Genomic DNA, 57,671 nt, shown 5'->3' with positions numbered 1-57,671 from the left:
GTCGGACCAAGCGCTCGGAATTCGTCTTCATAAAAGACACTGGACGCCGTATCGAATCCTAAAATCGCTTCGCAGGCAATTCCCCGTTCGACCAGTTTTCGCATCGTATAGTACAGTGGCGGGACCCCAATCCCACCACCTACAAGAACAATCCGGGCCTCGCGCGCGACATGATGGACAGGAAATCCATTACCGAGCGGACCAAGGGCATCAATCTGATCTCCCGGACGTAATCGGGCGAGTTCCTTTGTTCCTTGACCAATTTCCTTAAATAAGAAGGTGATCAAGTCCCCTTCGACGTTTGCGATCGAGATTGGTCGACGTAATAACGGACCGACCCGCAAATGCATGAAGCGACCCGGTTCGATGTCTGCCACTTCAGGCAGACGACAGATTAATTCTGTCGCTCCTGTTGCGATTTGTCGTCGTGTCACGACGGTCAGGAGTTGAATCATCGAGTCACCGCCTTTTTCATGTAGTCGAACTGCTGAATCGGACTGGCTTCAAAGGACAGACTTTCGATGACCCGTAACAACGCTTCCGCCGTATCAAGTGAGGTCAGGCAGACGACGTTATTTTCTGCAGCTGCTCGGCGAATAATAAATCCATCTTTTGTGACTTGGGAGTCACGACTCATCGTATTGATGACATACTCGACTTCAGCCTTTTCGATCAGATCAAGCATCGATCCTTTTTCTGAACCGATTTTTCCAACGACTTGGACTCGTAATCCCTGTTCGGATAAGAATCCTGCCGTTCCGGCTGTTGCTAGGAGCGTGAATCCAAGCGCCGTAAACCGTTTAGCGAGATTGAGCATCTCTTGTTTATCTTGGTCCGCGACAGTCATTAGGACCCGGCCATGTTCTGGGATGGCCATCCCGGATGCCAGCAATCCTTTATAGAGTGCTTTTTCAAGTGTCCGGTCTGTTCCGATGACTTCACCGGTCGATTTCATTTCCGGTCCGAGCGATGGATCCACCTCTTTTAATTTCGCAAACGAGAAGACGGGTACTTTGACGGAGACAAGTTCTTCTTCCGGTAAGACACCACTCGACAAGCCATAAGACGCAAGTGTCTCTCCTAAAATGACGTTCGTTGCGAGCCGGGCGACCGGCAGTCCAGTGACTTTCGAGATGAACGGCACGGTTCGACTCGCCCGCGGATTGACTTCGAGAACATACAGCTCCCCGTCCGCGAACACGAATTGAATGTTGAGTAATCCTTTAATCCGGAACGCTTTGGCAATTCGTGTCGTATAGTCGACGATTAAGTCTTTGATCGATTGCGGCACCCGTTGCGGCGGATAGACACCAATCGAGTCACCGGAGTGAACCCCTGCCCGTTCGATATGTTCCATGATCCCTGGTATCACGACATCTTCTCCGTCGCAAATCGCATCGACTTCCAGTTCCATCCCCGTCACATACCGATCGACGAGAACCGGCCGTTCCGGTGAGGCAATGACGGCATGTTTCATATAATGTTCCAGTTCTTGTTGCCCATAGACGATTTCCATCGCACGTCCTCCCAGCACATAAGACGGTCGAACGAGAACCGGATAACCGAGTCCCTCTGCTGCTGCGGTCGCCTCTGCGACCGTGACTGCTGTTTTCCCAGGAGGTTGTGGGATTCCTAGCTGCGTCAAAGCGGCTTCAAACTGTTTCCGGTCTTCCGCCCGGTCTAAGTCTTCTAATGCCGTCCCCAGAATCGTGACACCTTCTGCTTCCAGCGATTCTGCGAGGTTGATCGCCGTCTGCCCTCCAAACTGAACGATGACACCGAGTGGTTGTTCATTTCGAATGACCTCTAACACATCTTCCGTCGTCAACGGTTCAAAATACAGGCGGTCGGAAATGGAGAAGTCCGTTGAGACCGTTTCGGGGTTGTTATTGACGATGATGGCTTCATAGCCCGCTTCTCGAATCGCTTGGATCGAATGGACAGTGGCATAGTCGAACTCGACCCCCTGCCCAATCCGGATAGGTCCTGAACCTAAGACGAGTATGGAAGGACGTGTCGTCGGCATCGCTTCATTCTCGACCTCGTATGTCCCGTAATAATAAGGGGTATCAGAAGCAAACTCAGCAGCACACGTATCGACCATTTTATAGACCGGATGCAAGCCTGCGTCATTTCGAAGGTGCCGGATTTCAGCCTCTGTTTGGTTCGCGACCCGTGCGAGCATCACATCACTGAACCCGTAACGTTTCGCGTGACGAAGACGTTCTGCTGTCAATCCCTGTTCGATGATGTCCTGTTCGATCCGGTGGATATGATGGAGTTTTTCTAAAAAGAGCCGATCGATGCTCGTCCACTCATGTAACTGGTCGACCGAATACCCCCGTTCAATTCCGGCATATAGCGCAAACAGTCGTTCGTCTGTCGCTTTGACGATTTGACGGTGCAGGTCGGCCTCCTCCATTTCAGCGAAACGAGTCATATGCAAGTCTGACTGTCCGATCTCGAGTGACCGAACCGCTTTGAGCAAGGCTTCTTCCATCGTCCGCCCCATCGCCATGACTTCACCTGTCGCCTTCATCTGTGTCCCAAGTGTCCGGTCCGCTGACTCGAACTTATCAAACGGCCAACGTGGAATCTTCGCGACGACATAGTCGAGTGCTGGTTCAAACGAAGCAAAACTGGTTTCCGTGATTGGATTCTTTAATTCCGATAACGCGTAACCAACGGCGATTTTAGCCGCTAGTTTCGCGATCGGATAGCCCGTTGCTTTAGAGGCAAGCGCAGATGAACGAGAGACCCGTGGATTCACTTCGATGACATAATACGTGAAGCTCGTTGGGTCGAGGGCAAACTGGATATTACAGCCTCCTTCGATCCCAAGCGCCCGAATGATGTCGAGCGAGACGTTTCGCATCATCTGGTAATCCCGGTCTGATAACGTTTGTGTCGGAGCAAAGACGATCGAATCTCCTGTATGGATTCCGACAGGATCAAAGTTCTCCATCGCACAGACGATGATCGCTTGATTCGTCCCGTCTCGCATGACTTCGAACTCGACTTCCTTCATGCCGGCAATTGATTTTTCGAGTAAGACTTGTGTCGCAGGACTCGCCTTGAGTCCGCCTTCGACGATTCGGATGAATTCATCCATCGTCTCCGCAATCCCACCACCCGTTCCGCCCAGCGTATAGGCCGGACGGATGATGATCGGAAGACCGATCTTGGCACAAAATTGTTCTGCTTCTTCAACCGTATGCACGATTTCACTTTCCGGGACACCATGACCGAGTCGGAACATCAATTTTCTGAACAAATCACGATCTTCAGCTTCTTCGATTGCCGATAATTTTGTTCCCAGCAGTTCGACGCCATACTCTGCTAAAACACCCAGTCGATCCAGTTCAACCGCGAGATTCAATCCCGTTTGTCCGCCGAGGGTCGCAAGTAAGGCATCGGGACGTTCTTTCCGGATGATGCGGGCGACGAATTCTGCTTGTAACGGTTCGATATACACTCGGTCCGCTACTGTCGGATCCGTCATGATCGTCGCAGGATTGGAGTTAACGAGAATGACTTCGTATCCTTCTTCCTTCAACGCTTGACAGGCTTGTGTTCCCGCATAATCAAATTCTGCCGCTTGTCCGATGACAATTGGACCGGACCCGATAACGAGAATCTTTTGAATATCTTGACGTTTAGGCATGAGAGACCTCCTGTTGATTCGTGATTTCTGTTAAAAACTGATCAAATAAATCATTGGCATCCATCGGACCTGGCGACGCTTCCGGGTGATACTGGACGGAAAAGACCGGATGGATGGTATGACGGATTCCTTCTACCGTCCCATCGTTGATTGCACGATGGGTCCACTGCAATTCCAAACCGCTAAGGGATTGCGCATCGACGGCGTACCCATGGTTTTGTGAAGTGATACTGACTTGACCCGTCCGAAGATCCTCGACCGGATGATTAGCACCCCGGTGACCAAACGGTAACTTAAACGTATCGGCCCCGTGTGCCAAGGCAATCAATTGATGTCCAAGACAAATCCCGAAGATGACGACTTGACCCGTCAGTTCTTGAATCAAAGGAATCGCTGTCGGGACGTCTTTCGGATTCCCAGGTCCGTTCGATAACATCACCCCATCCGGGACGTATCGTAACACTTCTTTTGAGGTCACATCGTGTGGGACGACGACGACTTCGCAACCACGTCGGACCAGTTCCCGGATGATTCCCAATTTTGCCCCAAAATCAACGAGGACGATTCGTGGACCCGCACCGGGGATGATATACGCCCGCTCCGTCGAAGCCCGTTTGACCTGATCGGTCGTGAGTTTCATCTGCTGAATCCGTTCCAGTTGTTCTGCCAATTCATACTCACCATCGACAAGCAGTCCCCGCATGACACCTTTTGACCGGAGATGGCGTGTCAACTGGCGCGTGTCAATTCCCGTCAGACCGGGGATGTTGAATTCAAGTAATGCTTCTGCGAGAGACGTCTGTGAACGGAAGTTCGACGGCGTCTGACAAACTTCACGCACAATCAAGGCTTTCGCGAGTGGTTGGGTCGTTTCATAATCATCACGATTCATTCCATAATTTCCGATCAATGGATTGGTTAAAACAATCATTTGGTCGCAATAAGAGGGATCCGATAACATCTCTTGATAACCCGTCATCCCGGTCTGAAAAACGACCTCTCCCATCGTCACTTCACTTGACCCAAATGCTTCTCCTTCAAAAATCATTCCATCCTCCAAAATCAATGTACGCTTAGACATGTGTCATTTCCCCCTTGAATACGATTTTCCCACCAACGATTGTCATGACCGGATAACCGGTCAGTCGTTCGCCACGAAACGGTGTATTTTTCCCTTTCGAGAGAAACTGTTCCGGCTGTACCGTCCGGGTCATCTTTAGATCAAGCAAGACAAGATCTGCTGGTGCGCCGACTTCAATCCGACCGTATGGTAAAGCAAACAAGTCAGCCGGTCTGCGTGACATCCCGTCCAACAGACGTTCGAGTGGCAGGATGCCCGGTTTGACCAGTTTCGTATACAGTAACGGGAAAGCTGTCTCAAATCCCGTAATCCCAAACGGTGCGCGTTCGATGCCAAGTGCCTTTTCATCTGCTGCATGCGGTGCGTGATCGGTGGCGATGCAATCAATCGTCCCATCGAGTAACCCGTCCAGTAAGGCTTGGCGATCAGCCCCGCTCCGGAGTGGGGGATTCATCTTGAAGTTCGGATCACGTCCGACGATCTCATCCTCCGTCAGTACGAGATGATGTGGTGTGACTTCAGCAGTCACATGGATACCCGCTCGTTTCGCATCCCGGATGATACGAACGGATTCTTTTGTCGAGACGTGGCAGACATGATAGTGACACCCCGTCGCTTCTGCGATCAAGACATCCCTTGCGATATGGATGCTTTCGGCGAGTGAAGGAATTCCTTGTAATCCTTCTCGCCGGCTGTATGCCCCTTCGTGGACGCATCCTGCCTTAAGGGAATCATCTTCACAATGGGCAATGATGCTTTTATTGAGGGCAGCTGCCCGTGTCATGGCTTCGCGCATGACGGCAGCACTTTGGACACCCACTCCGTCATCCGTAAAGGCGAAAGCATCGGTCAACTGTTCGAACGCGACGAGTTCTTGCCCTAGCTGATTTTTTGAAATCGCCGCATAAGGGAAAACACGGACAGAGGCCGTTTCCTCAATCTTTTTAAAGAGCGCATCCAACGTTTCTCGGTCGTCTGGTACCGGTCTTGTATTGGGCATCGGACAGATTGTCGTAAATCCGCCTGCTGCCGCTGCTGCCGTCCCGGTCGCGATCGTCTCCTTATGTTCGCCACCTGGTTCCCGTAAGTGGACATGAATATCGACAAATCCTGGTGCTACGAGGTAATCATTGGCGTCGATTACTTGATCAGTTTCAATCGGTGTCGCATCCAACTCCGTAAAGATTCCGTTTTCGATTCGGATGCTTGATTCTTGAAGCTGACCTTCTTTATACCACTTTGCATGATCGATTCGGATTGCCATCTTAAATCGTCTCCTTTGTTGTCTGCTGATTAAATGCTCGTTCTAAAATCGCCATCCGGGCGAATACCCCGTTCGTCATCTGCTCAAAAATCCGTGATTGTGGATGTTCGACGAGTTCTTCGGCAATTTCAACACCACGATTGATGGGAGCGGGATGTAAGATGATGGCGCTTGGACGAAGCTGTTCCATCCGTTTGCGGGTCAATCCGTAGTGCAGATGATAATCCGTTGCACGAAAGTCTTGATCGGCAAGATGACGTTCGTGCTGGACGCGGAGCAACATGATGATGTCGCTACTTGCAAACGCCTCGTCAATCTCTCGGTATTCGATTCCCATCGTCTCATCGAACCATTCGCGAGGACCAGACCCAATCACCGTTGCCCCTAATCGTTGTAAGACATGGGCATTGGATCTTGCGACACGGCTATGTCTGAGATCTCCGCAGATGACCACTGTCTTGTCGATCACATTGCCATACACTTCATACATCGTCATCAAGTCGAGTAACGACTGTGTCGGATGTTGTCCGCTTCCGTCTCCTGCATTGATGATCGGGATTGACAAATGATGTTGTAACTGTTCGTAATAGCCGGTCTCCCCATGACGGATGACGAGTGCATCGACTCCGATCGCTTGTAACGTTTTACACGTATCGAGTAACGTTTCACCTTTTTGAACAGAAGAGGTTGCTGTCTCGAACGGCAGGACATGTAGTCCGAGGTGATGCTCTGCCATGTCAAACGAACATTTGGTGCGTGTCGAATGTTCGAAAAATAAGTTGGCGACGGTTTTCGTCGGAATCGGTTGGACGGGCGCTCCTTGTTTCAGTTGCAGTCCCCGCTCAATCAACCGTTCAATCTCCTTTGTCGATAGTTCATCAAGACTCGTAAAATGGGCAATCTGTTGTCGTGTCTGCATCGTTTTCTCTCCTTTGGGCCGCAAAAAAGCGCACCTTCTGATGTGAAGGTGCGCTGAAGAAGACAGGTGTCACCACCTGCTTCTGAAGGGCCTCCACTTTATCGTTCTCTCTGGAACGTCTTAAAAGTCGTTAGCTGCTCGATTCGATTGTACAGTCTCTTGTTCCAGTTGTTCTTCTACGACCGGCGTTTTCGGTAGGACCAAGTTCAGAATGACGCCAAGAACCGTTGCCAGTGCCATGCCTTCTAAAGAGAAGTCACCCACTTTCAGGGCGGCACCACCGATCCCAATGACCAGGATGACGGCCGTGATCGTCAAGTTTCGTTTGTCTGCAAGGTCGACCTTACTTTCAACCAATGTCCGGAGACCGTTTGACGCGATGACACCAAACAATAGGATGCTGATGCCGCCCATGACTGGTGTCGGAATCGTTTTGATGAATCCTTCGACATAACCGAGGAATCCGAAGCTGATCGCAAGAACGGCTGCTCCCCCGAGGACAAAGACGCTGTATACGCGGGTGATGGCCATGACGCCATTGTTTTCACCGTATGTCGTAACCGGTGGTCCACCGAGCATTGAGGCAATCGTCTTCGCCAATCCGTCTCCGAGAACTGTCCGGTGCATTCCCGGATCAAGAAGCGTCTCGCGCCCGATAATCCGTGATGTCACTTTCTGTTCTCCGATGTGTTCTGTCAATGTAACCAGTGTGACCGGGACGATGAGCGCAAGAGCTGCCCAGTTCAAGGTTGGCGAGTAATCCAGGAACGGTACCGTAAAGTTCGGAATCTGGAAGAAGCTTGCTTGTTTCAGTGAAGTGAAATCGACGATTCCCACAGCGACGGCGACCAGATATCCCGTCAGGATACCAAACAGGATTGGCACCGTACTCCACATTCCTTTGAAGTACGTCATCGCAAGCAAGGTCACGGCAAGTGTCGTCAAGGCGACGAAGAACAAGGTGCTGCTGTAGTTACCGTCCGCATCATTCATCGCCATGTTGACGGCCGTCGGAGCGAGCGATAAACCGATGACCATGATGACAGGTCCGATGACGACCGGCGGCAAGAGTTTCATCAGCCAACCGACACCTGTATAGGTGATGATGAGTGAAACCAGTCCGTAGACCAGTCCTGCGACCATCCCGCCGACAAGCGCATCTTCCACTCCCCAGCGTTCACTGACAGCAATGATCGGGACGATATAGGCAAAACTCGAGCCTAAGTATGTTGGGACTTTGAAGCGTGTGACGGCGAGGAAAATCAAGGTGCCGACTCCACTTGCGACGAGGGCGACGGATGTGTTTAATCCCGTCAATAACGGAACAAGAACCGTCGCGCCAAACATCGCGAAGACATGTTGCAGGCTGAGCATCAGCCACTGAAGGGGGTGTTTCGGTCGTTCTTGTACATCAAGAACCGCTGTGTGGGTTTTCATAAGGATAACTCCCTTTCTGGTCTCTCTGGACCACCTTAAAGGTATTTGTGTTTAACGTTTGATAAATACTTGATCAGCGTCATCGACTTCAGATAAGGCGACGACGACTTGTTCTTCACGTGATGTCGGGACATTCTTCCCGATAAAATCTGGTCGAATCGGAAGCTCCCGGTGTCCCCGGTCGACGAGGACCGCCAACTGGATCATGCTCGGGCGTCCATGGTCGACGAGTGCGTCCATCGCGGCACGGACGGTCCGTCCGGTGTAGAGGACATCATCGACGAGAACGATGATTTTTCCTGTCACCGTCTCCGGCATGTCTGTTCCTTTGATTTCCGGCTCAAGGCTTTTTTTCGATAAGTCATCCCGGTACATCGAGATATCGACGACACCGAGTAAAACCGGTTTTCCTTCAATCTGTTCGATCCGTTTCGCTAGGCGACGAGCCAATGTCTCGCCTCGTGTCTTGATGCCGACAATCATCAATTGGTCGATTCCTTTGTTACGTTCGATGATTTCATGGGCAATCCGTGTCAACGCACGACTGATTGCAGCTTCATCTAAAATGACGGATGGTTTCATGATAGCTCCTTTCTCAAAAAAAACCTCCTGCTTAAAGTCGCAGGAGGTTGTTGAAGACAGACGTGTATGGTAGCGTCGTGCTACACATTTTTACACAAATGAAGTGTCTCCCTTTCGTAGCCTCTCCGGACTCGTTTAAAGGTGTGCTATTGGTAGGATCGTCAACGCGGACGACCGATTTGTGAGGCAGATGTCTCGCATCGCTCTCTAGGTGTTACTCTACCGTTTTATCAGAAAAACGTCAAGACTCTAGTTCAAGTTTTTTTAACTGACCGATCTCAAACGTCATCTCTTCTGGTAATGGTGCCTCGAAATGTAACATCTCACCAGTCCGCGGATGCTTGAACCCAAGAACAGCGGCATGAAGCGCCTGTCCGTTCATTTTCATCGTCTTCCGTGGTCCATATTTCGGATCCCCCGCAAGCGGGAAACCGATGTAACGCATATGGACACGAATCTGGTGTGTCCGTCCCGTTTCGAGTTTACATTCGACGACGGTAAATCCTTCATAGCGTTCGAGAACACGGAAGTGCGTCACGGCAGCTTTTGAATTTTTATCCGTCACCGTCATCCGTTGGCGGTCGTTTTTGTCACGACCGACAGGCGCTTCGATCGTTCCCAGTTCATGGGGGATCTCCCCATGCACTAACGCGATATAAAGACGTTCCGTCGTCTTGTCTTTTAGTTGTTGCGCAAGTGATTCATGTGCCAAGTCATTTTTAGCAACCATCAAGAGACCGGACGTATCCTTATCAATCCGGTGGACGATCCCGGGACGTTTTACCCCGTTGATGCCGGATAAATCCTGGCAGTGGTGAAGTAACGCATTGACGAGTGTCCCGGATACATGTCCTGCTGCCGGATGGACGACCATGCCTTTTGGTTTATTGATGACGATGACGTCACCGTCTTCATAGACGACGTCAAGCGGGATGTTTTCCGGTAATACTTCCAGTTCAACCGCTTCCGGTATCCGAACGAGGATTTCTTCCGTTCCGGACATCTTATAGTTCGGTTTGACGATTCGACCGTCGACTTCGACATGACCTGCTTTTAACCAATCCTGGACTTGTGAACGTGACCAGTCTTGTTGTTCGGCCAACCATTTATCGATTCGTCCTGTTGCACCATTGGCTTTTACAGCCCATTCATTTTGTTCATTCATTAATCAATCGTTCCCTTCTTAGTCAAACGCTCTTCAAACATGACGCTGATCAGCATCAAAATCACCCCAAACGTCAAACAGACGTCTGCGACATTGAATATCGGAAAATTATACCCGAACGGATAAAAATGAAAAAAGTCGACGACTTCTCCACGCGCCATCCGATCGATGAAATTTCCGATTGCCCCACCTAATAACAAGGCGACGCTCCAAGCAAATACTTTGTTTTGAGTTCCTTCTTTATACAGAAAATAAATCAATCCGATGACGACAACGACGGTGATCAAAAAGAAAAAACCAAACTTCCCTTCGAGCATTCCCCATGCCGCGCCACGATTCCGGTATGAATTCAGATAAAAGAAATTCGGAATGATCTCAATCGCCTGACCAATCGTCATCTGTTGGACGACGATCCATTTCGTCAGTTGATCCACTCCTACGAGTACAGCAGCAATCGCTAAGTAAAGCCACATTCTTTTTTTCCTCCACATCAAAAAAATAGTGAAGGACCGCTACGAAGTCGCCGTAGCTGCCCCTCACTGATTCATTATAAAGAATTGACGACTTCAGTACAACGTGGGCAAAGTGTCGGATGAGCCGAATCTTGACCAAGTTCAGTCGAATATGTCCAGCATCGTTCACATTTCTCCCCATCTGCCTTGAGAACCGTGATTGCAGTTGTTCCGTATGTCTTTTCAGCAGACTCTACAAATTCAATCTGTGAGACTTGTAATAACTGTTCCAAATGCTCGATCGTCGCAAGTAATGCTGTTGTTTCAGCGTTTGGTGCAAGCTGCAGTTTCGCTTCCAGTGTTTTCCCGACAAGTTTCTCAGCACGTGCTTCTTCGAGTGCTTTTAAGACGTCATCACGGAAAACGAGGAAACTGTTCCATTTCGCAATCAACGCTAGACCCTCTTCCGATACTTCCGGTGTTTCCGGAAGATCCGTCAAGAAGATACTTGCTGTCTCGACACCCGGAACGAATTCCCATGCTTCGTCTGCCGTATGCGGTAAGACCGGTGCCATCAATTGTAACAACGTGACGACCGTGTCATACATGACCGTTTGAACGGCACGACGCGCCGGTGCATCTTCTTTTTCGATGTATAAGATATCCTTCGTGTAATCGAGATAGAACGATGACAGATCAAGGACACAGAAGTTATGCAACAGTTGATACACTGCCATGAAGTCATACGCATCATACGCTGCTTTGACTTTTCCAACCAGTTGGTCCAGTTTCGTCCGCATGAAACGATCCGATTCCGGCAAGTCAGCAAACGCGACACGATGTGTCGTGTGATCGAATTGATCCAGGTTTCCGAGTAAGAAGCGGACCGTGTTCCGGATTTTCCGGTACGATTCCGAAACTTGTTTGAAGTTGTCCATCGAAGCACGAACATCTGATTGATAATCGACGGAAGCCACCCACAGACGGAGAATCTCAGCACCAAACTGTTGCATGATTTGGATCGGCGCAATCGTATTTCCGATGGATTTCGACATCTTCCGTCCTTGTCCGTCAAGGACGAATCCGTGACTGACGACCGCTTTATATGGCGCTTTCCCTGTCGTTGCGACTGCTGTCGAAAGGGATGAGTTGAACCACCCACGGTATTGGTCCGATCCTTCGAGATAGAGATCCGCCGGACGTTCGAGCTCCGGACGTGCTTCTAACACACCCGCATGTGACGAACCGGAGTCAAACCAGACATCCATGATGTCCGTTTCTTTTTTGAAAAGACCGTTTGGACTTGCCGGATGCGTAAAGCCTTCAGGTAGCAAATCGATGGCTTCGCGCTCATACCAGACGTTTGATCCGTGTGCTGCGAACAGATTCGCGATATGGTCAATCGTTTCCGGTGTGACGATTTCTGTGCCATCTTCTGCATAGAAGATCGGCAGTGGTACGCCCCACGCACGCTGACGCGAAATGACCCAGTCTCCCCGGTCTTTGAACATATTGTGGAGACGTGTTTCGCCCCATTCCGGTACCCATTGAACGCCTTTGATCTCATCCAGGATCTCCGCACGGAAATCTTTGATCGAAGCGAACCACTGGGGTGTCGCCCGGAAGATGACCGGTTTTTTCGTCCGCCAATCGTGTGGATACGAGTGTTTGATGAACGACAATTTCAACAACGCGCCGGCTTCTTCTAACGCAATTCCGATTTCTTTGTTGGCATCTTCATAGAACATGCCTTCAAAACCAGGTGCTTCTGCCGTCATGACACCTTTATCATCGACTGGGCAAAGGACATCCAGTCCATACGCCTGACCGATTCTAAAGTCATCTTCCCCGTGTCCAGGAGCTGTATGGACGACACCGGTTGCTTCCGCCGTGACATGATCGCCAAGCATGACGAGGGACTCACGGTCATAAAGCGGATGTTTCGCTTTGATGTATTCGAAGTCTGCTCCGTTGAAGACACGACCGACCGTCGCTTCTCCCCAACCTAATGCTTCGATGACTTCCGGTACAAGTGTCTCGGCAACGATATAACCTTTGCCTTGGTATTCGATCCGCGCATACGTCAACTCACCGCTGACGGAAATCCCAAGGTTCGCCGGAATCGTCCAAGGTGTCGTCGTCCAGATGACGAAATGATCCGTTGGTTCAAGAATGTTTTTCCCGTCCATGACTTGGAAGGCGACGTAGATGGCAGCAGAACGTTTATCTTGATATTCGATTTCTGCCTCTGCAAGAGCGGATTCCGAAGAAGGCGACCAATAGACTGGTTTTTTTCCTTTGTAAATATAGCCTTTGTTTGCCATATCACCAAACAGACGAATTTGTGCCGCTTCGAATTCCGGTTGCAACGTGATGTAGGGGTTATCATAATCCCCTAACACACCAAGGCGTTTGAACTGTTCACGTTGATGATCGACTTGCTCGAGTGCATATTTCGCACATAACTTGCGGAATTCAGCAACCGACATCGATTTCCGGTCGACACCCGCTTTTTGAAGGGCCGTTTCAATCGGTAATCCGTGCGTATCCCAACCTGGGACGTACGGCGAACGGAAACCGTTCATGGATTTGTAACGAACGACGATGTCTTTTAAGACTTTATTTAAACCATGTCCCATATGGATATCACCATTGGCATAGGGAGGACCATCATGCAAGATGAACGTCGGTTTCCCAACATTTTTTTCCTGGACCGCTTCATACAAGTTCATCTCGTTCCATCGTGCTTGCATGTCCGGTTCGCGTTTTGGTAAGTTACCTCGCATCAAAAATTCGGTTTTCATCATCAATAACGTATCTTTGTACTCCATCTGGCAATCCCTCACTTGTCTGTATTTTACGTACAAAAAAAGCCAAGCTCATCCCTGATAGGGACGAGTTTGGCTTGAACTCGCGGTACCACCCTACTAGCAACCCTGACATACGGATTACCACTTAAGAGCCTGATAACGGAGGCGAAACGACGAAACTTACTGATCAAGCGTTCAGTTTCGTACTCAAAGGGGATATCCTTTTTCATTTACTGATCGGGCTCACACCAGTCCCCGATTCGCTGACAGTATCTTGATAAAAGACGTGTCCTTCTCATTGATTTAACTTATATGACATCGTCGTCATTATACGCAACTGCCGGAATCTCGTCAAGCGCACCGCGGGTCGAACTATCAAACGCATCCCAGTCATGGCTTGTCAGTAATTCCATCTGCGCATCGATCAATACTTTAAACCGGTTTCGATAGAGCTCGATTTTTTTACGCATTTGCTCGACCTCGAAGTCTGTTCGTTGGGCACGACGTTGCGCAGCATCTTGGAGCTGTTCTGCCTCACGTTCGGCTTGTTTGACGATCAAGCTCGCTTCTTTCGTCGCGTTGGCTTTCACTTCTTCGGCGGCTTCTTGCGCTACGATGATGGATTTGTTTAATGTTCCTTCCATCGAGCTAAAATAATCGACACGGGATTGCATGTTTTGAATGACTTCTTGTTGTTGGCGGTTTTCTCGTAATAACAATTCAAAATCCTTGATGACTTGATCAAGAAATTCATTGACCTCATCTTCGTCATAGCCGCGAAACTTACGTGTAAATTCCTTATTGTGAATATCAAGTGGCGTCAATGGCATGATGAAATCCTCCCTCAGCTTGTTGGTTACCCTTTTAACAGACCGTATTGCAATTTGATTCGATCCCGTTTCGTTGAGCCGAGGACGGCAATCAGCTTGACACGTCCTGTTCCACGAAGGGACAATAAATCCCCTTCTTCTAACAGAAAACTAGGATCTTCCACGATTTTATAGTTGACTTTACTTTCACCTTGTTTAATCAAGCTTTGTGCTTTTTGTCGTGAAAAACCAAGAATTTCACTGACCACGGTATCAAAACGTAAGGAGCTGACAAACCCTAACTCTTCTTGCCATTCCTGCTCCTTGGTTTTCAGCTGTTCTTCGAAATCAACGACCGACAAACGGATTTTGGTTTTTCCGGCACGCTCGACGTTGGCTTCGATATACGAAGACACTTCTTTTGCGACCGCAAACTGAACGACTTGATCTTGAATCACGACGTCCCCAAATTTCCCTCGCTTCAGCCCGACGTTCAACAATGTCCCTGTGACCTGTCGATGCGACAATTCTACGAATTTGGTAGGATAATGGATACGATAAATGGCAATATCAAAATCGTTTGCATCGAGATCGTAGTAATCAGGTGCAATCAAAGCACGTTGTCGTTCTGCGCCTTCGAAACCGCCCTCAAAAAAGAGGGCACATTTCGTTCCGACGAGTTCTCGTGTGATCTGTTGTTCACGTGGATCCAAAAAATCAGTTAATTTAAACGTATAGGTCGCTTCGACATGGTCGATCCAGTTCAAGACGAGATCGACAAACTCCCGCTCATGTCCACGATAGTGATCGTATACACTCATTACAAGAAGATTGCTCGAATACCTGACTGTGCCAGATTAAGCACCAGAAAGGCAACGATTGGTGAAATGTCAAGCATACCTCCGATGGGCGGGATAATCCGTCGGAACGGTGCGAGGAACGGTTCGACTAGCATCGCTAATACTTGACCGAATTTAGATTCCCGAGCATTCGGGAACCAGGAAAGTAAAATGTAACCGATCATCACGTAACTGTAATATTGAAGTAACGTACTCAATGTACGCCCGATTGCGTACATGACTTGTGAATCCATGCTTACCACCCCTTATGGTTGATATCGTCTTCTCCGAGTAAGTTCGAAATACTCCCGGCTAACTCGACGTTGTTCGGAACACAGAGGAGTGTATTTTGACTAATCGTCGTAATCGTCCCATCAAGAGCAAACACGACACCCGACAAGAAATTAATCATTTGGCGTGATTGATCTTTCGACATCCGTTGCATGTTCACGATAACGGCACGATTTTGGCGAAGATGTTCTCCAATTTCCTGCGCTTCGTTAAACACACGCGGTTCACTTAAGATGACTTGTGACTTTGTCTTTTTAGTATGGATTGGCACGATGTTGGATTGTCTCACAGGGTCCTCCTTTTGAGTAATACTCGGGGTAGATTCCTCGTAAAACTCCTCATATTCTTGCTGTGAAGCACCTCTACCTTTATTTATTGTAGCATCATTTTCATATTCGAGTTCGTCTAAATCGTCTGTGTTACCAAGAAACAGATTTTGCATTTTCGATTTGAATCCCATATCGATTCTCCTTTCACATTTCTGGACAGTTTTATGGTTGTACCAAAACAGTACCAACCCGGACGTACGTCGCCCCTTCTTCGATGGCAATCTCGTAGTCGGAAGACATACCCATCGATAGTTCCGTACACGGTGCGTACGGCAGATGACGGACCGCTACTTCATCGCGTAATTGACGAAGCGATTGAAAGACCGATCGAATCGTATCTGTATCTTCCGTCAATGGTGCCATCGTCATCAATCCGATGACACGAACCATCGGATACTGCCCCACTTCATGTAAAAATGAGTGTAAGTCAGTTGGTTCGATCCCTTGTTTCGATTCTTCACCGGATACATTGACCTGGACAAAACAATCAACCGGTCGTTTCGCTCGCTTGTTGATCTCTTCTGCTAGGTGAAGGCGATCCAATGAATGTAAGACATCAATCTGATCGATGACTTGGCGGACTTTACGGGTTTGAAGTGTACCGATAAAATGCCATTCGCACACATCACGGCCGAGAGCTGCTTGTTTGTCGGTCAGTCCCTCTGGACGATTTTCACCGAGGGCCGTCACACCTGCCGCGAGCAACTCGGCAGCGACTTCACTTGACACTGATTTCGTCACGCCGATCAATTGTACCTGCTTTTTTTGATCTGTCTTTTCATGTGCCTGTTTCATATTTTGCTGAACCAATCGTACGTTTTCAGAAATCGACATCGAGAGACTCCTTTACAATCAAACTGGCGAATCGTCCTCCATGATCGCCATGGCGATAGGAAAAATAGTCGGCGGCCTGGCAGTTCGTACAAATTCCTGTATCGAGTACGTCCCCGACTCCACTCCGCTCCGCTAACATCGCGTTTGTTTTTTGAAGCGATAACATCGCTTTTCCGTTTCCTTTTTTAGTATAAGGAGATTCCTCTAGTTGAAGTCGGTCGATTGCTTCTAGTACTGGACCATCGACTTCATAACAACATTCGCGAATCGACGGACCAATCACCATCTGAATGGAAGAACGATCTGCTCCTGCCTGCTCCATTTTCGTTAACGTTGCCTCGACGATGTTCGCTACCGTTCCCCGCCATCCCGCATGTGCATTCGCAATGGTACCCGTTCGCGGGTCACAAAAAACAAGAGGAACGCAGTCCGCGAACATCATCATCATCAAGACGTTAGAATCCGTCGTCACCAAGGCATCCGTACCTTTGACCGCCGTCTCATAATCCGACGCTCCCCGACCAGAGTCAAGTGTCGTCACCTGCTCGACATGATTGCCATGAACCTGTTCTGCCCAGACTGAATTTTCAAGCGACAACTCCATTTGTCGGACGATGACTTGACGATTTTCGATGACTCCCGCTGCCTCATCATTGACATGGAGTCCAAGATTTCCATTTCCATGTGGTGCTGAAAACTTTGTCGTAAATGCTGCTCGAACGGTTCCTGTTGGGGTATCCCATTTTATCCATTGACCAAACATCTCATCCCATCCTTTTTTAAAAAAAGAGGTGTCGCTTACGCGACACCTCTTGTCTAGCAGTTGTGTCTCTGGAATACCGGATTAACGATTATTCCGACGAAGGAAAGAAGGAATATCCATCGTCTCTTCGACATCTGACCCTCTCGCTGGTTCTTGGTTCGAGCTACTAGGTGTCTCTTCGACTTGTGGTTTTGGTTCTTCTGCCACTGGTGACGGACTCGCTTGCTTTTTCTTGAGCAAGTTTTTCATCATCTCTTGTGCGGAAGGAATTTCGAAATCGAGTGGTTCGTTTTCAAATTCAGTTGCAATGACTGTGACGATGATTTCATCTTCTAAGTTGTCATTGATGACTGAGCCGAAGATCAAGTTAACTTCCTCATCAGCAGCACTTTGAACGATTTGGGCCGCTTCCGTTACCTCGTAGAGGCTCAGGTTCGCACTTCCCGTAATGTTCATCAAAACACCTTTTGCACCTTCGATTGACGTTTCAAGCAATGGACTTGAAATTGCTTTTTTGGCGGCTTCTGTCGCACGGTGTTCACCAGTTGCGACACCAACACCCATCAAGGCTGAACCTTTTTCCGTCATGATCGTCTTTACATCAGCGAAGTCCAAGTTGATGAGACCAGGAACGGCGATTAAATCCGTAATCCCTTGAACCCCTTGACGAAGCACATTATCGGCTTCTTTAAACGCTTCGAGCATCGGTGTGTTGCGATCGACGATTTCAAGTAATTTATCATTCGGGATGACGATTAAAGTATCGACTTTCTCCTTGAAGTTCTGTACGCCAGATACAGCGTGCTGCATCCGTTTACGTCCTTCAAACATAAATGGTTTTGTAACGACACCTACAGTAAGTGCCCCGATTTCTTTAGAAATCTCCGCGATGACCGGTGCAGCACCTGTTCCGGTACCACCACCCATTCCAGCAGTGACAAAGACCATATCGGCACCAGACAGAATTTCCGTCAACTGCTCACGGCTTTCTTCTGCCGCTTTCTTCCCGATTTCCGGATTCGCTCCGGCACCGAGACCGCGTGTCAATTTTGCACCCAATTGAAGCTTAACATCAGCTTTAGACATATTTAACGCTTGTGCATCCGTATTGACAGCGATGAATTCTACGCCTTGGACACCATGTTCAATCATTCGGTTGACAGCGTTTGATCCACCGCCACCTACTCCGATGACTTTGATTTTAGCTACTTGGTCCATCATTTCATCAAAATGCAACATAAAAGGGGCCCCCTATTTTTTTTACTGATAATTTTTTACTTAACCGAAAAATTTCTCAAAGAAACTACTGAATGACTTCCGTTCTTTTGGAGGCTGTTCCCGCGGTGTTCGATCTTCGCGTACGGGCGCTTGTGATGCTTTCGTCAACAGTTCTTCTTGTTCACGTTGTTCACGCCCTTGTGCACTAGTTCCCTTTTCATCTGCCCGGTCAAACCCGGACTTCGAAACCGTACTTCGTGAGAGAACATATCGCAACATCCCAGCAGCTACAGCATACTTCGGATGACGGATCCCTAAACTTGCTGGCTGATAGACGTTGACACTTTGTTTGAAGATGCGTTTACCAAGCTGATCAATCCCAGGTAACGATGAACTTCCGCCGCAAAGAATGATGCCACTATTCATTTGTGAATAACCGGCTTGCGTCATTCGCTTCTGAATCATCTCAAAAATTTCTTCAAGACGGGCTTCGAGTACAAAACCGATCTCTGTTTGCGGTTCAAAACGATGTTCACCATTAATCGTCACATACGAGACTTTTTCTTCAGGGTCACCCAGTGCTTCTAGCGCGACGCCGTACTCTTCTTTTGCGAGTTTCGCATCTTGGTATTTACAATTCATTTTATACGTCAAATCGCGTGTCAGATGATCTCCGCCATACGATAGTGTCGTTGAGTACACTAAATCATTTTTTTCATAAATTGAGAGTGTGGTCGTTTCATGTCCGATATCGACGATCCCGACACCAAGTTCTAACTCATCAATCGAAGCTGCAATTCGTGAGACGGCTAGACTTTCCAGCACATATCCCGCAAGTTCTAGACCAGCTCGTTCAATCGAACGTTTGATGCTATGTAGAATCGTCTTCGCTCCGATGATCAGTTTCCCTGTCACTTCTAAGCGATAACCAATCATACCGCGAGGATCCGTAATCTCTGTTTGCTGATCGACAGTAAACGTTTTAGGTAACACGTCAACGACACTCAGCTCGTTTGGAATTCGCATGACCATTGCTGAATGAAGGACATCCTTCACATCGTCATCCGTGATTTCATTATCCTCGCCTTTGATCGATGTCATACCTTGACAATCCTTCACTTGGATATGTTCACCAGAAATTGCTACATATACTTCACCAATCGGTTCACCAAGTGTACGTTCCACCTCTGCAACCGCTTGTTTAATGGCATTGACTGTTTGATCGATGTCGACGATGACACCTCGCTTGACGCCGGCGGATGGTGCAGATCCTTCTGCCAACACATTCAGCGTTCCACCAAGAAGTTCACCGACAATGAGTTTGACTTCTGATGTCCCAATGTCTAGCGCGGCAATCGTACCTTTCGTTTCCATGGGAGTGACACCTCCACTTTCATAATACTAATCCTACTGTCCCTGTTTATATTTACAGGAATCAAGACAATCTTCTTCTCGTTTAAGTCTACACTATAAAAAACCTCACGAAAAGGAGTTATTGCCTAACTTACCCATCTAATAGATTACGATTTGATGACGATAGCTCCACTTTCTTACTAATGAAAACAAACGTTTGTCAAACCGATGTATTCAAAGATGTGTTTTTCTATTTTTTTCCTTTATATGGTTTGAAATAGATTCCACCATCAATTGTGATCGTTCCCGTTTTCCCTTTCGGTAGAGCGGAGATCACTTTGACATATTCATTCAACGAGTTAGAAAAAGCCGAAGTACTCAATAAGACGGTATTCCCGTCCGTCATGAATAACTTCAGTCCTCCTTTATCCGTCTGATCGTTTGCGACGATTTCCGAAATCCGACTGCGGACTTTCGGCTCGATCTTAACGAGTTCCTTCGTCAGACGTTGCAAGGACTGATCCGTAAATCCTGTTAGAATCGGTGCATCAAATAACTCTTCCTTTGACTTTCCAGGAAGAATCGTGCCATCCGCTAAGACAATCCGTGCACCAGGTTTATCCTTGGCGTACGCAATCTCTTTTTCTTCCACGACGTCTACTTCATAATGATGCAGAAATGTTTTCGTCATTGCCGCTTCTCGGATTCCCGGCACGTTTTCGATCCGCTCCAACACGGCTTCTTCCGACACATTGAAAGCATGTGTCTCCTTCACCTTAATACGTGACGCTTGGATGATGTCTTCCTTCTTGACGTTAATGGTGCCTGTGACGTCAAACGCCGTGACACGCGAAAAACTAGATTGAAGGTAAAAGACCACACCAATCAATAGACCGATCAGGATGAGGACATAGATTAAACGTCGGTTCGCCTTCTTCCGACGTTGCTCACGGACATATGGAATTTTATCTTCTAGGCTGCGGACAGTCGTATCCATCTTCGGCTGTCTTGCTTGTTGTCGTTCCTTCACGTAAGCCTCTCCCTCCGTTATCTTTAAATTCATTACCTTATCGGTCTATTCCTGCAAGGGTTTAATTTTTTTGCTCAATTAACCGTAACAATTCATCAACTAAATCACTTGCTGCATCTGGCATACCAAGCGCAAGGGATGCTTGTGACATCGCTTTTTGCTCGGCAATCGCCTTCGCGCAGGCGGCAAACAACCGGTCTCCGGTCAGTTCGTTTTCTCGAATCAATAGACTCGCACCTGTCTCAACAAGAGAGGAAGCATTCACTTCTTGATGATTCTCCGTCACATACGGGCTCGGAATCAAGACACTTGGTAATCCCAGTGTCGTCAGCTCCGCTAATGTACTGGCACCGGATCGTGACACGACGAGTTGACTCGCTTTTAAGATCAATGGTAAATCATAGATGAACGGTCGTAACTGGATTCGCTCAGGTAATTCACCGAGTTGATTCTTAATCTGCTCGTAATGGACCTGACCCGTCACGAATAACAGCGACCAGTCCGTTTCGGTCAGTTTCGGAATCATTTCGACGACAGCCTGATTGATGGCTGGTGCCCCCCGGCTTCCGCCGTACACGACGATCAATGGACGTCCTTCTTCAAAACCATACTTTTTTCGTTCCTCAACGGGATCAATTTCAAGTATGGCCACTTCCGAAGCCCGTGGATTTCCGATTAACATCGTTTTTGCTTCATTTTTGCCGAAGTAATGACCCGAACCTTTGAAGGACAAGGCAACACGATCGACATAACGTGCTAAAAACTTATTCGTGATTCCCGGTAGGCTGTTTTGTTCATGGACAACTGTCTTATATCCCATCTTCGCTGCCGTATAGAGCACGGGTCCACAGACGAAACCACCTGTCCCGACCACGATATCCGGTTTGAATTGACGGAGAAGCTTTCGCACACGGACGACACTTTTCACAAAACGAACACCCGTTTTGACGTTCTCAAAAGACAACGATCGGCGTAATCCTGAAATTTCAATCGCCTCAAAGGGAATCCCAGCTCGCCGGACGATATCCGCTTCCAGTCCATTTTCCGTTCCGATATACAACACTTCACATGTCGTGCGGCGTTCGATTTCCCGAATCATGGCTAAAGCTGGATAGATGTGTCCACCCGTACCCCCACCTGAAACTACAATCCTCATTTTGCCGCACCTCCTGTTTTTTGGACGGAGCGGATAAAGTGTTCGCCACGTTCTTCATACGTTTTATATTGATCCCAACTGGCTGACGCTGGAGATAATAAGATGATGTCACCTGGTTCCGATACGTCAAACGCAACCGAAACGGCCTCTTCCATCTCCCGTGTGACCGTCGCAGCAACGTTTTGATCATGTGCCAAGTCGGCAAACCGTTGCCCCGTTTCTCCTAATCCGATGACGTGTTTCACATGCGTCATCGCACTACTTAACGGAGTCAGATCAGCGCCACGTTCCAAGCCTCCGCACAACCAAATGATGGGTGACTGAAAACCAGACAAGGCTGCTTCCGTCGCCACATTGTTTGTCGCCTTCGAATCATTATAGACTTTTCGTCCGACAAACTCGCCGATGTATTCTGTCCGGTGAGCCACTCCACCAAATGTCCGCAATACCTCTTGAACGGCTTCTAAAGAAATATCAAACGGTTCAATCAGCGTTAAGGCTGCTAAGACATTTTCTAGATTGTGTCCGCCTCCAAGTGCCAGTTCACTGACCGGAAGGATTGCTGTCTGATCAATGAGGATCATCCCGTCCTCAACGTGCGCATAAGCGTTCTGTTGACGCGAAAAGGTCAATCGTTCCGCCTTTGCTGTTTCACTTAAACGCATGACTTCCTTATCGTCGGCGTTGACGACAAGACGTCCCGATGCGTCCATCTTCGAAAAAATCCGGGCTTTGGCTTCTCCATAGGAAGCAACGTCTCCATGATAGTCCAGATGAGCTGGTGAAAGATTCAAAAATGCCGCGCTGACTGGTTTAAACGTCTCAATCCCCATCAATTGGAAACTAGATAACTCAATGACGATCAGGTCGCCTGCTGTTGCCTGTTGCGCGATTTCGACTGCCGGAAATCCGATGTTTCCTGCTAAGTGAACACGTTTAGATCCACGTTTCAAGAGTTCATGGACAAGTGTCGTCGTCGTCGTTTTCCCGTTTGATCCGGTAATCGCGACCCAATCGGCTTCGGTCGAACGATAGGCCAATTCGACTTCGGTCCAAATCGGAATCCCTTGTTCCATTGCTGCTTCGAGCAACGGAATCTGATAAGGGATCCCCGGGTTTTTCACAATCAGTTCAATTCCTTCTAGTAAAGACAACGGATGACTCCCAAAAACCGTCTCGACGTCTAATGTTTCGAGCGTCTTTACATCGTTTTCCGAAGGTGTTCCGCCATCATTCACCGTCACGACGGCTCCTGTCTTGACTAAGTACGTCGCTGCTGCGATACCGCTTTTCGCCGTACCAAGGACCAATACTTTTTTTTTGTCCAGTTCAGAAATCTTCATCTTTAAATCGCTCACTTTCTTGACTACGAATTTCAGTTATACGAACAGATAGGCGATGAACGCCATGATAAAACTGATGGAAGCAAACGTTCCAACAATCCGCCATTCACTCCAACCAACCATTTCAAAATGGTGATGGATTGGACTCATCTTAAAAATCCGTTTCCCTGTCGTTTTAAAGGAGATGACTTGTAAAATGACAGACAATGTTTCGACGACGAAGACGATTCCAATCAATACTAACAAAAGTTCTAGTTTCAGTAAGATCGATAGACCGGCCAGTGCCGCCCCTAATGCAAGTGATCCGGTATCCCCCATGAAGATTTTAGCAGGATAAACATTAAAAACTAAGAAACCAATCAAAGCACCGACCGCTGAAAAGGCGAACAGGGCGACACCTGGCTCATCTGCAATGAACCAACCATATAGACCAAAGAATAAGAACGTTGGGATGGCCGTAAAGGAGACGAGTCCATCCAGTCCATCTGTTAGATTCACCGCATTCGAGAACCCAACAAGCCAGAATAAGGCTACAAACGGGTACAGCAGTCCGAAATCAAGTGTCCACGAAGTAAACGGGATCGATAAGTACGTCGCGTTACTCGTAAATCCGCCACTCAACCAGACAAACAACAATCCAACAACGATTTGCCCGACTAATTTTTGTTTCGAATTCAAACCTAGATTACGTTTTTTGACGACCTTGATATAATCATCGATAAATCCAATCGCTCCATAAGCAAGCGTCAAAAAGAGTAAGGAAAGATGACTTCTGTCCAAGTCGCTCATCAAGAGCAAGACGATCAGGCTTCCGATCATCGCAAGTAAAATCACGATTCCGCCCATCGTTGGTGTACCGGACTTCACTTGGTGCCAATCCGGACCTTCTTCACGAATCTCTTGGCCGAATTTCAGACTATGCAAAAAAGGAATCGCTTTTGGCATCACGAGTACGACGACCAAAAACGCAATGATTAAACTGATGAATAATGCGATCATTACAAACACCTACTTTTAAGGATTAAGTTTCATTTAGATATGTGAAGATTTGTTCAAGGGCAAGCCCGCGTGAAGCTTTTAACAAGACGACGGTCTGATCTCCGAGTAGTGGATGGAGTAAACGTGCCGCATCTTCGACCGTGTCCGCATATTGGACTTGAACGGTTGGATCAACGATACCTTCCGCGATATAACGTCCTTTCCCCCCTACAAGAATAGCATGTGACACAGGAAGTGCAATCTTCTTCCCGACAGATGCGTGTAACACACGTTCTTGCTGTCCGAGTTCATACATATCTCCGAGGACGACGACTTTATGCGTAAAGCCATCCAATGTAGCAATCGTCTCGATTGCTGCGTTCATTGACGTCGGACTAGCGTTGTAGGCATCGTTGATGATGGCCGTTTGCCCATACATCAACCGTTCCATCCGCATCGGTGTCAGCTCGACCTCATTCAGCCCTGCTTGAATCACTTCGTCTGATAACCCAAGTGCTCTTGCCGTCGCTATCGCGTAGGCGGCATTGCGTACTTGGTGTTTTCCGAGTACCGGTATGCCGAACGTCGTGCCATCGAATTTAAACGCCGTTCCGATGAACGTCGCTTCTGCCTGTTCAATGACAAACGTATTCGTCTGGTGATATCCAATCCGTTCTGCTGTCGCTTCTGCCAACAACGGTTCATCGCCATCGATGAACAGATGTCCTCCTGGTTTTAAACCCGATTGGATCTCTAACTTCGCCTGTGCGATGCCCGTTCGTCCCCCGACCTGTTCTGCATGCGACTCTCCGATATTGGTCACGAGCGCGATGTCCGGTTCAGCAAGGTTTGACAATAATTCGATATCACCGAATCCATTCATTCCCATCTCCAAGACGGCGACTTCTGTATCGCGCGGCATCATCAAAATCGTAAGCGGCATCCCGATGTCCGAGTTGAAGTTCCCTGCTGTCTTATGTGTCCGGTACGTTCGTTTCAACACACTTTCAATCATATCTTTTGTTGACGTTTTTCCGTTTGAACCGGTAATCGCGATGACTTTCGGCGCAACCTGTTTTAAATACTGCTGCGCAATCAACTGTAAAGCTGCTAACGGTTCGTCGACTTCAAGGACAACGATGTCCGTCTGAGGAACAGGTATCCCTTTTTTCCATAACGTTGCGATTGCTCCCTGTTGGACCGCTCCCTCGATGAACCTATGTCCGTCGACGCGTGCCCCTTGAATCGGAATGTACAGTCCATCTGTCAGCGTACTTCTTGAGTCCGTCGCGAAGTTTCGTAACGGTCGTGTATCTGTTTCGTTAAGTCCTAACCACTGTGCAAGTTGTGCAATTGTCACCATGAATGTTTCCTCCACTCGTTTACAGCAAACGAGGACGAACAGAAGTCAACGAATGACTCCGGTCCGTCCTCGTTTCACTGCAGAAATCAGGAGACCGCCGTTTCTTACTCTTTTGGTTCAGCGAGTTCCACCGTCAGCTTTCCATTTTCTTTCACTAGTGTACCAGTTCGTGCCGATTGTTTGGTTACAAAACCTTTACCAATCACATCTAACTTCAAATTATACAAACTGACTAATTTTTTGACATCACGTTGTGACCAGCCTGTCAAATCGGGTATCTTAAACGTATTAGCTGTTTTGAGTAGCACACGTTCCCCACTGACGAACTCTTGGCCACGTGTCGGAATTTGCGACACGACTTGAGCACCGTCACCGAGAAGGACTGGGACCGCCCCTTGTTCTTTTGCTAATGATTTTGCTTGATTCATACTTTTTCCGATATAACTCGGAATGATTTTTGCTTTGACATCGACGGACTCTTTTTGAGTCGCCGGTTTGATGCTCCGATATTGAAGTGCTGTGTTCATGACACTTTTGAAAACCGGACTCATGATACTTGGACCTGACACCGAGGATTCATTTTTAGATGGTCGATCAACAGCGATGTACATGATCAATTCTGGATCATCCTTTGGTGCCATCCCGATGAAGGAATGAATGAACTGTCCTTGGATGTACTTCCCATTTTCTGAAATCTGTGCCGTCCCGGTTTTTCCGATGACACGGTAATCTTTTAACTTATACATCTGACCTGTCCCGATTTTACTATTGACGACACCATCTAATGCTTCTCGTGTCGCTTTTGCCGCTTCAGCTGAAATCGGTTTTCCGACCACTTCCGTTTTTGCTTTATACGGCGCTTTATCGGTATGATCCGCTTTTTGGATGATGTGTGGTTTGACCATTTCACCGTTTCCGGCAATGGCCGTCGCTCCTTGGAGAATCTGCATCGGCGTCACTGCCGTCGATTGCCCCCACGACGTGATCAGCGTATTTAACGGTTTGGATAAATCGGATTGACTGTTGACTTCACCCGAAATGTCTATACCCGTCTTTTGATCAAAATGAAACTTCTTGAAATACTCTTTATACCGCTCAATCCCAAGCTTTTCTGCAGTCAAGATGGAGAACATGACGTTTGAAGAATGATAGACTCCTTCAATCATCGGAATCGTTCCCCAACCGACATCGTTATAGTCCTTGATGACCGTCCCCTTGTAATTGTAGTTCCCCGACTTATAAGGTTCATTCGGACGGAACACACCGGCATCGATTGCTGCTGCTAACGTAAAGATTTTCATCGTCGATCCTGGTTCGAAGCGTGAGGACACGGCAAAGTTCGTAAAGTCCGTCATGTCCCGTAGATTAGGATTAAAGGACGGACGATCCGCCATTGCTAAAATCTCACCGGTCTTCGCATCCATGACGATGCCGGTCGCATTTTTCGGTTTGTACTCGTTGTACATTTTTTGCATTTGTTTCTCAAGTGCTTGCTGAATGCGATGATCAATCGTCAAGTACAAGTTTGATCCGTCTTTCGGTTCGTTTGAAATCTTTGAAGTTCCTTGAACCAACTCACCGCCACTTCGGTCTTTTTCAAACACACGCGATCCAAACGTTTCGCGTAAGGCCTCGTCATATTGCTTCTCTATCCCCATCTGACCTTTTAAAACGACCCGCCCGTTATCTTCTGTTATCTTTTGGACGAATCCTAACGTATCAGACAGGAAAATCCCATTCGGATAATACCGTTTTGGTTCCTCGATCAAGCGAATGCCAGGTAACTTCAGTTGATCGATTTTCTCTTTTTGATCGAGTGTCAGATCATTCCCTTTTTTTCCGAACTCGATTTGAGAACGGTCCTTGTTCTCGATTAAGTACGTTTCCAGTTCCTTGACCGGCATACCAAGAATCGGTGCAAGACCTGTCGCTGTTTTTTTAAAATCAACGACCGTCTCGTCCGGATCTTTTTCCCCACCGAGACGATAGACGGCGACCAGATGATAGGACGGAATATTGATCGCAATCGGCGAACCTAACCGATCAAAGATTTCTCCGCGCTCTGCTGATAACGTCGACTGGGCTTCCCACCGTTTTTTTTCGGCGTAGACGATCATATCTTCACCATGAAATTGTTTCGTCGTCGATAGATATAAAAAACGGCTAATGAACACCAAAAAGAGAGCAGCAAATATCCATAAGATAAAGCGTACTCTCCGTCGGGATTTAGATAGTGGATTCATTTAGGAATCACCTTGATGTTCCCTTTTCGCATGTCAAGACCTTGTTCTTTCGCAATCTTGTAAATTCGTTCTGGAGAGCTTAAGTTTGTCACTTCAAGTTGAAGCCGTTCATTTTCTTTTTTCATTTCTTGCGTCACCCGGTTTTCCTTCGCAAGATCGAGGCTTACATTATACGCATCGTTATGTGCGCCAATCGTCATGCTGCCAAATAGGACGACTCCACCAATCATCGCACTGTACAAAAACTTTTCAAATGGATACAAACGGTATTTCGGACGGACCGCGACACGACGTGCGATGTCTTCCGTCTTACGTGGTTGTTGGATCGGTTGCTGTCGAACGGGTTCTACCGATTGAATCGGTTTTCGAAGTGGTTCTGCCATTTGAATGCTCCTCTCAGCTTTCTTTCATTTTTTCAACAATCCGCAACTTAGCCGAACGCGACCGTCGATTATCATCGAGTTCGTCATCTCCTGCTGTGATCGGTTTTCTTGTCACCAGACGTAATTCCGGTTCGAATTCTTTTGGAATCATCGGTAATCCTTGTGGAAGTTCAGGTAAAGATGATTTTTCCTTGAAGGCCTGTTTGCACATACGATCTTCAAGTGAATGGAACGTGATGACACATAATCGACCACCAACGGCTAACAAATCAATTGCTTGATAGACTGCCCGGTCGAACACATTTAATTCATCGTTCACGGCAATCCGGATGGCTTGGAACGTTCGTTTTGCAGGATGTCCGCCTTTGCGTCTAGCGGGGGCTGGAATCGCATCCTTGATCAACTCGACGAGTTCAAACGTCGTTTCGATTGGCCCTACTTCACGTGCTTTTTCAATCTTGCGGGCAATCTGTTTGGAGAATTTTTCTTCTCCATATGTAAACAAAATCCGGACAAGATCATTATACGGCCACTCATTAACGACTTCGTACGCAGAAAGTGAAGACGTTTGGTCCATCCGCATGTCAAGACGCGCATCAAAATTGTAGCTGAATCCACGTTCGCCTTCATCCAACTGAGGAGAAGACACACCTAGATCAAACAAGATCCCATCGACTTTCGTTACACCACGTGCCTCTAATTCTTCTTGTAAATGTACAAAATTACTTTTTATTAATGTAAAGCGACCTTCATACGCCGCGAGACGTTCTGCTGCATGTTCCAGTGCGACATCATCTTGGTCAAACGCGTACAGATGTCCTGTCGTCAATTGTTTGACGATCTCTTCACTGTGTCCTGCTCCACCTAACGTACAATCGACATAAATCCCGTCAGGTTCGATATTTAGCCCTTTAATGGACTCCCATTTTAATACTGTTTCATGCTCAAACATATGCTGCCTCACCTTTCACTGTCCACACTGGACGTTACTCTTTTTCAATGTATCATATTCTTTCTTAAAAACGTTACGAAAATGAGACAGTTTCCTTGATTTTTTGAACTTTTGTGTATCTTTCGTTAAAAAAACAAAAAAACCTGCTAAATCAGCAGGTTTAGATCAAAATTTTCAATTGTTCCGCTTCTGTTCGCTCATAGTGAACACGAAGGGTTTGGAGCAAGTCCAACCCATACCGATTCAACCAAGGTAAAATCGAATGAATCCGTTCTTGCGGTACACCACCTGGTGACAATTGATACTGCAGTGCCCGATCAGAACGGTTCGCCTGTTCGTGAAGACGTCGTTCCTGATCGATGATCGTCTCGAATGTAAGCTGAAGCTGTTTGTTTAACTTCGCCGAAATCGATGTTGTGTTTAAGACGTTTTTTTCGACCTGCGCGACTTCCTCCATCAAAACTTCACCCAGTAGTGTAGACGCATGTAACTGTTGTTTAATTTTTGCCGCATCAAAAGGTGCGATCGGTATTCCTTCACTCAATACTTGTTCCAAGGTAAACGTATGCTGTTGCAATCGCTTTTCGTCACGCGCCTGGACCATGACGGCCCCCATACGCGGAATCAAGAGAGGCATCGTCCAATCAAAATGATGGAAGAGCGGACGAAGTCTTGTCCAGTAGGCAATTTCTCCCGGTCCACCGATGTAAGCCAAGGTCGGGAATAAGTAGTCCTGCATCAGCGGGCGTGTCACGACACTGTTCGAAAATCGTTCCGGACTCGCATAGAGTAATGCCAATAGTTCAAGTTCCGTATACGTTTTCCCTTGTTTCGTCACAAAATCTTGCCCTGGATATAACAAATCACGTCCGATGTCTTCGACAAACAGATGGGCCGCTTCTTCGTTTAAGAAGGTGTCCGGTAAATCAGCCGTTTGTTGGATTCCTTCCGACAAAGCTTGCCGGATATCCGCATTGTCCTGAATCAATCGTTCGAAAAACGGAATCTCGAGTTGCCGGACTGCTTCAGCATCTGCATCAAAGAAGATGATGTCATGATTCACCAGTTCTCCCAGGAAAGCTGCAAAAAAACCACCGTACGTCGTGCTGGTCTCGATCAACCGATCGGATAAAGCCAATAAGTCTTTTGTATGTTGTGTCTCTTGTTCTGTACATAATGCCTGACGAACGATTTCCTTGACGGCCGCTTGATCAAACGTCAGCCGACTGACGGAACGTGCGATGGAGTCTGGTGCCGCGACAGTCAACTTCCGTGTCTGATAGTCGTGCGTCGGAACGATCAGATGATTGATCTCATCAAAGTCATGATCTTCGGTTGCAAGCCAAAAAATCGGAAGAACCGGACGATCGAGCAACTCTTCCGTTTCGCGTGCAACCTTCAGACAGGTCAATAATTTATAGACGGCATACAAAGGCCCACCAAAAATACCCGTTTGCTGTCCGGTGATGACGACTTGTGCTTCTCCTGTCCGCAATTGTTCGAGTCGTTCCTTCAATTCATCGTTTAGTTGAGGATTTTGTCGGATCAGTTCATCGACGAGTAGACTGAGATGCGGATACTGTCTGTCTTGTATCTGTTGACTCCGTGTATGCATGCCTTCTGTTCCAATATGATCAACGTATTTTGAAAATTCTTGTTGAGATGCCTGATGCATCAATGAATCTTCAGCATACAAAGCGTGAAATGGTTGTACCTTCAAACAAAATCCCTTCTTTCTAACAAGATCAATGAATGAACAGTTGACGAATCCCGATTCCAAACAGTAGCAGTTGGACGGGAAGAGCAATTAAAATCGTGATCCGCCAACTATGTCGAATCATCTGTAAATAATCCACATCCACTTTTTTGATTCGTTGCCATAAGGCATTAAGCGCAAAGATGAGGAGGACGGCAATCAATAACCAGCCTAAGTAATTTTGACCCGTCAGCGCGATCAAGGCGACATGAATGCCATAAAGGACGATGAATGTGCCCAAATCGAGTGCGAGGCGGACCGCTTTTCCGTGTTGACGAAACAAAATCAAAAAAATAATATACAAACTAACCAAACTAAAAATTGGAAATATGATAAACCATGTCACATCGAATCCCCTCTTTTTTCCTGAGATTTAATCTGTTCAAAATAAAAAGTCAGTAAGGGTGTCGGTTCGGTTGCACGTGCTAGGACATACCCGACAATCGGCTCAATCTCGGTTCTGCGCCCGCGGTCCAGATCCTGAAGCATCGATGAACGATTCAGATGTGTGCGTTGCATCACCTGTTCGATTTCTTCATAGGAAATGTCATGGCGCGGAAAGACCTGTCGTAACTCTTCGAAGAGACCACGTGCTTTCGTCGCGTAAGGTTCTTCCAACAGTTGGCCATTTGTAATCCGGTAGTAGGCCGTGAGCGGATTGATGACGGCGTTCATGAACAATTTCGTCAACATGATGTGCTCGATGTTCGGCACATGTTCAAAATGTAACATCCCCTCACGCAACATCGGGAGACTCGTCCGTCCATAACGGATTCGACCTATCCCCGTATGTCGCACCTCGTACAAACCAGTTTTCATGGCACCATGCTCGACGAGACCGAATAAGGCACTTGGCAATTGTTCTGCTTGTTCCAGATGCCCCATTCCATTTTGTAAAAACATGACCGGCATCGTACCAATCAAAAGATAGGGCATCACACTTTTTATATCATACGACTTTGTTGTAACGAACACCAAGTCTTGTGACTCGAATTGATCAAGTGGTCGAACTTCGACCGGCGAACTTGCTTGACCATCCCGGATGATCTTGATGTCGTGCCCCGCCGTCTGCCGTGTATAGAGCGTCACGCTATGTTGTTCTGCTAGGTAGGACGCGATTAACAACCCAATCGATCCTGCACCGATAATTCCCACTTTACTCATCCGTCAACTCTCCTTTTCTCATCAAAAAAAGCGACCTGTCAAACCGATTGCTCGATTCTAGGGTCGCTTTTATACCGATCATTCAGCTTACTTGCTGATGATTTCTTTACCTTTGTACGAGCCACATGCTTTACAAACGCGGTGTGAAAGTTTCATTTCACCACAGTTTGGGCACTCGACCATACCTGGTACACGGAGTTTGAAATGAGTACGGCGAAGACGTTTGCGTGTTTTCGACGTTCTGCGGAATGGTACTGCCATCGTTGTCCACCTCCTTGAAAAAATACACTCGCCTTCACAAAAAGATTAGGAATCCTGATCTTTTTTAAAGAACTGAGCGAGACCCGCAAGTCGCGGATCGATTTTTGGTTCAGCTTCTTCTGGCGTTTCTTCTGAAAGAACCGTCCAGCCTTCCCCTTGAACCAACTGATTTTCTTCATCATCCCCATGCACTTGCACTGGCACATGAAGTAAAATCAATTCTTGCACGAGTGGTCGAAGATCAACCGTATTCCCGATCGGTAAGTTGATGTCATCCGAATCACTCGGAACAACACCCGCTTCAAGCAGGAACGACTCGATGGATTCAATCTCGAACGGGTACACGACGTCATTTAGCGTCCGGGCATCCGGAAGCGTCATTTCACCTGTAATCCGGAGATTGAATATTAATTGATTCGATGTAAACGATGCATTTGCACGAATGTGCACAGGTTGCACCGCCCGGATATCCGGATGGAGGGCGATGAGCTCAGGAAGCTCAACCGTCTCGTTAACCTGAAGTTGACCCAGATTACGCAATTTATACAATTGCATCAGGGACCATTTCATCCGAATCACCTCAATTGCAACAATATGAATTATAGAGAGGACATCTTGTTTTGTCAATGTTTTTTCTTTACACTGAAATCGCTAGAGAACGAACACTTTCGGACGTCTTCATTCATATTACCGCACTTAATTCCGTTTGCAAAGGAGAAAGTTTCATGAGAATGACTGCAATTATTTCTGAGTACAATCCGTTTCACAATGGACACCTGTATCAAGCGAAAATCGCGCGCCACGAAACCGGTGCCGATTTGATCGTCGCCATCATGAGCGGAACGTTCACGCAGCGTGGCGAACCCGCCTTTACGGACAAGTGGTCCCGGGCACAAGCAGCGGTCGCAAGTGGTGAAATCGACCTTGTTTTGGAACTTCCGTTTTACTTCGCCGTCCAGCGCGCCGATCGATTCGCACTTGGCGGGGTCACGATTGCGGAAACGATCGGGGCACACACCTTATCATTCGGGAGTGAATGTGGTGAAGTGACACCATTTATTACCGCGGCTTCTGAAAATCACGAAGCGAATCCACGTTACCAGGAATTACTTCAGCAGGGGCTCGCGCAAGGGTTATCGTCTGCGACAGCAGCAAGTCAGGCTTTTCAGGCAATGACGACGACACTGGATCTGACGACACCGAATAATACACTAGGTTATTATTACGCCCGTGCTGCCTCAAGCATCGCGTTGCATACGACGAAACGTATCGGGAGTGGTTACCATGATCTTTCCGTTGGTGACGTCATGAGCGCGACCGCCATTCGGGCGTATTATACGCAACATCAATCCTTGATCGGATTACCAGAAGCGACCGCTGAGACGCTCCAGGACGCAGTCTTTGCTTCATTCGACACTTACTATCCATTCATCCGCCATCGTCTCCTGACAACGAGTCTCGCTGATTTGACGCAATTTAATGGGATGGATGCTTCATTAGCTCCCCGGTTGATTGATGGTGCTCGCCGGCACGATTCTTTCGAAGGCTTCATGTCTTTCGTCAAGACACGGCGCTATACACGGACGAGTTTGCAGCGGGCACTGATTTATCTTTTGACTTCCACCATGAAACGGGAAATCGATGGGTTACCGTTTGATCAGATCGATTACGTTCGCCCGCTAGCGTTCAACGAGATCGGTCGAACCGCTTTACGTCAAATCAAACAACGGGTTCCAATCATCTCGACGTTCGAAAAACATCCTTGGCTCATCAAAGAAAGCCAAGTCACAGCAGCATATGCTGTGCCCTTGGCTCGTTATCAACAATTAGCAGAACATCGTCGCTTCGCTTACTTTTCCGGTAAGGCTTCCAGATAATCCAATGCTTCTTCTACTGTTTTGATCGGGACGAGTTTCATCTTCGTCTCGATTTTTTTGATAGAAGGTTTGGCTTCTTTATAGTTATCACCTGCTGGGACGAACATGATTTCGGCGTCCGCTTCATCCGCTGCGACGACCTTTTGCCAAGCACCACCAATCGGTCCAACTTTCCCGTCCTCTTCAATCGTTCCGGTTCCCGCGATCTTGTATCCTTTCGCTAAGTCTCCTTCGGTCAATTGATCATAGATCTCGAGCGTAAACATCATCCCAGCCGACGGTCCACCAACATCCTCGACATTAAAATCCACTTCCGGCTTCGTCTTAACGGAAGACATCGGGAGCGGTTCATAAATACCAAGGCCAACCCGTTCTGATTCCTTCGTCAAACGATTGACGGCAATATCCGTCTGCTGTTCTTTTTTGTTTCGCAGGAAGGTCACTTCTACTTGTTCACCTGCTTTTTTTGTACCAATCGTTTTCATGAAAGCACTCAATGATTTGATCGTTTGACCATCCACAGCCGTAATTTGATCGCCTGCCTTCAGTTTCCCGTCTGCCGGACCGTCCGCTATGACACCCGACACATAGATGCCCTTAAAATCGACGGTAGCCTGCTTGCCGGCTAATTCATACCCTTCGATCGTCGCGTTATGTTGGGCTTCTTCCATATAAAGTTTCTGACGCTTCTCATACTGAGCATCCGACTCGCCATCATACAGATAATCACTGACACTTGATCGATCTGCAAACGGTAAAAATAAGCTTTCTACGAGAAAATAAGGAGTCGCTCGTCGCTGAGCAATCGTCAGTATCATCAAGTCACCCGGTTCTTTCGTCGCCCCTTCGACATCAATCAGTTGCTCCGTCGATGTCGCATCCCCGGGGTAAGAGATGAAATACGGAAGCGGGACAAAAAAAGCGATCATCGCGGCAAGCACCGCGGCTAAGGCCGGTTTCCATGCTTTCATTTCAATTCCCCTTTGCTGTACTTGTGACGTAATGCTTCCTCGACGATGGGAGGAACCAGACCAGCAACCGATGCTCCGTATTTTGCCGCTTCTTTGACAATCGACGAACTTAAAAAGGAGTATTGATTATTTGTCATCATGAACAACGTCTCAATTTGATCATTCATTTTTTTGTTGATCGAAGCGACTTGCATCTCATATTCAAAGTCCGATACAGCACGTAAGCCACGAACAATCACGTTTGCCCCGACTTCAGCTGCGTAATCGACAAGCAATCCATCAAACGAATCCACTTTGATATGTGGCAAGTGTTCCGTCACTTCAGAGATCAATTCCATCCGTTCCCGTACGGAAAATAAAGGTTGCTTCGAAGAATTATTGAGCACCGCAACAATGATTTCGTCAAAAATAGGGGCAGCCCGTTCGATGATGTCAAGATGTCCGTTCGTAATCGGGTCAAAACTCCCCGGACAGATGGCGATCCGCTTCATACATGTTCCTCCAGTTCTGTAAATTCATATAATGTAATCGAGATGACGTTTGAATAGCGAAGTCGTTTAATGACGGTCAGACGTCCTATTCGATCCGGTAGTTCCGTCTCAGAACCGTGTTCGCAGATGATGACGCCGTTATCTGTCAGCATATCGTGCCGTTCTATGTAAGCGACCTGGTCAGCTAATTGCTCCTTCGCATACGGCGGATCAAGAAAAATCAGCTTAAAGGGTTCTTCTGTTGCAAGTTCCGCCAGTGCGACCGTCACATCTTTTCTTAAAACCCGGCTCCGATCCGTTAGCCGGGTCGTTTCTAGATTTTCTTTAATCGTCTGGACGGCCTTGAAGGATTGATCGACAAAAACGGCCTCGTCACATCCTCGCGATAAGGCCTCGATTCCTAACCCGCCACTTCCAGCGAATAAATCAAGTGCTTTCCCCCCATTAAAGTATGGTCCGATGACATTAAAAAGTGATTCCTTGACCTTGTCCGTCGTCGGTCGTGTCTGGTCACCTGGTACGGCTTTGATCCGCATTCCTTTTCGTTCCCCTGATATGACGCGCATGTTATTCCTTCCTTTCAAAAAAGAGCGACGAGGATGTCCTCATCGCTCTACCAGTTAGACTTCTTCGTGCATCTTGCCTTTTTTGTTGGCATAGGTCTCGATGATGAACGGTCGTTCTGAACGGAGTACCGTCTCAACAAACGGTAATTCCGTAATCCGTTCGATTGCTTGTTCATGTTGTTCCAAATCAACATATAAAAAGACGTATCGTTCACGTTTGGACGTGAAGTAGACATTTCCGAACCGACGTAACTGGCGCGATGCCTTCAACGCATTGACATAGACGATGAGTCCAATCCGATCCTTGATCACACACCGTTCCTCCCTTTTTCAGCTCTTACCCGCTACAGCTGCAACTTCCGCCAGTCGAACATCCTCCGGCACATCCTTGGTCGAAAAACGGATTGCCTGTCGGTACCTTGATTTGAGGTGATACTTGTCCGGCAAGGACCAAACTGACTTGTCCGAGTAGCGTTTCGAGTTGTTTTTCGGCTTTCTTGAACTGGGCGACTTCTTCTTGCAGATCAAGCGCCCGCTTGATTTCGTGTACCTTTTTCGTAATCGTTTGGTAGTCCGGATAATACCGACCGAACCGTTGGACCAATTCGTATTCTTCCTTGATCCGGTTGAAGTCACGGATGACGTCCTGTGCCTGTCTTGAGGTGGCTCGTGCCTGTTTTGCTAATCTATATGCTTGACCTGTTTCGCTTTGCGAGAGAGAGTGTGCAAGGTCTTCCGCTGCGTTGATGAGGTCGATTGTTTTATCTGAATAAATCACAACGAATCTCCTCCTTAACTTAACCATCATATCATAACATTTGTCTCGCTCCTAGGACGCTGAATTGTGTATAATTTGTTCAGAAGGAAGGAATGAATTGTATGCAATTTTTATCGTTTAACATGTTTCGGACGATTGGGATTCGGACTGAACATGCGAAGTCAGATTATCACTTTGATTCACTCGCTAAAATCGCACAAGCCGATGTGATTTTGTTTCCCGAATATTGGCAAGTGAACTCGATCATTTATGGAATGAAAAAACCGATTTTTCCTTCCGCTGCCACATTCCATCTCGGTCACGATAAGATTGAAATGACACGGATTTTCAAGACGGTCATTCCGGAACATATCCCACGGACGGAGATTTACGGGAAAAATGAGTTTACGATCACCCGTGTCCTTGATGAGTTCGCGTTCCCGTTCGTCGCTAAAACCGTTCGGAGTTCCATGGGACAAGGTGTCCATCTCATTAAAAATGAACAAGACTGGGAAAAATATGTCGCACAACACGAAACATTTTATGTGCAAGAGTATATCCCAAACGAAAAAGACCTGCGTGTCGTCGTCGTAGGTGATACGATTCTTGCTGCGTACTGGCGGATCGGAGGCGGACAATTTTTAAACAATGTCGCCCAAGGGGGAACGCTTGACTTTGAGAACGTTCCGCAAGAGGCGCTTGATTTTGTCCTCACGCTCGCTCAACAACTGGATATCGATCATGCCGGATTTGATCTGATTTTCCGGGATGGTCAGATCTATGTGTTAGAATTCAATGTCTTGTTTGGTGGCGAAGGTCTGAACCATCTCGGGATCCATGCGCCAGATACGATTTTGGAGTATGTCGAACGAAAATACGGAAGTTCATGAATTCTTCAAATCGACTTCACATTTTTTTCTTTATCGATGGATTCATTATGGTATGATAGCTTGGAAAGACTAGTGTACACTAGCAAACTGGGGTATAGGGGGATTCACACATGAAGTTTGAACAGTTCGGAATCGAAGGCAAGGAAATTAAATTCGGGTTACTTGAAACAATCATGGATCATCATCGTTTTGTTCGTGAAGGACAATGGGATTATGAACGTGCGATGTACGATATGAAGTACGAAAAACAATCAACAGGAGAAGTATTCTATCTCCGTGTTCCAGTCTATGCCATTCAAGGTGAACTCGAAGACCGTCAAGCTGTCGTTCGGATGCTGACACCATTGCTTGGAAAACATTATTACCCGCATGGCGTCGAGTACGATGAGGAATTCCCGCCTGAAATCGTCAAAGACTGCGAGCGCCGTCTCACTGCATTACTTGAAACACTCGAAAAATAAGGTTAACGAACCAAAGTTCACGTCATGTGACTTTGGTTCTTTTTTTAATCCTTTTACAAAAAAAGACGTTCCCGATGTTCCGGAAACGTCATCACTTCTATCATTTTGCAATCAACTGTAAATAATCCAATACCTCTTCACCTAACTGCAGGTTTACCTGTTCACGCAAGTGTTGGTACAATGCAGCGAGTTGTTTCTCCTCGACATGGACTTTCATACTAAAAGCAATCGCATCTCCAGATAAACGTTTAATCCGAATGACGGTTGCCCCGAAATCAATGACGGTACATAGTAATAACTCTTCAATCGCTTGGACCGAAACAGTCACTTCGCCTTGTACTCCATAACGTTCGCTCAAGGTATTCACTCCTTCGCAAGTTGTTTGACCGATGTCATAACTTCCTCTAAGTCGACCGGTTCATCTGGAGTCTTTGCCATGGATGAAATGGCACGTACTTTATTGTCCCGATCGAGAATGAACATTTGTGTTCCGTGCGTCACTAAACCACTCTCTGCTTTTGAATAGTAGAAGTTCAATTGACGTGTCAGACGATCGATGACGACATCATCTCCTGTCAAGACTTTCCATCCTTCTTCGTTCGCCTCAAAATTAGACGCATACTTCTTCAAGACTTTTGGTGTATCCACTTTGGGATCCACTGTCACAGCAACGAGTTCGACATCCGTTCCATACAGTTCTTCTGCTCGTAACTGTTTTTCTAATTTTCGGTAGTCATTCAGTGTCAGCGGACAAATATCCGGACAGTTGGAATAAAAAAACGTCAAGACCTTTACTTTTCCATCTTCGGAATTAAATTGTTTTCCATCGACGGCATTCGTCAGTTCAAATGGAGTCGGTTCAGCAATGACAGGTAGCTTCTCTTTCATGAAAAAATAATAATACCCGCCCGCCGCAGCAATCAAAATCAAGACGACTGCTGCCACAGTTAAATAACTGTTTTTTTTCAAGTCGTTACCCCCTTAATGATTCCAAATCGCCCGGAACACGTTCGTCGTCTCCCCTGGTTCATATACGACATACAGCAGACAATAGACGATCACACCCGTAATCGCCGTCAAAAACCAAATCACGGACGCTTTTGGACCAATCTTACGGTGTTTCGTAAAGTTTTTCTTATATGCAAAAAAGAGAGCCATTAATCCAAGTACTCCACCCGATGTCGCGAGGAGGATATGGAAAATTAAAAATCCTGTGTAATACGGTTTAATCGTGTCCGGTCCACCAAAGGCTGTATTGCCTAGAAGGATCGTCCGTAACGCATACATGATGAAAAATAACAAAGCTAGTGCAGCAGCAATCGTCATCACGAATTGGTGTGCTTTCATGTTCCGACGTGTCTGGGCAATCAAGAACCACCCAATCGCTACAAAAATCGCACTGATGACAATTAATGTGACACAAATCAACGGCAAATAACTCATGTTTCAACTTCCTCCAATTTAATCCGCTTTTGGCGAGAAGGACATGCCTTCATCGACAGCAGTACTTTTAGAACGTCTCACCCATGTAAAGAATGTGAGTCCGAAGAACAGACCATACACCAACTCTTGTCCAAGTTTCATCAAGACACCACCAAATCGTTGATCTTCTAGCAGGTCGTTGGTCGTTCCAAACAAGCGTTCCATGTTCAGACCACTCACATCATTATTCGGCATACAGTAGGCAAGGACTTTCGCAAAAGTTGCCGGATCTTGGTAGGCGTCATACTGGAAACTTTGGCTAAAGATCATGAACGCACATGCCGGTGTCAATAACACACCGTTCGCGACGATATACACCATCTTCTTTAAATCCGATAAGCTGTCTTCTTCGTTGACCGGTGCGATAATCGGATACCACATCGTCATGCTGAGGAAAATCAACGTTCCATGGAAAACCCGGTGAACGGTATAGTTCGTCAACACATAATCAAAGATGAACGGCATATGGTAAAACGTAAACAAGGAATTAAATAAAATCAGTGCAATCAACGGCAAAATGAAGAAGCGTAGTGTGCGACCGATATAAGGTAACGCAAATAACCGTTTGAAGACCCATCCTGGAATGGCAAGCATCAATAATGGCGGTGCCACCATGTAGACGAATACCATCTGTAGCATATGGGCCGAAAAAGTGATGTGCGCCATTACATCAAGCGGACTCCCAAAACCGATATAGTAAACAAACAAGGCAGCAAGCATTGAAAATTTTTGCCCGAGTGTCGTTTCCGCTTCATCCGGCCGGCGGATTTTTTCGGTCACGACCGCATAAAACACATATATTCCAATCAAAAGTAACGCATAATACGGACTCCATAAAACCGTCCAGTCAAATTGTGATAAAGATCCCCTTAAGTTGCCTAACATGTTTCTCACCCCGTTCCTTTTTCCTACAGATTAAGATTACCGTTCCCCTATTTCATTGTAAAGGTTTCTCATAAAACGATTCTAAAATAAAAGACCATCCTGCTAAACGTTAGCAGAATGGTCACAATTTATTACCAGATTAAAAGACGGAGTGTCGCGACAATCGTCAAGGCGACGAAGATCCCAAGTGCCATCATGACTTTAATCCATGTGTTCCCTTTATTGTTCATGTGCATGAACATATAAAGTTGGAGGTACACTTGTACGATTGCCATGATGATCAGGAATCCACCGGCTGCCCAGTGAGGCATGAGCTCTGCCATGACCGCACCAAAGGCGATCAGTGTGAGGAAAATCATCAAAGCAAAACTTGTCAATTGAAGTTGCATCTCGCGGCTGCGATCTGCTTTCATCTCGAGTTCGATCTGATTACGTGTCAGTTGCGGTTCGTGTTTTTCCATCTTATTTCACCATCCCCATGAGGTAGACGACTGAGAAGATAAAGACCCAGACGACGTCAATGAAGTGCCAGTAAAGACTTGAAACATAAAATTTCGGTGCATTGACAACTGTGATGCCGCGGTTCCAGTTACGGACGAGCAACGTCGTGATCCAAAGGAGACCAAACAGAACGTGCGCTCCGTGGAAACCGACCAACGTGTAGAAGGCCGATCCAAATGCACTCGACGTAAATGTATGACCGATGTGGTAGTAATGATTAAACTCATAAATCTCACCTGCTAAGAACGCTAAGCCAAGAGCAAGTGTGATGATCAACCACATCTTCATCTTTTTCACATCATTACGTTTCATCGCCATCATCGCAAGGACACTTGTCAGTGAACTTGTGAGGAGGAGCATTGTCATGATGAAGACAAGACCCATTTCAAAAATATCATAACTGCGTAATCCTTCTTTGGCACCCGAGTTATGCAACCCGATGTACGTTCCGAAGAGAGAAGCGAACAATGTCGTTTCTCCTCCAAGGAAGAACCAGAAGGCTACATATTTATTCTTACCCTCAAGTGTTGCTTTTTCAACATGATCCGGAATACCCGTAATCGGGTTATTTGGAACTGAATGATGTCCCATCTTACTTCGCCTCCTTTTCAGCTTCAAGGCGTAGATCTTCTTCGATGACTGATTTCGGGATGTAGTATCCTTCATCATCAATCCATGACCGGAGGAACATCGCAACGAGTGTCGTAGCGAGACCGATCAAGGCAACGACGAGACCAACTGTTCCGTAGTCCAGGCGAAGAATGAATCCAAGACCTGCAAGGAACAGACCAACAGACATGACGAACGGCAGAATCGTGTTGTTCGGCATATGAATATCACCGACTTCTTCCGAAACAGAAACGGTTTTGTTTCCCGCCATTTTTTCGAGCCAGTACGTATCTAACCCTTTAACGAGTGGTGTTTGAGCAAAGTTATATTCTGGCGTCGGTACCGGAAGCGTCCACTCAAGTGTCCGTCCATCTCCCCATACGTCGCGTTTGACATATTCTTTTGACATCAGTGCTGCTACAATCGAAACGACTAATACGATTGTCGAGACACCCATGAATCCTGCCCCGATTGATGACAGCAAGTTCATCGTTTCCCAGCCTTGGTTTGGCAAGTACGTGAAGACACGACGTGGCATCCCAGTCAGACCAAGAATGTGTTGCGGGAAGAACGTCAAGTGGAAGCCGATGAAGAACAACCAGAATTGAATCTTACCCCAGAACTCGTTCAGCTGTTTCCCGAACATGAGTGGGAACCAGTAGTAGAGACCGGCGAAGAGACCGAAGACAACCCCACCAACGATAACATAGTGGAAGTGGGCAACGACGAAGTAACTGTCGTGGTACTGATAATCGGCAGGAGCAACTGAAAGCATGACCCCTGTCATACCACCCACGAGGAACGATGGAATGAAGGCAACCGAATACAGCATCGCAACAGGGAACGTCAATTTCCCGCCCCACAGCGTAAAGAGCCAGTTAAAGATCTTAACCCCGGTCGGAACAGCGATTGCCATTGTCGCAACTGCGAAGATCGCGTTTGCAACAGGACCAAGTCCAACAGTAAACATATGGTGAACCCAAACCATGAATCCTAAGAACCCGATCAACATTGTCGCAAAGACCATCGTCGTGTAACCGAAGAGACGTTTACGGGCAAAGGTAGGAATGATTTCTGAGAAGATACCAAATGCCGGTAAGATCAAGATATATACTTCCGGGTGACCGAAAATCCAGAAAAGGTGTTCCCAGATGACGATATTACCACCCGCTGCCGGATCGAAGAAATGTGCTCCGAACAAACGTTCAAACGTCAGCAAGAACAGACCGACCGTAAGTGGTGGGAATGCGAAAACGATCAAGGCAGAAGCAACGAATGCTGTCCAAGTGAACAACGGCATCCGCATCAGTTTCATACCTGGTGCACGCATGTTTAAAATCGTGACGAGGAAGTTGATCCCCCCCATGAGTGTACCGAAACCAGAAATCTGTAACCCAAGTGCGTAGAAGTCAACACCAAGTGATTCTGGAACCGTTGAAAGTGGCGCATACGCAGTCCATCCTGCGTTTGGTGCTGCGCCGAAGAACCAAGATAGGTTCAGTAATACTCCCCCGAAGAAGAACAACCAAAAACCAAGTGCATTCAAGAACGGGAAGGCGACGTCGCGCGCCCCGATTTGTAATGGTACAGCTGCGTTCATGTATCCGATCAACATCGGCATCGCTGCCAGGAAGATCATCGTCGTACCGTGCATCGTGATCAACTGGTTAAATAACTCACCGCTGACGAAATCGTTCATCGGTTTAATCAGCTGAAAACGAATCATTAAGGCTTCTACGCCACCAACCAGAAGGAAAAACAATCCGGACATGATGTAGAGAATCCCAATTTTTTTATGGTCGACTGTCGTTAGCCAGTCCATGATGCCGCTTTTTTTCTTCGGCATACCCATAGTATGTGTCCCCACTATGATTCCCCCTTAAATATTATTGGAGCTTCTTGTCCAATAGATAGTCTGCAAGTTCGCTTAAGTCTTCATCGCTAATCTGTTCTTCAGAGAAACCAGGCATTTTTGTCCCTTGTTTTTCTTTTTGTGGATCGCGAATCCATTTTTCGAGATTTTCTTTGTCGTGGTCGAGGTATCCTGCGATACGTTGACGATCACCAAAGTTTGTTAAGCTTGGCGCGACTTTCCCGCCACCGTGACAGCTGAGACAATTTTGTGCGTACACTTGCTCGCCTGTCGTCCAGTTTTTTTCGTTTTTCGCATCAAGTTGTTTTGTTTCTGCTTCTTTTGCCGACTTCATGTCTTTGAGCCATGCGTCGTAGTCATCCTGCTCAAGCGCGATGACTTTAAAGTCCATCAATGCGTGTGACGGTCCACAAAGTTCCGCACATTTCCCGTAGTAGGTACCGGCTTCTTGTGCTTGTAACCACATCTCGTTTTCAAGACCTGGGTTTGTATCTGTTTTACCTGAAAGTGCAGGCACCCAGAATGAGTGGATGACGTCTTTTGATGTCAAGTTGACAGCAACACGTTTTCCAACGGGAATGACAAGCTCTTGTCCAGTCGAAACACCTTTGTCTGGATATTCGAACTCCCACCAGTAGAGGTTTGCAGTAACGTTGATGATTTCATTCTTTTTCGCTTCTTTTGCATCTGCTAATTCAACCGTCGTTTTGATTGTCGGTACAGCAAGCACGACTAACAAAAGAATCGGAATGACCGTCCAGATGATTTCAAGTGTATGATTTCCTTCCACCTGTTTCGGAACAGTGTTGTCTCCAGCTTTACGACGGAATTTCATAAGTACGTAAATATAGATGACCGCTACGATCGCAAGGACAAACAACATGACCCATAAGCTAAGCTTAATGATCTCAAGTTGCATTTGTGCACCTTCCCCGCGAGGTTGTAGTGCGGACAATTCCGGAATTCCACAACCTGATAACAATAATGCCATCAAACCGATCGGAAGAAGCCGGAAGAGCATTTTTCCTGATTTTTTCACAACCATCCCCACTTTCTTTTCCCCAATTTTTTCTTACGTAATGGTGTACGTGAATATGTCAAATCGTTTTAGAGAGAAACGAGTACGACCGTCACGATCCAAGCCGTGAAGTAAAAGAGCGAGAAGAAAAACATCTTCGAAGCCCATTTAATCTCAGCTTGTTCTTCTTTGATCTTGAGACCTTGCAGTCCCATATAGAGCCAGTATCCACCGAGCACTGCCATGACAAGCACATAAATGATGCCGTAATGTGCCAAGAGGAGTGATGATGGAAGCAAGACTGCAATCCACCATACAATTTGCCGTTTCGTGATTGCAAAACCATTGACGACAGGTAACATCGGAATGCCGGCAGCCCGGTATTCTTCCGTCCGTCTCATGGCGAGTGCAAGGAAATGAGGCGGTTGCCAGACAAACATGATGAGAAATAAAATCCATGCATCGATGTGAAGTGTCGGAGTGACTGCCGCAAATCCAATGATCGGTGGCACTGCTCCTGAAATACCACCTACGACCGTATTGATCGTATGGGTCCGTTTTAACCACATCGTGTAGATGACGACATAGACAAAGGATCCAATCAGTCCGAAGACTGCCGCGACATGGTTAACGATGAGCAAAAGAACGGTACCGGTAGCCAGTATGCCCAGTCCTAATGCCAATATACGTTGCCCATCCATCTTACCGGTCACGCTCGGTCTTCCCATCGTCCGCTCCATCTTGTAATCGATATCGCGATCAATGTAGTTGTTGAGATAACAACTACCGGCAATGACCAGTCCACTTCCGAGAAGTGTCCACAATAAGGTCAACTTCGTCTGCCACAGGTACAGTAGAACATCATCCGTTAAATAAGATGCTGCTATGACATAACCTGCGAAGACTGTGATGAGATTCGCCCGGACGATCCCCATCTTTGCTAGGGTGACGTAGTCCTTGAATGTCGGCTGATCGGTTTGTTCGATCATGATATCAAGGGTCTCCCCGTTTACTTTCGCCATGTTGTTTCCTCCTTCTAACCGCCTCTGTTCTTTCTGCACGTATGATTCACGTATTTTCTTCACAGAAATAACACAGACACGCCACGAAACGCCCTTTTCTCTATAAAAGATACCACATATTCACGGGCATGACGTATGAAAATACTTTCGACATAATGAACAAAATGTGAAATCTATGTGATTTACCTCACAGTTCACCATATTTACCTAATATTAGAATAGCGTTGTTCTAAAAGATTGCAAGCGTTTCGATATTTTTTATGCGATACTATTGCTAGGTATTTCAAGTATCTTGTATTTTTCCAGAAAGGTGGTGTCTGCGTCTTGAATCGAAAACTTTCGATTTTTTCAGCATTTGTCACATTCACGATGATGATCGTTTTACTCATGGGCGGAACAGTCACGAAAACAGATTCAGGGAATGGATGCGGAACGGACTGGCCGCTTTGTCACGGCGAACTGATTCCGACCAACCCGAGTGTAGAAACAATGATCGAGTATAGTCATCGGGCCGTGACAGGTGTTGTTGGATTACTGATCATTGCATTATGTCTTTGGACACTCGTTGCATTCAAAGAGCGTCTCGATATAAAGATTTTTGCTTTCCTCGCCTTTATTTTCATGTTGATTCAATCCATCGTAGGGGCAGGAGCAGTCGTCTGGCAACAGTCGGATCTCGTCATGGCGTTGCATTTCGGAATTTCTTTGATATCCTTTGCTTCCTTACTTATCTTAACGATACTGATCATGGAGCGTCCGGGTCGAGAATTCAGGGAATCGGTCCCAGCATTCTTGCGTAAACTGCTTTATGGTCTCCTGATTTATACGTTGATCGTCGTCTATACCGGCGCATTCGTGCGCCACGTCGGAGCGACATACGCCTGTGTCGGCTGGCCCATCTGTTCGCAACCCTCGATGACGTTTGAAGCATGGGTGCAGATGATTCACCGTATTTTAGCCGGACTGCTGTTCTTCTATACGTTGTTCGTCCATTACATGGCGATTCGTCTCAAACACCGGACGACCCGCACTGGCATGTTGTTTGCGACGTTCTTCATTTCTTGCCAGGTCGCTACTGGCGCCTGGATCGTCTTAGGCGGGCATGCGACATATGTCCCGTTGTTACACGCCTTCTTGATCACGTGTTACTTCGGGGTCATCTCGTATCTTGCGTATCATGCTTTTCGGACCCGAAAAGCAAATTCCCGGTTACACTGACCGGATATTCAACCCGCTAAAAAGCATTCCGACATCACTCGGAATGCTTTTTTATTTAAAGCGGGTAATCGCTCGTTTTCGTGCCATGTCATGATCCACGATCGGCATGGGGTACGCATGATCTTGTCGCTGTTGGTCCGTCGGTTCATGAATGTACTTGTTTGATAATTCTTTGATTTCCGGTACGTATTGACGAACAAACGTTCCGTCCTTATCAAATTTCTTCGATTGGGTCGTCGGATTAAAGACGCGGAAGTATGGAACGGCATCCGTTCCGACCGACGCTGCCCACTGCCACCCGCCAATATTCGATGCTGCTTCATAATCGACTAACTTTTGCTGAAAGTAACGTTCTCCTTTTTGCCAATCAATCAGCAAATCCTTCGTCAAAAATGAGGCGACGATCATACGGAGTCGGTTATGCATCCACCCTGTCGTGTTCAGTTGCCGCATTGCAGCATCAACGATTGGATACCCGGTTTTCCCTTCACACCAAGCTTGAAATCCTTTTTCGTCCTCTTCCCACTCGATGTTCGTATACTGTTCATTGACCGGCAAACGTTTGGCTTCTGGATAATGCAACAGAATCGTATAATAAAATTCCCGCCAAATCAGCTCCGTGATATAAGTTTGTTTCCCCTTCGAGTCTTCCTTCTGACTAACCGCCTCAAAAATCGTCCGGATACCGATTTCCCCTGTCCGCAAATAACGTGACATTAAACTCGTACCATCGATTGACGGAACATCACGTTGCTCTTCATACGATGCCAGACTTGTTTGAAGGAACTGATCAAGCCGTTTCTTCGCCTGCTCTTCGCCCGGTTTAAACGCTACGTCCGACCCAGCTTGTTTGAAATATTCCACCATGAACGTATTATTTTGCCGGCGTGTCTGATAACGTTCTTGCAAACATGTTAGATTGACCGAATAGGGGACCGGCAACTCTTTTTTAAGGAATGCATTTTTATAGGGGGTGAATACTTTATAATAGGAGCCGTCATTTTTCTTGACGGCATGGGGGTGAAGCAGATGACGATCAAGTAAGCGTTCCGTTTTTTTGCCTCCTCGTTTTTTTATGATGTTATCATCTCGTGTCTTGAACGGTTCTACGTATTCTGCATTGAACAAGAGAAGGTCCGCCATCGCGGTCGCTTCTAAGAAGTCATTTTCGTCTCCTTCGATAAACCGAATCGGCATCCGATGTGATTTACATGTCTTCGCAAACTGTTCGAGTGCTTGAAAAAAATACTGTTGCCGGGCATCATACTCTCCGATATAATCCGGATTTATCCAAAACACGAACTCGACGTTTGCCTGCGGATTGTCTTCAAGATATTGCGCGGCTTGCGCCAACATATGGTTATCCTCGATTCGAAAATCACTCCGAATCCAACAGATGATATTCACATTCGTCCCTCCCCAACATGATAATGAACGAAAAACAGGCAATCCGCCATGCGTTTCGCCTGTTTCTCGTCATGACTATTTAATGATGGTCCACTCTACGTGTCAGATGAATTCGATCAATAAATCCTGACTCGCAATCGCTTCGCCTTCTTTGACATGAACGGCCTTGATTTCACCGTCTTCTGGTGCTTGAATCGTCGTTTCCATTTTCATCGCTTCCGTGACAAGTAATTGTTCCCCTTTACGGACACGTGTTCCTGGTTCAACAAGCACTTTCAAGACGCTACCCGGCATCGAAGCACCGATTTGTTTCGGGTTCGCTCGATCCGCTTTGGGACGACTTGACGAACTTTCTTTGACGCTAATATCTTTCACTTCCACTTCGCGTGGGACACCGTTCATCTCGAAATAGATGATGCGGACACCATGATCATTGGGTTGACCGGCTTGAATCAGTTTGAGATAAAGCGTTTTTCCTCGCTCGATCTCCACTTCAATCGTTTCACCTAAACGCATACCATGGAAGAACGTACTTGTATCGAGCACCGAAATATCGCCATACCGTTCGACGTACGAACTGTAATCCAGGAAAACTTTTGGATACAGCGCATAGGCAAGTGCATCAAACTCCGTCACTGGACGCTCTAGTTTTTCAAACAGTTCATGTTTGATGGCATCGAAGTTCAGCGGCTCCATCATCTTACCCGGGCGCTCCGTCAACGGTTCGACCCCTTTTAAGATAGCGGCTTGAACGTGTTTTGGGAACCCGTCCGGTGGTGTTCCAAGTTCACCCTTCATCAATTCGACGACAGAATCAGGGAAATCTAAGTTACTGGCGCGTTCCAGCACGTCCTCTTCCGTCAGGTGGTGTTGAACCATGAACAAGGCCATGTCTCCGACCACTTTTGAGGAAGGGGTGACTTTGACGATATCACCAAACAGCATGTTGACACGCGCATACATCGTTTTTACTTCTGACCAACGATCTGCTAAGCCGACTGCTTTCGCCTGTTGTTGTAAGTTCGAGTACTGGCCACCCGGCATTTCATGATCGTAGACAGTCGGGTTTGGCGCTAACATATCGAGTTCAAATGATTGGTACAAGTGTCTGACATCCTGCCAGTAGTCAGAAATCTGTTCAAATTTCTGAACGGAGACCAGTGGTTGGCGTTTATGACCACTCAAGGCATGGATCAAGCTTCCTCCTGCCGGCTGACTCGTGAGTCCCGCCATACTTGAAGCAGCAACATCGACGATATCAACACCGGCATCAACAGCACGGGCATATGTGTAGATTCCGTTTCCACTCGCATCATGTGTATGGAGGTGAATTGGTAAGTCAACGGCGTCTTTTAATGCGGATACTAACGCATATGCCGCTTCCGGTTTCAGCAAACCTGCCATATCCTTGATTGCGATGATGTGCGCACCACTTGCTTCTAGTTGTTTCGCCAGTTTGACATAGTAAGGCAAATGATATTTCGGACGGTTGGCATCAAACAAGTCACCTGTATAACAGACGGCTGCTTCCGCAATTTTTCCAGTTGGCAATACCGCATCAATCGCGAGCTGAATCGATTCCGGATTGTTGAGACTATCAAAGATCCGGAAGACATCGACACCAGCTTGTGCCGCTTCTTTAACGAATGCATGAATGACATTGTCCGGATAATTTTTGTAACCGACCGCGTTGGCACCACGTAACAACATCTGAATCAAGACATTTGGCATCTTCTCGCGTAACTTCATCAAACGAACCCACGGATCTTCCGAGAGGAAACGGTACGCAACATCAAACGTTGCCCCGCCCCATGCCTCGACCGAAAAGAGTTCCGGTAAGAGTTTGGCTTCTGCTTCGGCGATTGCGACCAAGTCTTTTGTCCGCATCCGCGTCGCGAGTAACGATTGATGGGCATCTCGGAACGTCGTGTCCGTCAACAAGACGTGTTCTTGCGTCTTCAACCACTGGATGACACCAGCCGGTCCTTCCGCGTCTAGAATCGCTTTTGCACCTGCTTGATAACCATCCGGCAAATCTTTTGGAATCCGGACATCCCGGGCAAGTGGCTTTTCAATCTTCCCGATTCCAGGGAATCCGTTAACGGAGACTTCTCCGATATACGTCAACAGCTTGGTTCCGCGGTCATGGCGTTTCGGGAAGATGAACAATTCCTTCGTATCGTCGATAAAGGACGTGTTGTAGTCCCCGCTGACAAACGCATGGTGCTTCAAGACGTTACTTAAAAATGGAATATTTGTTTTAATGCCGCGAATTCGGAATTCACTTAAGTTACGGCTCATCTTCGCAACGGCTTGATCGTACGTTAAGCCGTGTGTCGAGATCTTAACGAGCAATGAGTCATAATAAGGTGAAATTTCCGCTCCGACATAGGCATTTCCGCCATCTAGTCGGACACCGAAACCGCCCGGTGAGCGGTAGGCTTTAATTTTACCTGTATCCGGCAAAAATCCATTTTCCGGATCTTCCGATGTAATCCGGCTTTGAATCGCAAAACCAAGCATTTGAATATCTTCTTGAGCAGGAATGCCAACTAATTCACTATGTAGTGATTCGCCTTCTGCTACTCGAATTTGTGTCTGAACGATATCAATCCCGGTAATCATTTCTGTAATCGTATGCTCGACCTGCACACGTGGGTTGACTTCGATAAAATAGAACGATTCGTCTTGCGTGACCAAAAATTCGACCGTTCCCGCATTTTCGTATCCGACATGTTTCATCAGTGTGACGGCAGCATCACAAATCTTCTTTCTTCCTGCATCTGATAACGTAACACATGGTGCGACCTCAACGACTTTTTGGTGACGGCGTTGAACCGAACAATCCCGTTCGAACAGGTGGACGATGTTCCCGTGGGCATCTCCGATGATCTGAACTTCGATATGTTTTGGACGTTCAATTAATTTTTCGACATAAATCTCATCTGAGCCAAATGCTTTTAAGGCTTCTGATTTCGCGCGTTCAATCATTTCTGGTAGTTCTTCTTCCGTCCGGACGACACGCATCCCTCGTCCACCACCACCAAGAGACGCTTTGACCATCAATGGATATCCAACTTGTTGCGCAAAGGCATAGGCTTCATCGATCGATGTGATGGGGCCGTCCGTACCGGGTATGACAGGTAGACCGGCCTCGATTGCCGTCGTGCGTGCGCGTACCTTGTCTCCAAAACTATAGAGATGCTCTTCCCGAGGACCAATGAAGATGATTCCCTCTTCGCGACAACGTGTTGCGAGTTCAATATTTTCTGATAAAAAACCATAACCCGGATGAATCGCATCACATGCTGCTTCTTTTGCAGTGGCGATGATTCCTTCGATGTCGAGATAGGCTTCAATCGGCTTTTTCCCTTCGCCAATTCGATAGGCCTCATCGGCTTTGTATCGGTGAAGCGATCCCATATCTTCTCGTGAATAAATAGCGACTGTCCGAATCCCAAGTTCGGTTGCCGCACGGAATACCCGAATCGCGATTTCTCCGCGGTTTGCGACAAGAATCTTTTTGATTTTAGTCAACTGATGCTCCCCCTTTAGGTAACGAACTCGTAGCACTCATCTTACGTGCTTCCTGTACTTCTTTATGATACGCTATCCGGTGCTTGTTTTGCATCGAAATATTTGCTACGACACCAAGCATCGTACTCATGACAAGTAGCGACGAACCGCCATAACTAATGAATGGAAGCGTGACACCGGTTCCCGGAAACAGACCGGACATTGCTCCGATGTTGATACAGGTCTGAATGAAAATAATCGATGAAATCCCGAAAGCGACCATGCTGGAATAAATCGATGCTGATTGATAGGCGATCCGTACTCCCTGGAACATTAAAAAGAACAATAAACCAAGCACAACAAACACACCAACAAATCCCATTTCTTCTGAAATGATCGACATGATGTAGTCGGTCTCCGGTTCTGGGAGATAGCCGTACTTTTGAAAGCTGTTCCCTAATCCGACTCCGAAGAAGCCACCGTGGGCAATCGAGATGACCGAATTGATCAGTTGGTATCCTTTTCCCTCGGCATCAAGGAATGGATTAAAAATGGCTTGAATCCGTTCCATCTGATTCGCCGAGAAATTACTCCAAGCATATAAACCAACTAACGGACCACCCACAGCTGCTAACGCCAGGTAACCGATTGGTAAACCAACAGCAAACCAGATCATCACTGTAATCAGTAGCAGGATGAACAGACCCCCGTCATCCGGTTGCATCCGGATGATGATGGCATAGGGCGCTAGCAACACGAGCATCGGGATTAAGATCCAGTCCGCAAAGCTGAGTAAAATCCGTTTTATCGATGAAGAAGGCGCCATTTGTCGATGAATGAAATGATGGACGATCCCCACTACTCCATTCATTTGTCCTTTATGTTTTTGATCAAAGTAATTGGCTAGTCCAATGACCAGCACAAACTTACACAGTTCAATCGGCTGGATTAGAAAAATCCCGAAATTCAACCACGCACGTGCACCGTTTAACGGAGTGGCAAACAATGTTGCCATGAGTAAGGACCACGTCACGAGATAGAGCATCAAACGAAAAATCGGACCCCGAAAGACTTCATGATTGACATGTGCTGCAAACAAAAAAAGTGCAATCGCCATGACATCAAACATCAACTGTTTTTCAAAAAATGAAGTATTGGCGTAGTCGCCGCCATTCCATACGCTAGCACTGTAGACCATCACCGTACTGATTGCCATGAGGATCAGCATCGTAAAAAACAAGCGATAGTCAAAAAACGCACGTCTTTCTTTAAACTTCGATTGCATTATGTACACGTCCTTTTTCTAGTTCTAAAAAAAAATACCCAAACGCCGCATTTCACGTTTGAGTAGAAAATCAGCACGTCTCCGCATCATGTAAATCAGATAATTGCTGTTCTAATGAGTCGAGTAACTGTTTTCCTTCACTCGCATCAATCAGTTCGAGACGAACGGCAAAATCAATTTGACGCGACAATCCGAACATTTGTGTATCCAATACTTCCTCATAAAGAGGACATTGTGGCATCGTTAAATTCGCAAGCTGGACCTCGATCAACCGGCGGATTTTATGGGCATCCGCTTCTAGTAGCTCAAGAGCGCGCTGGCGATGAACTGTCCCGATTTCAGTTGACAATCCAATCCCTCCTCATCAAATGACGCGTTCCTGTTATAGATAAACTTTACCTTACTTTCGCCAACAATTCAACGTTTCGGTATAATGGATTTGCACGACTCATACATTTAGGGGGAATAATGATGATTTTTCCGATAACAGGTAACGTACGGTATCCACTCACAATCGATCCAACCGTCTGGATCTTTGATGAACGGAAGATTGAGGTCAATCAGATTGGGAAAACAATCGACGATAACGCACAAGAAGCGTATTATGCCAAGATGGGGGCTGCTTGGGATAAAGGAATTACCGAAGGCAGTCGGACCGATCACAATAAACCGATGACGCGTGAAGAAAAAGACGCCGCCTTACGTGGTACGTTTGCGATGCCGTTAGCCCCATTCATCCAGAATGCTGAAGTACTCGACGGAGCGACGTCACTTCGTTTTGAAGGGGCCGAGACGATTGAACTCGCTTTAAGCACTTTACCAGAATTGTACCTACAATTTTCAAAAGACGGGAAAGTGTTGACGGATGGTCCCGTCCATCTGTTGTATCAAAATCACGTGATTCGTTCCATCGAACGGATTACCGTCTTGTAAAACAAAAAACCGCTCTGCTTCCTTCTGAAAACGAAGAGGGAACCAGAGCGGTTTTGTTTCTTCCGACTAGAGAAGGTCTGCTGCAAGTCGCGCCAGACTCGACCGTTCCCCTTTGACGAGCTTGACATGCCCCGTCATTTTTTCATCTTTAAGTCGTTCAACGGCGTAGGAAAGTCCATTCGAGTACTCATCGAGATACGGATGATCAATCTGTTGGGGATCTCCCACAAGTACGATTTTCGAATTTTCACCGACGCGTGTCAAAATCGTCTTCACTTCGTGTTTCGTCAAATTTTGCGCTTCGTCGATGATGATGAATTGTCCCGGCATGCTCCGACCCCGGATATACGTCAACGCTTCGAGTTGAATCGACTTCATGCCGGCAAGGATGTTTCCTAACTCGTCACCTGAACTCGTATTAAACAGATGCTCCAAGTTATCGTAGATCGGTTGCATCCATGGGCGAAGTTTTTCTTCCATCTCACCCGGTAGATACCCGATATCATTCCCCATCGGAACGACAGGCCGCGCAACGACCAACTTTTTATAACGATGTTCATCTTCGACTTGTAACAAACCGGCAGCAAGTGCAAGCAACGTTTTTCCGGTTCCCGCCTTCCCGACGAGGGTCACAAGCGGCACGTCATCCCGCAGCAACAACTCAAACGCCATCCGTTGTTGCACGTTCCGCGGAATGACGCCCCACACTTGATCGACGTCAAGCGACAAGGCGCGAATGACCGGCATCTCTTGGTCGACGACGGCGATCGCAGAGGCTTTGGATATGTTACTTTTTAAAATGACGAATTGATTCGGGTGAACTTTTTCCGGCAGGACATCGACCGACAGGCGTTTATCCTGATAAAATGCATCGATGTACTCCTGATCGACGACCAGCTCAACAAAACCGGTGTAAAGTCCCGTCAAGTCCGCAATATGATCGGTGAGATAGTCTTCTGCCACCAGCCCATACGCATCCGCTTTGACACGGACTAAGATATCTTTTGAGACTAGGATGACATCACGTCCACTTTGTTGTTCTTTTTGCTCCCGATGAATGGACCAGGCGAGCTCCAAAATCTTATTATCATTGGAATCATGGGTAAAGGGTGAAGCATCACTGATTGTATCGCCAATATCGACGCGAAGAATCCCACCATTCCCAAGCGGAACGCCCGCATGCAAATGCCCCGTTTCACGGAGTTGATCAAGAATTCGTGCTGTCTCACGTGCATTTCGTCCCACTTCATCCATATTTCGTTTTTTTCCGTCGAGTTCCTCCAAAACAATCGCCGGGATGACGACATCGTGTTCTTGGAATTGAAACAGCGACAAGGGATCATGTAACATGACATTGGTATCGAGCACATATATTTTCTTCATTCCATCGTTCGCTCCTTTAGAGTCGAGTTTTGATGAATGTTATCCTTTTAAGATGGTCTGGATTTGTTGGTCAAGCCGCATTGCCGCTGCCTCGTCATACGTCTTATGCACACGCGGTCGATCTGAAACAGCTGCCCCGTAAAATAAAATATCGCGTACCTCTTTGATTTGCCCTTCATATAGTGCAACCTTCAATGGTAAAGGTGCTGTCGTTTCCCATGCCGTTACACCCGTACAGGTTAGACTGTAGGTGGATTGATCGGCAAAGAAAATGAGTGTAAAGACGGGATGATCCGTTAACGTTTTGACAATCAGCGAATCGGCTTCAATCGCAAAGCGAATCGTCGCTTCATCTTTGGCATACACCCAACTGATGGCATGTGTAATCGGCCAGCTTTTTGACTGATCATGCGTAATTAAAAACACAAGTGGCAGGTCTGTTAATGCTTCCATCTGTTTTTCACTCAGACGATGTTCCACTTTGTTTGCCATGTTACCATCCCCTCTTTCCTTATTTCATTACATTCGATATCACGTGTTCGCTTTCCTTTTTCAATTTGAACAATTGTCAAATATGATATACTAAGAAAAAAAGAGGAGGACCTCCAATGCGTGTCAAATGCACAATTTGTGATAAACGAGAAACCATCGACGACTGGTCCTTTACGGCAAAAAGGCTGCGTAACAAACCAGTCCGCATCTACATATGTGATGAATGCCACGAGCGGGTCACACAACGTACCCTTGCTCGGCAAGAAACAGGTCAATTTAAGCTGTACCCTACATGGCCGACGACGAAAAAAAGATGGTAAGCTACTTTGTATATCAAAGTAGCTTTTTTACAGTTCGAGACGAATGAGGACATCGTCCCCGTCTGATGGGTTACCTCGCCCATCTGTATTATTCGTCACATAATAGAGCTGCTTCCCATCTGTCATCACGTCCCGAATTCGCCCTCGATCCGATACGACTTGCTCTACTTGAGCCGTTGACGTCTCGATTCAACGAAGACTCTGACCAACAAGAGTCCCAAAATACAATTTCCCACCCAACTCAGCCACCCCACTTGGCGCGACCGACTGTTCACCGACTTCATACCACGGTGTCACGAGTCCTTGTTGTTTCTCCGTCCCCTCAATCAGCGGCCAACCGTAGTTTTTGGATTCAATTCGGTTGATTTCATCATGTCCACTCTGTCCGTGTTCCGTAGCATATAACGTCTGATTGAAAAAAACCAACCCTTGAGGATTTCGATGGCCGTAACTGTACACGTAGTCTTGTAAGTTTCCTGAAGCAGCACGTCCATCCAACTTCATCCGTAAAATCTTGCCAGATAAAGAAGATAACTTCTGTGCATTTTCCGGAACGGCTGCATCTCCGACCGTTACGTATAATAATCCATCCGGCCCGATTTCAATCCGCCCACCATTATGGATTGACGCTCCAGGAATCGCATCGAGTAACACACGTTGTTCTTTCCAGATGCCGTCCTGTTCGACAATCGCAATGATTCTATTCAAAAGTGATCCATTTTTCTCATACGTATGGTAGATGTAAGCCGTCTGGTTGTCTGTAAAGTCCGGATCAAGTGCCATCCCTAACAATCCACCTTCCCCCTCGGCAACGACCTGTTCCTTTAAATCAAGGTTCATGCGGACATAATCATCTTTAGTTCCTTTAACGATGGCGCCGTTGCGCTCTGTGATATAAAAAACTTCCTGATTTTTCTCGATATTCCAAGGTGCACGTAAATCCTTGAACACGACGTCACTCTTAACCGATTCCGATGTTTTTGGAACCGATGATGAATCTTGTTCTACGGGCTCTGAGCATCCTGCTAACACGACTGCGAGACCGCATGGAATGCCCCAGATTCGGTTTTTCATGTTTATCCCCCCTTATTGTTTTTTCCCCAAACTGCTTGCAAACTATTCCTGAATTTGAACATGCATGACCTTTCCCTTCATTTCACACAAAAAAAGTCCGTCTCCATGAAGAATGATATGCTCCCACAAAAGTAGACAGTTGAAATAACAAAACTGTCTACTTTTGAAGGGAGCTTTTTCTATGGCCACATCTAAATTTTT

Annotated in this window: 58 protein-coding genes and 1 other annotated feature (1 of these 59 running past the window's edge); of the genes, 6 read left to right on the top strand and 52 right to left on the bottom strand. The window is 46.9% G+C overall.

Annotated features, from left to right (window positions below; all coding sequences use genetic code 11):
- The 31 genes from KNQ13_RS06155 to KNQ13_RS06005 form a co-directional block, all read right to left on the bottom strand.
- Positions 1–455: the 5' portion of a dihydroorotate dehydrogenase electron transfer subunit gene (locus tag KNQ13_RS06155; RefSeq protein WP_014970746.1), read on the bottom strand. It extends 277 nt beyond the left edge of the window; only the first 455 of its 732 coding nucleotides appear in the window; the start codon lies at positions 453–455; its stop codon lies off the left edge, out of view.
- Entirely contained in the window at positions 452–3,664 is a 3,213-nt protein-coding gene (gene carB, locus KNQ13_RS06150) for a carbamoyl-phosphate synthase large subunit (RefSeq protein ID WP_026829890.1), read from the bottom strand. Before carB ends, KNQ13_RS06155 begins: the two co-directional genes overlap by 4 nt.
- The gene (locus KNQ13_RS06145) at positions 3,657–4,745 is read right to left on the bottom strand and encodes a carbamoyl phosphate synthase small subunit (protein ID WP_014970748.1); all 1,089 of its coding nucleotides are present in this window, start codon (positions 4,743–4,745) and stop codon (positions 3,657–3,659) included. The genes carB and KNQ13_RS06145 overlap by 8 nt, the downstream gene beginning before the upstream one ends.
- Complete coding sequence (locus tag KNQ13_RS06140) at positions 4,738–6,009, bottom strand: dihydroorotase (protein ID WP_014970749.1); 1,272 nt, start codon at positions 6,007–6,009, stop codon at positions 4,738–4,740. Before KNQ13_RS06140 ends, KNQ13_RS06145 begins: the two co-directional genes overlap by 8 nt.
- 1 nt (position 6,010) lies before the next feature.
- Positions 6,011–6,910 carry an aspartate carbamoyltransferase catalytic subunit gene (locus KNQ13_RS06135; RefSeq protein WP_026829891.1) on the bottom strand — a complete coding sequence of 300 codons (900 nt, stop codon included), beginning with the start codon at positions 6,908–6,910 and terminating at the stop codon, positions 6,011–6,013.
- Between the two features lie 138 nt (positions 6,911–7,048).
- Entirely contained in the window at positions 7,049–8,365 is a 1,317-nt protein-coding gene (locus KNQ13_RS06130; RefSeq protein ID WP_026829892.1) for a uracil-xanthine permease family protein, read from the bottom strand.
- A 51-nt stretch (positions 8,366–8,416) separates the two neighbouring features.
- The gene (pyrR, locus tag KNQ13_RS06125) at positions 8,417–8,947 is read right to left on the bottom strand and encodes a bifunctional pyr operon transcriptional regulator/uracil phosphoribosyltransferase PyrR (protein WP_014970752.1); all 531 of its coding nucleotides are present in this window, start codon (positions 8,945–8,947) and stop codon (positions 8,417–8,419) included.
- 241 nt (positions 8,948–9,188) lie between these two features.
- Complete coding sequence (locus KNQ13_RS06120) at positions 9,189–10,112, bottom strand: RluA family pseudouridine synthase (RefSeq protein ID WP_026829893.1); 924 nt, start codon at positions 10,110–10,112, stop codon at positions 9,189–9,191.
- Positions 10,112–10,585, bottom strand: a complete 474-nt coding sequence (lspA, locus tag KNQ13_RS06115) for a signal peptidase II (RefSeq protein WP_014970754.1) — start codon at positions 10,583–10,585, stop codon at positions 10,112–10,114. Before lspA ends, KNQ13_RS06120 begins: the two co-directional genes overlap by 1 nt.
- Positions 10,586–10,659: 74 nt before the next feature.
- Positions 10,660–13,395, bottom strand: coding sequence for an isoleucine--tRNA ligase (gene ileS, locus KNQ13_RS06110; RefSeq protein ID WP_026829894.1), 2,736 nt, complete (start codon positions 13,393–13,395; stop codon positions 10,660–10,662).
- A 56-nt stretch (positions 13,396–13,451) separates the two neighbouring features.
- Positions 13,452–13,682, bottom strand: a binding site (T-box leader).
- Positions 13,683–14,204 (bottom strand): DivIVA domain-containing protein, encoded by a 522-nt coding sequence (locus KNQ13_RS06105; protein WP_014970756.1) that lies wholly within the window; start codon positions 14,202–14,204, stop codon positions 13,683–13,685. It lies immediately after the preceding feature.
- A gap of 26 nt (positions 14,205–14,230) precedes the next feature.
- Positions 14,231–15,004 carry a YlmH family RNA-binding protein gene (locus tag KNQ13_RS06100; RefSeq protein ID WP_014970757.1) on the bottom strand — a complete coding sequence of 258 codons (774 nt, stop codon included), beginning with the start codon at positions 15,002–15,004 and terminating at the stop codon, positions 14,231–14,233.
- Positions 15,004–15,276: a YggT family protein gene (locus KNQ13_RS06095; protein ID WP_014970758.1), complete on the bottom strand. Its 273-nt coding sequence runs from the start codon at positions 15,274–15,276 to the stop codon at positions 15,004–15,006. Before KNQ13_RS06095 ends, KNQ13_RS06100 begins: the two co-directional genes overlap by 1 nt.
- A 2-nt stretch (positions 15,277–15,278) precedes the next feature.
- Positions 15,279–15,602: a cell division protein SepF gene (locus KNQ13_RS06090; protein WP_233494514.1), complete on the bottom strand. Its 324-nt coding sequence runs from the start codon at positions 15,600–15,602 to the stop codon at positions 15,279–15,281.
- A 202-nt stretch (positions 15,603–15,804) separates the two neighbouring features.
- A complete protein-coding gene (locus KNQ13_RS06085) occupies positions 15,805–16,476 on the bottom strand; it encodes a YggS family pyridoxal phosphate-dependent enzyme (protein ID WP_014970760.1) in 672 nt (223 codons plus the stop codon).
- Positions 16,463–17,239 carry a peptidoglycan editing factor PgeF gene (gene pgeF, locus KNQ13_RS06080; protein WP_209548207.1) on the bottom strand — a complete coding sequence of 259 codons (777 nt, stop codon included), beginning with the start codon at positions 17,237–17,239 and terminating at the stop codon, positions 16,463–16,465. Before pgeF ends, KNQ13_RS06085 begins: the two co-directional genes overlap by 14 nt.
- 81 nt (positions 17,240–17,320) lie before the next feature.
- Positions 17,321–18,478 (bottom strand): cell division protein FtsZ, encoded by a 1,158-nt coding sequence (gene ftsZ / locus KNQ13_RS06075; RefSeq protein ID WP_014970762.1) that lies wholly within the window; start codon positions 18,476–18,478, stop codon positions 17,321–17,323.
- 39 nt (positions 18,479–18,517) lie between these two features.
- Positions 18,518–19,831: a cell division protein FtsA gene (gene ftsA, locus KNQ13_RS06070; RefSeq protein WP_014970763.1), complete on the bottom strand. Its 1,314-nt coding sequence runs from the start codon at positions 19,829–19,831 to the stop codon at positions 18,518–18,520.
- Positions 19,832–20,060: 229 nt separating this feature from the next.
- On the bottom strand, positions 20,061–20,840 hold the full coding sequence (locus KNQ13_RS06065; RefSeq protein WP_209548206.1) for a cell division protein FtsQ/DivIB: 780 nt from the start codon (positions 20,838–20,840) through the stop codon (positions 20,061–20,063).
- 61 nt (positions 20,841–20,901) lie between these two features.
- Positions 20,902–21,996: an undecaprenyldiphospho-muramoylpentapeptide beta-N-acetylglucosaminyltransferase gene (gene murG / locus KNQ13_RS06060; protein ID WP_014970765.1), complete on the bottom strand. Its 1,095-nt coding sequence runs from the start codon at positions 21,994–21,996 to the stop codon at positions 20,902–20,904.
- Positions 21,993–23,339: a UDP-N-acetylmuramoyl-L-alanine--D-glutamate ligase gene (gene murD, locus KNQ13_RS06055; RefSeq protein WP_026829895.1), complete on the bottom strand. Its 1,347-nt coding sequence runs from the start codon at positions 23,337–23,339 to the stop codon at positions 21,993–21,995. Before murD ends, murG begins: the two co-directional genes overlap by 4 nt.
- A 36-nt stretch (positions 23,340–23,375) precedes the next feature.
- Complete coding sequence (gene mraY / locus KNQ13_RS06050) at positions 23,376–24,338, bottom strand: phospho-N-acetylmuramoyl-pentapeptide-transferase (RefSeq protein ID WP_026829896.1); 963 nt, start codon at positions 24,336–24,338, stop codon at positions 23,376–23,378.
- Positions 24,339–24,360: 22 nt separating this feature from the next.
- Positions 24,361–25,680 (bottom strand): UDP-N-acetylmuramoyl-tripeptide--D-alanyl-D-alanine ligase, encoded by a 1,320-nt coding sequence (locus KNQ13_RS06045; RefSeq protein WP_034773973.1) that lies wholly within the window; start codon positions 25,678–25,680, stop codon positions 24,361–24,363.
- A gap of 104 nt (positions 25,681–25,784) precedes the next feature.
- Complete coding sequence (locus KNQ13_RS06040; protein WP_014970769.1) at positions 25,785–27,923, bottom strand: penicillin-binding protein; 2,139 nt, start codon at positions 27,921–27,923, stop codon at positions 25,785–25,787.
- Positions 27,920–28,306, bottom strand: coding sequence for a cell division protein FtsL (ftsL, locus tag KNQ13_RS06035; protein WP_014970770.1), 387 nt, complete (start codon positions 28,304–28,306; stop codon positions 27,920–27,922). The genes KNQ13_RS06040 and ftsL overlap by 4 nt, the downstream gene beginning before the upstream one ends.
- Before the next feature lie 13 nt (positions 28,307–28,319).
- Entirely contained in the window at positions 28,320–29,258 is a 939-nt protein-coding gene (gene rsmH, locus KNQ13_RS06030) for a 16S rRNA (cytosine(1402)-N(4))-methyltransferase RsmH (protein WP_014970771.1), read from the bottom strand.
- Between the two features lie 160 nt (positions 29,259–29,418).
- On the bottom strand, positions 29,419–30,978 hold the full coding sequence (bshC, locus tag KNQ13_RS06025) for a bacillithiol biosynthesis cysteine-adding enzyme BshC (RefSeq protein ID WP_026829898.1): 1,560 nt from the start codon (positions 30,976–30,978) through the stop codon (positions 29,419–29,421).
- 25 nt (positions 30,979–31,003) lie between these two features.
- Complete coding sequence (locus KNQ13_RS06020) at positions 31,004–31,360, bottom strand: DUF3397 domain-containing protein (RefSeq protein WP_026829899.1); 357 nt, start codon at positions 31,358–31,360, stop codon at positions 31,004–31,006.
- Positions 31,357–32,178: a ketopantoate reductase family protein gene (locus tag KNQ13_RS06015; protein WP_014970775.1), complete on the bottom strand. Its 822-nt coding sequence runs from the start codon at positions 32,176–32,178 to the stop codon at positions 31,357–31,359. Before KNQ13_RS06015 ends, KNQ13_RS06020 begins: the two co-directional genes overlap by 4 nt.
- 87 nt (positions 32,179–32,265) lie before the next feature.
- On the bottom strand, positions 32,266–32,439 hold the full coding sequence (gene rpmF / locus KNQ13_RS06010; protein WP_081578962.1) for a 50S ribosomal protein L32: 174 nt from the start codon (positions 32,437–32,439) through the stop codon (positions 32,266–32,268).
- A gap of 45 nt (positions 32,440–32,484) precedes the next feature.
- Entirely contained in the window at positions 32,485–33,009 is a 525-nt protein-coding gene (locus tag KNQ13_RS06005) for a YceD family protein (RefSeq protein ID WP_014970776.1), read from the bottom strand.
- 155 nt (positions 33,010–33,164) lie between these two features.
- Here KNQ13_RS06005 and KNQ13_RS06000 point away from each other — a divergent pair, with 155 nt between their 5' ends.
- Complete coding sequence (locus tag KNQ13_RS06000) at positions 33,165–34,316, top strand: tRNA(Met) cytidine acetate ligase (protein ID WP_026829900.1); 1,152 nt, start codon at positions 33,165–33,167, stop codon at positions 34,314–34,316.
- On the opposite strand, the gene KNQ13_RS05995 is transcribed toward KNQ13_RS06000, so the two are convergent.
- Genes KNQ13_RS05995 through KNQ13_RS05975 form a run of 5 tightly spaced genes read right to left on the bottom strand, consistent with a single transcriptional unit; the run spans position 34,289 to position 37,122 of the window.
- On the bottom strand, positions 34,289–35,287 hold the full coding sequence (locus KNQ13_RS05995) for a SepM family pheromone-processing serine protease (RefSeq protein WP_209548205.1): 999 nt from the start codon (positions 35,285–35,287) through the stop codon (positions 34,289–34,291). The genes KNQ13_RS06000 and KNQ13_RS05995 overlap by 28 nt on opposite strands.
- Positions 35,284–35,778, bottom strand: coding sequence for a pantetheine-phosphate adenylyltransferase (gene coaD, locus KNQ13_RS05990; protein WP_026829902.1), 495 nt, complete (start codon positions 35,776–35,778; stop codon positions 35,284–35,286). Before coaD ends, KNQ13_RS05995 begins: the two co-directional genes overlap by 4 nt.
- Entirely contained in the window at positions 35,775–36,362 is a 588-nt protein-coding gene (gene rsmD / locus KNQ13_RS05985; RefSeq protein ID WP_256439779.1) for a 16S rRNA (guanine(966)-N(2))-methyltransferase RsmD, read from the bottom strand. Before rsmD ends, coaD begins: the two co-directional genes overlap by 4 nt.
- Positions 36,363–36,398: 36 nt before the next feature.
- Positions 36,399–36,656 (bottom strand): YlbG family protein, encoded by a 258-nt coding sequence (locus KNQ13_RS05980; RefSeq protein WP_014970781.1) that lies wholly within the window; start codon positions 36,654–36,656, stop codon positions 36,399–36,401.
- A 25-nt stretch (positions 36,657–36,681) separates the two neighbouring features.
- Complete coding sequence (locus tag KNQ13_RS05975; protein ID WP_209548204.1) at positions 36,682–37,122, bottom strand: YlbF/YmcA family competence regulator; 441 nt, start codon at positions 37,120–37,122, stop codon at positions 36,682–36,684.
- A 92-nt stretch (positions 37,123–37,214) separates the two neighbouring features.
- Between KNQ13_RS05975 and KNQ13_RS05970 the strand changes: the two genes are divergently transcribed.
- Together KNQ13_RS05970 and KNQ13_RS05965 are read left to right on the top strand one after the other, a co-directional pair.
- On the top strand, positions 37,215–37,991 hold the full coding sequence (locus tag KNQ13_RS05970) for an ATP-grasp domain-containing protein (RefSeq protein WP_014970783.1): 777 nt from the start codon (positions 37,215–37,217) through the stop codon (positions 37,989–37,991).
- Between the two features lie 110 nt (positions 37,992–38,101).
- Positions 38,102–38,452, top strand: a complete 351-nt coding sequence (locus KNQ13_RS05965) for a YugN family protein (RefSeq protein ID WP_014970784.1) — start codon at positions 38,102–38,104, stop codon at positions 38,450–38,452.
- A gap of 100 nt (positions 38,453–38,552) precedes the next feature.
- Here the strand turns inward: KNQ13_RS05965 and KNQ13_RS05960 are convergent, their stop codons facing one another.
- From KNQ13_RS05960 to cyoE, 9 genes are all read right to left on the bottom strand, one after another.
- Complete coding sequence (locus tag KNQ13_RS05960) at positions 38,553–38,819, bottom strand: hypothetical protein (protein WP_282354011.1); 267 nt, start codon at positions 38,817–38,819, stop codon at positions 38,553–38,555.
- Positions 38,816–39,421, bottom strand: a complete 606-nt coding sequence (locus KNQ13_RS05955) for an SCO family protein (protein WP_014970786.1) — start codon at positions 39,419–39,421, stop codon at positions 38,816–38,818. Before KNQ13_RS05955 ends, KNQ13_RS05960 begins: the two co-directional genes overlap by 4 nt.
- 12 nt (positions 39,422–39,433) lie before the next feature.
- Positions 39,434–39,895, bottom strand: a complete 462-nt coding sequence (locus KNQ13_RS05950; protein WP_014970787.1) for a DUF420 domain-containing protein — start codon at positions 39,893–39,895, stop codon at positions 39,434–39,436.
- 18 nt (positions 39,896–39,913) lie between these two features.
- Entirely contained in the window at positions 39,914–40,819 is a 906-nt protein-coding gene (ctaG, locus tag KNQ13_RS05945) for a cytochrome c oxidase assembly factor CtaG (RefSeq protein WP_034773976.1), read from the bottom strand.
- Between the two features lie 131 nt (positions 40,820–40,950).
- Positions 40,951–41,280, bottom strand: coding sequence for a cytochrome C oxidase subunit IV family protein (locus KNQ13_RS05940; protein ID WP_026829905.1), 330 nt, complete (start codon positions 41,278–41,280; stop codon positions 40,951–40,953).
- A 1-nt stretch (position 41,281) separates the two neighbouring features.
- Positions 41,282–41,911, bottom strand: a complete 630-nt coding sequence (locus KNQ13_RS05935) for a cytochrome (ubi)quinol oxidase subunit III (RefSeq protein ID WP_014970790.1) — start codon at positions 41,909–41,911, stop codon at positions 41,282–41,284.
- A gap of 1 nt (position 41,912) precedes the next feature.
- Entirely contained in the window at positions 41,913–43,781 is a 1,869-nt protein-coding gene (gene ctaD / locus KNQ13_RS05930) for a cytochrome c oxidase subunit I (protein WP_026829907.1), read from the bottom strand.
- A gap of 34 nt (positions 43,782–43,815) precedes the next feature.
- On the bottom strand, positions 43,816–44,847 hold the full coding sequence (gene coxB, locus KNQ13_RS05925; protein WP_051004088.1) for a cytochrome c oxidase subunit II: 1,032 nt from the start codon (positions 44,845–44,847) through the stop codon (positions 43,816–43,818).
- Positions 44,848–44,909: 62 nt separating this feature from the next.
- Positions 44,910–45,842, bottom strand: coding sequence for a heme o synthase (gene cyoE, locus KNQ13_RS05920; protein WP_014970793.1), 933 nt, complete (start codon positions 45,840–45,842; stop codon positions 44,910–44,912).
- 324 nt (positions 45,843–46,166) lie between these two features.
- Between cyoE and KNQ13_RS05915 the strand changes: the two genes are divergently transcribed.
- Complete coding sequence (locus KNQ13_RS05915) at positions 46,167–47,060, top strand: COX15/CtaA family protein (RefSeq protein WP_026829909.1); 894 nt, start codon at positions 46,167–46,169, stop codon at positions 47,058–47,060.
- Positions 47,061–47,111: 51 nt separating this feature from the next.
- On the opposite strand, the gene KNQ13_RS05910 is transcribed toward KNQ13_RS05915, so the two are convergent.
- From KNQ13_RS05910 to KNQ13_RS05895, 4 genes are all read right to left on the bottom strand, one after another.
- Complete coding sequence (locus KNQ13_RS05910) at positions 47,112–48,467, bottom strand: cryptochrome/photolyase family protein (protein WP_026829910.1); 1,356 nt, start codon at positions 48,465–48,467, stop codon at positions 47,112–47,114.
- 102 nt (positions 48,468–48,569) lie between these two features.
- On the bottom strand, positions 48,570–52,004 hold the full coding sequence (locus tag KNQ13_RS05905) for a pyruvate carboxylase (protein ID WP_026829911.1): 3,435 nt from the start codon (positions 52,002–52,004) through the stop codon (positions 48,570–48,572).
- Entirely contained in the window at positions 51,997–53,268 is a 1,272-nt protein-coding gene (locus tag KNQ13_RS05900) for an FtsW/RodA/SpoVE family cell cycle protein (protein WP_014970797.1), read from the bottom strand. The genes KNQ13_RS05905 and KNQ13_RS05900 overlap by 8 nt, the downstream gene beginning before the upstream one ends.
- Before the next feature lie 70 nt (positions 53,269–53,338).
- Complete coding sequence (locus tag KNQ13_RS05895) at positions 53,339–53,617, bottom strand: Fpa/YlaN family protein (RefSeq protein ID WP_014970798.1); 279 nt, start codon at positions 53,615–53,617, stop codon at positions 53,339–53,341.
- Positions 53,618–53,739: 122 nt separating this feature from the next.
- Between KNQ13_RS05895 and KNQ13_RS05890 the strand changes: the two genes are divergently transcribed.
- Positions 53,740–54,201, top strand: coding sequence for a hypothetical protein (locus tag KNQ13_RS05890; protein WP_014970799.1), 462 nt, complete (start codon positions 53,740–53,742; stop codon positions 54,199–54,201).
- 66 nt (positions 54,202–54,267) lie between these two features.
- On the opposite strand, the gene KNQ13_RS05885 is transcribed toward KNQ13_RS05890, so the two are convergent.
- The gene (locus KNQ13_RS05885) at positions 54,268–55,584 is read right to left on the bottom strand and encodes a PhoH family protein (RefSeq protein WP_014970800.1); all 1,317 of its coding nucleotides are present in this window, start codon (positions 55,582–55,584) and stop codon (positions 54,268–54,270) included.
- A 39-nt stretch (positions 55,585–55,623) separates the two neighbouring features.
- Positions 55,624–56,076: a PNPOx family protein gene (locus tag KNQ13_RS05880; protein WP_014970801.1), complete on the bottom strand. Its 453-nt coding sequence runs from the start codon at positions 56,074–56,076 to the stop codon at positions 55,624–55,626.
- A 116-nt stretch (positions 56,077–56,192) separates the two neighbouring features.
- On the opposite strand from KNQ13_RS05880, the gene KNQ13_RS05875 reads away from it, so the two are divergent.
- On the top strand, positions 56,193–56,396 hold the full coding sequence (locus KNQ13_RS05875; protein ID WP_026829912.1) for a YlaI family protein: 204 nt from the start codon (positions 56,193–56,195) through the stop codon (positions 56,394–56,396).
- Between the two features lie 189 nt (positions 56,397–56,585).
- On the opposite strand, the gene KNQ13_RS05870 is transcribed toward KNQ13_RS05875, so the two are convergent.
- The gene (locus KNQ13_RS05870; RefSeq protein ID WP_209548203.1) at positions 56,586–57,470 is read right to left on the bottom strand and encodes a PQQ-dependent sugar dehydrogenase; all 885 of its coding nucleotides are present in this window, start codon (positions 57,468–57,470) and stop codon (positions 56,586–56,588) included.
- Positions 57,471–57,671: the final 201 nt, after the last annotated feature.

Source organism: Exiguobacterium sp. s128 (assembly GCF_018618815.1).
Lineage (GTDB): Bacteria > Bacillota > Bacilli > Exiguobacteriales > Exiguobacteriaceae > Exiguobacterium_A > Exiguobacterium_A antarcticum.
Note: the sequence above shows the minus strand (reverse complement) of the source record. Positions and strands in the feature narration are given on the sequence as shown.

Excerpts from the sequence above, each read along its gene's own strand:
- KNQ13_RS05965 (WP_014970784.1), top strand. The coding sequence starts at position 38,102 with ATGAAGTTTGAACAGTTCGGAATCGAAGGCAAGGAAATTAAATTCGGG.
- KNQ13_RS06045 (WP_034773973.1), bottom strand. The coding sequence starts at position 25,680 with ATGGTGACAATTGCACAACTTGCACAGTGGTTAGGACTTAACGAAACA.
- KNQ13_RS05890 (WP_014970799.1), top strand. The coding sequence starts at position 53,740 with ATGATTTTTCCGATAACAGGTAACGTACGGTATCCACTCACAATCGAT.
- murD (WP_026829895.1), bottom strand. The coding sequence starts at position 23,339 with ATGAAGATTTCTGAACTGGACAAAAAAAAAGTATTGGTCCTTGGTACG.
- KNQ13_RS05880 (WP_014970801.1), bottom strand. The coding sequence starts at position 56,076 with ATGGCAAACAAAGTGGAACATCGTCTGAGTGAAAAACAGATGGAAGCA.
- ftsL (WP_014970770.1), bottom strand. The coding sequence starts at position 28,306 with ATGGCAGAACCACTTCGAAAACCGATTCAATCGGTAGAACCCGTTCGA.
- coaD (WP_026829902.1), bottom strand. The coding sequence starts at position 35,778 with ATGAAGCGGATCGCCATCTGTCCGGGGAGTTTTGACCCGATTACGAAC.
- pgeF (WP_209548207.1), bottom strand. The coding sequence starts at position 17,239 with ATGTTTGGTCAATGGATAAAATGGGATACCCCAACAGGAACCGTTCGA.
- KNQ13_RS05875 (WP_026829912.1), top strand. The coding sequence starts at position 56,193 with ATGCGTGTCAAATGCACAATTTGTGATAAACGAGAAACCATCGACGAC.
- rpmF (WP_081578962.1), bottom strand. The coding sequence starts at position 32,439 with ATGGCAGTACCATTCCGCAGAACGTCGAAAACACGCAAACGTCTTCGC.
- KNQ13_RS05900 (WP_014970797.1), bottom strand. The coding sequence starts at position 53,268 with ATGCAATCGAAGTTTAAAGAAAGACGTGCGTTTTTTGACTATCGCTTG.
- KNQ13_RS06130 (WP_026829892.1), bottom strand. The coding sequence starts at position 8,365 with ATGAAAACCCACACAGCGGTTCTTGATGTACAAGAACGACCGAAACAC.
- KNQ13_RS06085 (WP_014970760.1), bottom strand. The coding sequence starts at position 16,476 with ATGTCGATTTCTGAAAACGTACGATTGGTTCAGCAAAATATGAAACAG.
- ileS (WP_026829894.1), bottom strand. The coding sequence starts at position 13,395 with ATGGAGTACAAAGATACGTTATTGATGATGAAAACCGAATTTTTGATG.
- KNQ13_RS06120 (WP_026829893.1), bottom strand. The coding sequence starts at position 10,112 with ATGAATGAACAAAATGAATGGGCTGTAAAAGCCAATGGTGCAACAGGA.
- mraY (WP_026829896.1), bottom strand. The coding sequence starts at position 24,338 with ATGATCGCATTATTCATCAGTTTAATCATTGCGTTTTTGGTCGTCGTA.
- KNQ13_RS06015 (WP_014970775.1), bottom strand. The coding sequence starts at position 32,178 with ATGAGTAAAGTGGGAATTATCGGTGCAGGATCGATTGGGTTGTTAATC.
- coxB (WP_051004088.1), bottom strand. The coding sequence starts at position 44,847 with ATGGTTGTGAAAAAATCAGGAAAAATGCTCTTCCGGCTTCTTCCGATC.
- KNQ13_RS05885 (WP_014970800.1), bottom strand. The coding sequence starts at position 55,584 with ATGAAGAAAATATATGTGCTCGATACCAATGTCATGTTACATGATCCC.
- KNQ13_RS06095 (WP_014970758.1), bottom strand. The coding sequence starts at position 15,276 with ATGGATTCACAAGTCATGTACGCAATCGGGCGTACATTGAGTACGTTA.
- KNQ13_RS05870 (WP_209548203.1), bottom strand. The coding sequence starts at position 57,470 with ATGAAAAACCGAATCTGGGGCATTCCATGCGGTCTCGCAGTCGTGTTA.
- cyoE (WP_014970793.1), bottom strand. The coding sequence starts at position 45,842 with ATGGCGAAAGTAAACGGGGAGACCCTTGATATCATGATCGAACAAACC.
- pyrR (WP_014970752.1), bottom strand. The coding sequence starts at position 8,947 with ATGAAACCATCCGTCATTTTAGATGAAGCTGCAATCAGTCGTGCGTTG.
- lspA (WP_014970754.1), bottom strand. The coding sequence starts at position 10,585 with ATGTGGCTTTACTTAGCGATTGCTGCTGTACTCGTAGGAGTGGATCAA.
- KNQ13_RS05940 (WP_026829905.1), bottom strand. The coding sequence starts at position 41,280 with ATGGAAAAACACGAACCGCAACTGACACGTAATCAGATCGAACTCGAG.
- KNQ13_RS06040 (WP_014970769.1), bottom strand. The coding sequence starts at position 27,923 with ATGAATCCACTATCTAAATCCCGACGGAGAGTACGCTTTATCTTATGG.
- ftsZ (WP_014970762.1), bottom strand. The coding sequence starts at position 18,478 with ATGTTGCATTTTGATGAAATGATGGACCAAGTAGCTAAAATCAAAGTC.
- KNQ13_RS05995 (WP_209548205.1), bottom strand. The coding sequence starts at position 35,287 with ATGAAAGCATGGAAACCGGCCTTAGCCGCGGTGCTTGCCGCGATGATC.
- rsmH (WP_014970771.1), bottom strand. The coding sequence starts at position 29,258 with ATGTTTGAGCATGAAACAGTATTAAAATGGGAGTCCATTAAAGGGCTA.
- KNQ13_RS06000 (WP_026829900.1), top strand. The coding sequence starts at position 33,165 with ATGAGAATGACTGCAATTATTTCTGAGTACAATCCGTTTCACAATGGA.
- KNQ13_RS06105 (WP_014970756.1), bottom strand. The coding sequence starts at position 14,204 with ATGCCATTGACGCCACTTGATATTCACAATAAGGAATTTACACGTAAG.
- murG (WP_014970765.1), bottom strand. The coding sequence starts at position 21,996 with ATGAGGATTGTAGTTTCAGGTGGGGGTACGGGTGGACACATCTATCCA.
- KNQ13_RS06100 (WP_014970757.1), bottom strand. The coding sequence starts at position 15,004 with ATGAGTGTATACGATCACTATCGTGGACATGAGCGGGAGTTTGTCGAT.
- KNQ13_RS05950 (WP_014970787.1), bottom strand. The coding sequence starts at position 39,895 with ATGAGTTATTTGCCGTTGATTTGTGTCACATTAATTGTCATCAGTGCG.
- KNQ13_RS06140 (WP_014970749.1), bottom strand. The coding sequence starts at position 6,009 with ATGGCAATCCGAATCGATCATGCAAAGTGGTATAAAGAAGGTCAGCTT.
- KNQ13_RS06005 (WP_014970776.1), bottom strand. The coding sequence starts at position 33,009 with ATGAAATGGTCCCTGATGCAATTGTATAAATTGCGTAATCTGGGTCAA.
- carB (WP_026829890.1), bottom strand. The coding sequence starts at position 3,664 with ATGCCTAAACGTCAAGATATTCAAAAGATTCTCGTTATCGGGTCCGGT.
- ftsA (WP_014970763.1), bottom strand. The coding sequence starts at position 19,831 with ATGGAAACGAAAGGTACGATTGCCGCGCTAGACATTGGGACATCAGAA.
- KNQ13_RS05935 (WP_014970790.1), bottom strand. The coding sequence starts at position 41,911 with ATGGGACATCATTCAGTTCCAAATAACCCGATTACGGGTATTCCGGAT.
- ctaG (WP_034773976.1), bottom strand. The coding sequence starts at position 40,819 with ATGTTAGGCAACTTAAGGGGATCTTTATCACAATTTGACTGGACGGTT.
- KNQ13_RS05970 (WP_014970783.1), top strand. The coding sequence starts at position 37,215 with ATGAATTGTATGCAATTTTTATCGTTTAACATGTTTCGGACGATTGGG.
- ctaD (WP_026829907.1), bottom strand. The coding sequence starts at position 43,781 with ATGGGTATGCCGAAGAAAAAAAGCGGCATCATGGACTGGCTAACGACA.
- KNQ13_RS06145 (WP_014970748.1), bottom strand. The coding sequence starts at position 4,745 with ATGTCTAAGCGTACATTGATTTTGGAGGATGGAATGATTTTTGAAGGA.